54 protein-coding genes, 4 tRNA genes and 1 other RNA gene (1 of these 59 cut by a window edge) are annotated in these 57,671 nt (G+C 45.2%); 13 read left to right on the top strand and 46 right to left on the bottom strand.

Features of this window, described 5'->3' with window-relative positions; translation table 11 throughout:
• From R7O13_RS16885 to pncC, 10 genes are all read right to left on the bottom strand, one after another.
• A tRNA-Arg gene (locus tag R7O13_RS16885) sits at positions 1-74 on the bottom strand.
• Positions 75-159: 85 nt separating this feature from the next.
• Positions 160-251: transfer RNA gene (locus R7O13_RS16890), tRNA-Ser, on the bottom strand.
• Positions 252-280: 29 nt separating this feature from the next.
• Positions 281-357 (bottom strand) — tRNA-Arg (locus tag R7O13_RS16895).
• A gap of 31 nt (positions 358-388) precedes the next feature.
• A tRNA-Ser gene (locus R7O13_RS16900) sits at positions 389-480 on the bottom strand.
• A 335-nt stretch (positions 481-815) separates the two neighbouring features.
• Entirely contained in the window at positions 816-1,013 is a 198-nt protein-coding gene (gene csrA, locus R7O13_RS16905) for a carbon storage regulator CsrA (RefSeq protein WP_004415691.1), read from the bottom strand.
• Positions 1,014-1,105: 92 nt separating this feature from the next.
• On the bottom strand, positions 1,106-2,293 hold the full coding sequence (locus tag R7O13_RS16910; RefSeq protein ID WP_005383803.1) for an aspartate kinase: 1,188 nt from the start codon (positions 2,291-2,293) through the stop codon (positions 1,106-1,108).
• Positions 2,294-2,505: 212 nt separating this feature from the next.
• Complete coding sequence (gene alaS / locus R7O13_RS16915) at positions 2,506-5,088, bottom strand: alanine--tRNA ligase (protein ID WP_005380872.1); 2,583 nt, start codon at positions 5,086-5,088, stop codon at positions 2,506-2,508.
• A gap of 142 nt (positions 5,089-5,230) precedes the next feature.
• Positions 5,231-5,698, bottom strand: coding sequence for a recombination regulator RecX (gene recX, locus R7O13_RS16920; protein WP_005383799.1), 468 nt, complete (start codon positions 5,696-5,698; stop codon positions 5,231-5,233).
• A gap of 127 nt (positions 5,699-5,825) precedes the next feature.
• Positions 5,826-6,869, bottom strand: a complete 1,044-nt coding sequence (gene recA / locus R7O13_RS16925; protein WP_005380874.1) for a recombinase RecA — start codon at positions 6,867-6,869, stop codon at positions 5,826-5,828.
• Positions 6,870-7,069: 200 nt separating this feature from the next.
• Complete coding sequence (pncC, locus tag R7O13_RS16930) at positions 7,070-7,552, bottom strand: nicotinamide-nucleotide amidase (protein ID WP_005383794.1); 483 nt, start codon at positions 7,550-7,552, stop codon at positions 7,070-7,072.
• 84 nt (positions 7,553-7,636) lie between these two features.
• Between pncC and mutS the strand changes: the two genes are divergently transcribed.
• Complete coding sequence (gene mutS / locus R7O13_RS16935) at positions 7,637-10,198, top strand: DNA mismatch repair protein MutS (protein ID WP_005380877.1); 2,562 nt, start codon at positions 7,637-7,639, stop codon at positions 10,196-10,198.
• 82 nt (positions 10,199-10,280) lie between these two features.
• Here the strand turns inward: mutS and rpoS are convergent, their stop codons facing one another.
• From rpoS to rlmD, 13 genes are all read right to left on the bottom strand, one after another.
• Positions 10,281-11,267 carry an RNA polymerase sigma factor RpoS gene (gene rpoS / locus R7O13_RS16940; RefSeq protein WP_005380887.1) on the bottom strand — a complete coding sequence of 329 codons (987 nt, stop codon included), beginning with the start codon at positions 11,265-11,267 and terminating at the stop codon, positions 10,281-10,283.
• Positions 11,268-11,347: 80 nt separating this feature from the next.
• Positions 11,348-12,271 (bottom strand): peptidoglycan DD-metalloendopeptidase family protein, encoded by a 924-nt coding sequence (locus R7O13_RS16945; protein ID WP_213963129.1) that lies wholly within the window; start codon positions 12,269-12,271, stop codon positions 11,348-11,350.
• A gap of 13 nt (positions 12,272-12,284) precedes the next feature.
• Positions 12,285-12,911, bottom strand: a complete 627-nt coding sequence (locus R7O13_RS16950) for a protein-L-isoaspartate(D-aspartate) O-methyltransferase (RefSeq protein WP_033907436.1) — start codon at positions 12,909-12,911, stop codon at positions 12,285-12,287.
• On the bottom strand, positions 12,911-13,687 hold the full coding sequence (gene surE / locus R7O13_RS16955) for a 5'/3'-nucleotidase SurE (protein ID WP_258484144.1): 777 nt from the start codon (positions 13,685-13,687) through the stop codon (positions 12,911-12,913). Before surE ends, R7O13_RS16950 begins: the two co-directional genes overlap by 1 nt.
• Positions 13,687-14,730 carry a tRNA pseudouridine(13) synthase TruD gene (gene truD, locus R7O13_RS16960; RefSeq protein ID WP_318304312.1) on the bottom strand — a complete coding sequence of 348 codons (1,044 nt, stop codon included), beginning with the start codon at positions 14,728-14,730 and terminating at the stop codon, positions 13,687-13,689. Before truD ends, surE begins: the two co-directional genes overlap by 1 nt.
• A gap of 45 nt (positions 14,731-14,775) precedes the next feature.
• Positions 14,776-15,252, bottom strand: coding sequence for a 2-C-methyl-D-erythritol 2,4-cyclodiphosphate synthase (gene ispF / locus R7O13_RS16965; protein ID WP_005380896.1), 477 nt, complete (start codon positions 15,250-15,252; stop codon positions 14,776-14,778).
• 14 nt (positions 15,253-15,266) lie between these two features.
• Complete coding sequence (ispD, locus tag R7O13_RS16970) at positions 15,267-15,974, bottom strand: 2-C-methyl-D-erythritol 4-phosphate cytidylyltransferase (RefSeq protein ID WP_017821625.1); 708 nt, start codon at positions 15,972-15,974, stop codon at positions 15,267-15,269.
• A 1-nt stretch (position 15,975) separates the two neighbouring features.
• Positions 15,976-16,257 carry a cell division protein FtsB gene (gene ftsB, locus R7O13_RS16975; protein WP_005380907.1) on the bottom strand — a complete coding sequence of 94 codons (282 nt, stop codon included), beginning with the start codon at positions 16,255-16,257 and terminating at the stop codon, positions 15,976-15,978.
• Positions 16,258-16,658: 401 nt separating this feature from the next.
• A complete protein-coding gene (gene eno, locus R7O13_RS16980) occupies positions 16,659-17,960 on the bottom strand; it encodes a phosphopyruvate hydratase (RefSeq protein WP_005380909.1) in 1,302 nt (433 codons plus the stop codon).
• Between the two features lie 78 nt (positions 17,961-18,038).
• Entirely contained in the window at positions 18,039-19,679 is a 1,641-nt protein-coding gene (locus R7O13_RS16985; protein ID WP_021034029.1) for a CTP synthase, read from the bottom strand.
• 205 nt (positions 19,680-19,884) lie between these two features.
• Positions 19,885-20,688: a nucleoside triphosphate pyrophosphohydrolase gene (gene mazG, locus R7O13_RS16990; RefSeq protein ID WP_318304313.1), complete on the bottom strand. Its 804-nt coding sequence runs from the start codon at positions 20,686-20,688 to the stop codon at positions 19,885-19,887.
• A 225-nt stretch (positions 20,689-20,913) separates the two neighbouring features.
• The gene (gene relA, locus R7O13_RS16995; RefSeq protein ID WP_005380915.1) at positions 20,914-23,133 is read right to left on the bottom strand and encodes a GTP diphosphokinase; all 2,220 of its coding nucleotides are present in this window, start codon (positions 23,131-23,133) and stop codon (positions 20,914-20,916) included.
• Between the two features lie 123 nt (positions 23,134-23,256).
• Complete coding sequence (rlmD, locus tag R7O13_RS17000; protein ID WP_213964540.1) at positions 23,257-24,576, bottom strand: 23S rRNA (uracil(1939)-C(5))-methyltransferase RlmD; 1,320 nt, start codon at positions 24,574-24,576, stop codon at positions 23,257-23,259.
• Between the two features lie 192 nt (positions 24,577-24,768).
• Here rlmD and barA point away from each other — a divergent pair, with 192 nt between their 5' ends.
• Positions 24,769-27,567: a two-component sensor histidine kinase BarA gene (gene barA, locus R7O13_RS17005; RefSeq protein ID WP_033907441.1), complete on the top strand. Its 2,799-nt coding sequence runs from the start codon at positions 24,769-24,771 to the stop codon at positions 27,565-27,567.
• A gap of 69 nt (positions 27,568-27,636) precedes the next feature.
• Here barA and acpS read toward each other — a convergent pair whose 3' ends face one another.
• From acpS to rpoE, 11 genes are all read right to left on the bottom strand, one after another.
• Positions 27,637-28,017, bottom strand: coding sequence for a holo-ACP synthase (gene acpS, locus R7O13_RS17010; RefSeq protein ID WP_005380927.1), 381 nt, complete (start codon positions 28,015-28,017; stop codon positions 27,637-27,639).
• 10 nt (positions 28,018-28,027) lie between these two features.
• A complete protein-coding gene (gene pdxJ, locus R7O13_RS17015) occupies positions 28,028-28,762 on the bottom strand; it encodes a pyridoxine 5'-phosphate synthase (protein WP_005384579.1) in 735 nt (244 codons plus the stop codon).
• Positions 28,759-29,490, bottom strand: coding sequence for a DNA repair protein RecO (recO, locus tag R7O13_RS17020; RefSeq protein WP_005384578.1), 732 nt, complete (start codon positions 29,488-29,490; stop codon positions 28,759-28,761). The genes pdxJ and recO overlap by 4 nt, the downstream gene beginning before the upstream one ends.
• A gap of 115 nt (positions 29,491-29,605) precedes the next feature.
• Positions 29,606-30,568, bottom strand: coding sequence for a GTPase Era (era, locus tag R7O13_RS17025; protein ID WP_005380931.1), 963 nt, complete (start codon positions 30,566-30,568; stop codon positions 29,606-29,608).
• The gene (gene rnc / locus R7O13_RS17030; protein ID WP_005380932.1) at positions 30,561-31,238 is read right to left on the bottom strand and encodes a ribonuclease III; all 678 of its coding nucleotides are present in this window, start codon (positions 31,236-31,238) and stop codon (positions 30,561-30,563) included. The genes era and rnc overlap by 8 nt, the downstream gene beginning before the upstream one ends.
• Positions 31,239-31,259: 21 nt before the next feature.
• Entirely contained in the window at positions 31,260-32,159 is a 900-nt protein-coding gene (gene lepB, locus R7O13_RS17035; RefSeq protein WP_005380933.1) for a signal peptidase I, read from the bottom strand.
• Between the two features lie 104 nt (positions 32,160-32,263).
• Complete coding sequence (lepA, locus tag R7O13_RS17040) at positions 32,264-34,057, bottom strand: translation elongation factor 4 (RefSeq protein WP_158156859.1); 1,794 nt, start codon at positions 34,055-34,057, stop codon at positions 32,264-32,266.
• 158 nt (positions 34,058-34,215) lie between these two features.
• A complete protein-coding gene (locus R7O13_RS17045) occupies positions 34,216-34,686 on the bottom strand; it encodes a SoxR reducing system RseC family protein (protein WP_005380936.1) in 471 nt (156 codons plus the stop codon).
• Between the two features lie 2 nt (positions 34,687-34,688).
• Positions 34,689-35,648 carry a sigma-E factor regulatory protein RseB gene (gene rseB, locus R7O13_RS17050; RefSeq protein ID WP_005380941.1) on the bottom strand — a complete coding sequence of 320 codons (960 nt, stop codon included), beginning with the start codon at positions 35,646-35,648 and terminating at the stop codon, positions 34,689-34,691.
• Complete coding sequence (locus R7O13_RS17055) at positions 35,645-36,271, bottom strand: sigma-E factor negative regulatory protein (RefSeq protein WP_005380944.1); 627 nt, start codon at positions 36,269-36,271, stop codon at positions 35,645-35,647. The genes rseB and R7O13_RS17055 overlap by 4 nt, the downstream gene beginning before the upstream one ends.
• A gap of 26 nt (positions 36,272-36,297) precedes the next feature.
• On the bottom strand, positions 36,298-36,876 hold the full coding sequence (gene rpoE, locus R7O13_RS17060) for an RNA polymerase sigma factor RpoE (RefSeq protein ID WP_005380946.1): 579 nt from the start codon (positions 36,874-36,876) through the stop codon (positions 36,298-36,300).
• 554 nt (positions 36,877-37,430) lie between these two features.
• Here rpoE and nadB point away from each other — a divergent pair.
• Positions 37,431-39,044 carry an L-aspartate oxidase gene (gene nadB / locus R7O13_RS17065; RefSeq protein WP_005380947.1) on the top strand — a complete coding sequence of 538 codons (1,614 nt, stop codon included), beginning with the start codon at positions 37,431-37,433 and terminating at the stop codon, positions 39,042-39,044.
• A gap of 22 nt (positions 39,045-39,066) precedes the next feature.
• On the opposite strand, the gene R7O13_RS17070 is transcribed toward nadB, so the two are convergent.
• Both R7O13_RS17070 and R7O13_RS17075 read right to left on the bottom strand, forming a co-directional pair.
• Complete coding sequence (locus R7O13_RS17070) at positions 39,067-39,528, bottom strand: protein YgfX (RefSeq protein WP_262665979.1); 462 nt, start codon at positions 39,526-39,528, stop codon at positions 39,067-39,069.
• Positions 39,497-39,757, bottom strand: coding sequence for a succinate dehydrogenase assembly factor 2 (locus R7O13_RS17075; protein ID WP_005380951.1), 261 nt, complete (start codon positions 39,755-39,757; stop codon positions 39,497-39,499). Before R7O13_RS17075 ends, R7O13_RS17070 begins: the two co-directional genes overlap by 32 nt.
• Positions 39,758-39,946: 189 nt before the next feature.
• Here R7O13_RS17075 and ygfZ point away from each other — a divergent pair, with 189 nt between their 5' ends.
• From ygfZ to R7O13_RS17090, 3 genes are all read left to right on the top strand, one after another.
• On the top strand, positions 39,947-40,915 hold the full coding sequence (ygfZ, locus tag R7O13_RS17080; protein ID WP_054577171.1) for a tRNA-modifying protein YgfZ: 969 nt from the start codon (positions 39,947-39,949) through the stop codon (positions 40,913-40,915).
• On the top strand, positions 40,908-41,381 hold the full coding sequence (locus R7O13_RS17085) for an aminoacyl-tRNA deacylase (RefSeq protein ID WP_005384562.1): 474 nt from the start codon (positions 40,908-40,910) through the stop codon (positions 41,379-41,381). Before ygfZ ends, R7O13_RS17085 begins: the two co-directional genes overlap by 8 nt.
• Before the next feature lie 639 nt (positions 41,382-42,020).
• A complete protein-coding gene (locus R7O13_RS17090; RefSeq protein WP_005380970.1) occupies positions 42,021-42,227 on the top strand; it encodes a DUF1107 domain-containing protein in 207 nt (68 codons plus the stop codon).
• 65 nt (positions 42,228-42,292) lie between these two features.
• Here the strand turns inward: R7O13_RS17090 and R7O13_RS17095 are convergent, their stop codons facing one another.
• The 3 genes from R7O13_RS17095 to R7O13_RS17105 are packed head-to-tail and all read right to left on the bottom strand — an operon-like array spanning position 42,293 to position 45,313.
• Positions 42,293-43,501: an FAD-dependent 2-octaprenylphenol hydroxylase gene (locus R7O13_RS17095; RefSeq protein WP_154205028.1), complete on the bottom strand. Its 1,209-nt coding sequence runs from the start codon at positions 43,499-43,501 to the stop codon at positions 42,293-42,295.
• Between the two features lie 31 nt (positions 43,502-43,532).
• A complete protein-coding gene (gene ubiH, locus R7O13_RS17100) occupies positions 43,533-44,711 on the bottom strand; it encodes a 2-octaprenyl-6-methoxyphenyl hydroxylase (protein ID WP_005380974.1) in 1,179 nt (392 codons plus the stop codon).
• Positions 44,712-44,734: 23 nt separating this feature from the next.
• Positions 44,735-45,313 (bottom strand): YecA family protein, encoded by a 579-nt coding sequence (locus tag R7O13_RS17105; protein WP_005380976.1) that lies wholly within the window; start codon positions 45,311-45,313, stop codon positions 44,735-44,737.
• 249 nt (positions 45,314-45,562) lie between these two features.
• On the opposite strand from R7O13_RS17105, the gene R7O13_RS17110 reads away from it, so the two are divergent.
• The 5 genes from R7O13_RS17110 to serA all read left to right on the top strand — a co-directional run bounded on the left by R7O13_RS17110 (position 45,563) and on the right by serA (position 48,886).
• Positions 45,563-45,871 (top strand): cell division protein ZapA, encoded by a 309-nt coding sequence (locus R7O13_RS17110; protein WP_005384553.1) that lies wholly within the window; start codon positions 45,563-45,565, stop codon positions 45,869-45,871.
• Positions 45,872-45,879: 8 nt separating this feature from the next.
• Positions 45,880-46,064, top strand: a non-coding RNA gene (gene ssrS, locus R7O13_RS17115) — 6S RNA.
• Positions 46,065-46,069: 5 nt separating this feature from the next.
• Positions 46,070-46,669 carry a 5-formyltetrahydrofolate cyclo-ligase gene (locus R7O13_RS17120; RefSeq protein ID WP_005384552.1) on the top strand — a complete coding sequence of 200 codons (600 nt, stop codon included), beginning with the start codon at positions 46,070-46,072 and terminating at the stop codon, positions 46,667-46,669.
• Between the two features lie 53 nt (positions 46,670-46,722).
• A complete protein-coding gene (gene rpiA / locus R7O13_RS17125; RefSeq protein WP_005380982.1) occupies positions 46,723-47,379 on the top strand; it encodes a ribose-5-phosphate isomerase RpiA in 657 nt (218 codons plus the stop codon).
• A gap of 274 nt (positions 47,380-47,653) precedes the next feature.
• Entirely contained in the window at positions 47,654-48,886 is a 1,233-nt protein-coding gene (serA, locus tag R7O13_RS17130) for a phosphoglycerate dehydrogenase (RefSeq protein WP_005384551.1), read from the top strand.
• Positions 48,887-48,957: 71 nt separating this feature from the next.
• Here serA and R7O13_RS17135 read toward each other — a convergent pair whose 3' ends face one another.
• Complete coding sequence (locus tag R7O13_RS17135; RefSeq protein WP_005384550.1) at positions 48,958-49,650, bottom strand: oxidative stress defense protein; 693 nt, start codon at positions 49,648-49,650, stop codon at positions 48,958-48,960.
• Between the two features lie 208 nt (positions 49,651-49,858).
• A complete protein-coding gene (locus R7O13_RS17140) occupies positions 49,859-50,755 on the bottom strand; it encodes a LysR family transcriptional regulator ArgP (RefSeq protein WP_005380990.1) in 897 nt (298 codons plus the stop codon).
• 147 nt (positions 50,756-50,902) lie between these two features.
• Between R7O13_RS17140 and R7O13_RS17145 the strand changes: the two genes are divergently transcribed.
• Together R7O13_RS17145 and R7O13_RS17150 are read left to right on the top strand one after the other, a co-directional pair.
• Positions 50,903-51,532, top strand: a complete 630-nt coding sequence (locus R7O13_RS17145) for a LysE/ArgO family amino acid transporter (RefSeq protein WP_262636137.1) — start codon at positions 50,903-50,905, stop codon at positions 51,530-51,532.
• Positions 51,533-51,558: 26 nt separating this feature from the next.
• Positions 51,559-52,041 carry a YbaK/EbsC family protein gene (locus R7O13_RS17150; RefSeq protein ID WP_005380994.1) on the top strand — a complete coding sequence of 161 codons (483 nt, stop codon included), beginning with the start codon at positions 51,559-51,561 and terminating at the stop codon, positions 52,039-52,041.
• 47 nt (positions 52,042-52,088) lie between these two features.
• Here the strand turns inward: R7O13_RS17150 and mscS are convergent, their stop codons facing one another.
• The 5 genes from mscS to R7O13_RS17175 form a co-directional block, all read right to left on the bottom strand.
• Entirely contained in the window at positions 52,089-52,955 is an 867-nt protein-coding gene (gene mscS / locus R7O13_RS17155; RefSeq protein WP_005380995.1) for a small-conductance mechanosensitive channel MscS, read from the bottom strand.
• Between the two features lie 424 nt (positions 52,956-53,379).
• Positions 53,380-54,456: a class II fructose-bisphosphate aldolase gene (gene fbaA, locus R7O13_RS17160; RefSeq protein WP_005380996.1), complete on the bottom strand. Its 1,077-nt coding sequence runs from the start codon at positions 54,454-54,456 to the stop codon at positions 53,380-53,382.
• Positions 54,457-54,610: 154 nt separating this feature from the next.
• Positions 54,611-55,771, bottom strand: a complete 1,161-nt coding sequence (locus R7O13_RS17165; protein ID WP_005384547.1) for a phosphoglycerate kinase — start codon at positions 55,769-55,771, stop codon at positions 54,611-54,613.
• A 151-nt stretch (positions 55,772-55,922) separates the two neighbouring features.
• A complete protein-coding gene (gene epd, locus R7O13_RS17170; protein WP_005384545.1) occupies positions 55,923-56,960 on the bottom strand; it encodes an erythrose-4-phosphate dehydrogenase in 1,038 nt (345 codons plus the stop codon).
• A 135-nt stretch (positions 56,961-57,095) separates the two neighbouring features.
• A protein-coding gene (locus R7O13_RS17175; RefSeq protein ID WP_005380999.1) for a ligand-gated channel protein crosses the window boundary here: on the bottom strand, positions 57,096-57,671 show its final stretch. 1,383 nt of this gene lie beyond the right edge of the window; 576 of the gene's 1,959 nt are visible here — the last part of the coding sequence; the start codon falls outside the window, past its right edge; its stop codon occupies positions 57,096-57,098.

Raw genomic sequence — 57,671 nt, forward strand, 5'->3', positions numbered from 1 at the left:
CGCGTCCTGGAGGATTCGAACCTCCGACCGCCTGGTTCGTAGCCAGGTACTCTATCCAGCTGAGCTAAGGACGCGCAGATCTTCTTGCTAAGAAGTTGTGAAGTAAATCACATTCATTTCTTACGAAACAAAAAAAAGGCCATCGGGCCAGTCAATGAATGGCGGTGAAGGAGGGATTCGAACCCTCGATACGGGATAAACCGTATACTCCCTTAGCAGGGGAGCGCCTTCAGCCTCTCGGCCACCTCACCGTTTTCATTGTTATATCTCAAAAGAGATATGGCGCGTCCTGGAGGATTCGAACCTCCGACCGCCTGGTTCGTAGCCAGGTACTCTATCCAGCTGAGCTAAGGACGCACTTTTTGTTGATAAATCAACGTTGCAAGAATGGCGGTGAAGGAGGGATTCGAACCCTCGATACGGGATAAACCGTATACTCCCTTAGCAGGGGAGCGCCTTCAGCCTCTCGGCCACCTCACCGTCTTGCGGAGGCACATATTACGTTTTACCGAAAATATGTCAAACACTTTCTTTGAAAAAATCTACGAAACTGGCTTAACCGTTGCTGATTTAATCAAAGTGACTATTAAACGAACTTTATCACTCTATTATGATGAAAAAAAGAGAGTCTTCTCTGAAAAAAAGACATTTATTTTCAAATAACTTTCTGAAGTTCGAATCAATATTATTCGATGAATTCACAGCCATACTCAACACAATAGTTTCTGCAAATTTTCAAAAACAGTAAAAACTAAAAAGGCCAACCCTTCGGTTAGCCTTTTTCATTCAAACTAAGCTCTGTAAACAGGAGCGACTTAGTAGTTACCTGAAGCAACGTTGCCATTGCCTTTTTCAGCTTGAATGCGCATGTAGATTTCTTCACGGTGAACTGAAACCTCTTTCGGAGCGTTAACGCCGATACGCACTTGGTTACCTTTAACACCCAGTACAGTTACAGTCACTTCATCACCAATCATCAGTGTTTCGCCTACGCGGCGAGTCAAAATTAGCATTCTTTGCTCCTTGAGTAATCTCTAAATTTTCTTGCTACAAAGCTATTATCCAACAAAAGTTATATTTTCGTAAACTACCTTGTTAGCGAAAATCAGCCTAAAAAGGCATGTTTTTGTTGAATGTTTAATGCTTCACTAGACGTAATGTAAGCATCATGCAGAATGTTTGCTGCTGTATCCACACATTCGGGTGCTAAAACTAGCATCATAGTGAGTGCATTCGTTGCGCTGAAATTGATCTCAATATCTCGCTTTGCCAACAAATCGCATGCGTGCTCTACCATTCCATTGGCCTCAAGCCCCACTGCGGTCAACAGGCTTACCACTTCACTATTACGGATTTTGTCGCTGAACACCAGATCGAACTTGGCACATGCATCTTGTTTTATCATGATACCTGCCCGTTCTGTTTCCTCGATCACATTCCAAATGTCAATACCCAACATCTGACATTGTTTTGTAGCACTAGATAAATGTTCTTTATCGACTTCGATTATGGCAAGGTCACGTTGAATGGCTATACCAGAGACGGCTTGATTGCCTAACTCCCCCTTTACCAGACTGCCTTCATTAACATCAAATGTCGAAAGCACGCGCAGTGGCACATTATTCTTCCATGCAAATTGCACTGAAGGTAAATGTAATACTTTCGCGCCTCGGCTTGCCATCGCTTCCATGGAAGGAAAATCGATAACCGCCAATTTTCGCGCGTTTTTCACTACACGTGGGTCACAAGTATAAATACCATCAACGTCGGTAAAGATTTGACACTCATCAGCGCGCAATGCGCCTGCCAGTGCCACTGCGCTCGTATCTGAGCCACCTCGACCTAATGTGGTGATATCCCCGTTCTCATTCACACCTTGAAAGCCTGCAACAATCACGATTTGGTCTTGCTCAAGCAATCCCAGAATTGTCTTAGTATCAATGTGTTTAATCGTTGCGTCATTGTGTTGATTATCCGTCACAATATTCGCCTGTGCTCCGGTAAGCGAGCGTGCAGCATGACCCAATTTATTGAGTGTCATTGCTAACAGTGCCATTGACACTTGCTCACCAGCAGAGAGCAAAACATCAAGTTCTCGAGCTGTAGGCACGCTATCTATCTGTTTAGCGAGGTCCATCAGTCTGTTTGTTTCGCCTGACATTGCAGACACGACAACAACAACTTGATTGCCATCATTTTTCGCCTTAATGATGTGTTCAGCAACTTGGTGGATTCTTTCAATTGAACCCACTGAGGTTCCGCCAAACTTTTGCACGATAAGGGGCTTTTTCACCAGTCTTCACCTTCCCAAGACCGAAGTCTCTTTAGAACTGCTTACATCTTCAGTATTTCCTTTTAGAAAAATTATATAAGCAGTAGTTACAACAAAAACCAAATAGCCTAAATGACTCGGTTAACTTTTGGTCAATTAAACCACTTGGCTGCTAAAAAAAATTACGCTCAATCAAAGAAACTTGATTGAGCGTAATTTTAGTAGTTAAAAGCTTATAAGCGCTCTTCTAACCAAGGCTGAACTGTTTTAATTGCCTCTGGTAGTGCGGCTACATCAGTACCACCAGCTTGAGCCATGTCAGGACGACCACCGCCCTTACCACCGACTTGCTCAGCAATCATCTTAACTAGATCACCAGCTTTTACTTTACCAGTTAGATCTTTAGTCACACCAGCAATCAGGCCAACCTTGTCACCTGTTACGTTAGCAAGCAGTACGACACCAGACCCCATTTGGTTCTTGATGTCATCAACCATAGTACGTAGGTTCTTGCTGTCAGCGCCTTCAAGAGCTGCGACTAGAACTTTTGTACCATTGACTTCAACCGCTTTGCCCATGATGTTAGCGCTTTCTGCTGCCGCCATCTTATCTTTTAGCTTCTGCACTTCTTTCTCTAGCGCTTTTGCTTTCTGTGCAGATTCTGCCAGTTTCTCTTCATACTTCGCGTTTTGAGCTTCAATCGCGTCTAATGCAGCCTCGCCTGTTACCGCCTCAATACGTCGAATACCTGCAGCAATGCCGCTTTCTGAAGTGATTTTGAATAGGCCAATATCACCTGTGCTTGATGCGTGAATACCACCGCAAAGCTCTGTCGAGAAGTCACCCATAGACAGTACGCGTACTTCGTCATCGTACTTCTCACCAAACAGTGCCATTGCGCCTTTCTTCTTAGCAGACTCAATGTCCATCACGTTGGTTTCAATCGTGTGGTTGCGACGAATTTGCGCGTTAACTAGACGCTCAACTTCTTTCAGTTCTGCTGCAGTTACGGCTTCTAGGTGTGAGAAGTCGAAACGTAGGTTGTCTGCCTTCACCAATGAGCCTTTCTGCGTTACGTGCTCACCTAAAACTTGGCGTAGTGCTGCGTGTAGCAAGTGCGTTGCTGAGTGGTTTAGAGAGATAGCTGCGCGACGCTCTGCGTCAACGATAGTTGCTACTTCATCACCTTTCGCTAGAACGCCTTCTGCCATTACACCGTGGTGCGCGATTGCGTTACCTAGTTTTTGAGTGTCCTCAACGCGGAATACACCAGACTCAGTACGGATTTCACCAGCGTCACCACACTGACCGCCTGACTCTGCGTAGAATGGTGTTTCACCAAGTACGATGATTGCTTTGTCGCCCGCAGATAGCGAATCTACTTCGTTGCCTTCAACGAACATCGCTGCTACAGAACTAGAGCCTTTAGTACCTGTGTAACCACAGAATTCTGTTTGCGTATCAACTTTGATTGCTGCGTTATAGTCAGTACCGAAGTTACCCGCTTCACGCGCACGTTGACGCTGCTCTTCCATCGCTTTCTCGAAACCTTCTTCGTCGATTGCGAACTCACGCTCACGTGCTACGTCGTTAGTTAAGTCAGCTGGGAAGCCGTAAGTATCGTAAAGTTTAAATACGGTTTCGCCGTCTAGTACTTTACCGTCTAGGTTATCTAGTGCTTCGTTTAGAATCGCCATACCGCGCTCAAGTGTACGACCAAAGTTTTCTTCTTCGATACGCAGTACTTTTTCAACCACAGCTTGTTGACGCTTCAGCTCTTCACCAGCCGTACCCATGATGTCAGCTAGAACGCCAACCAACTTGTGGAAGAATGCACCTTGTGCGCCCAGCTTGTTACCGTGACGAACTGCACGACGGATGATACGGCGTAATACGTAACCTCGACCTTCGTTTGAAGGCATAACACCATCCACGATCAGGAATGAACATGAACGGATGTGGTCAGCGATAACGCGTAGTGATTGGTTTGATAGGTCTTCGTAACCGATCACTTCTGCTGCTGCTTTGATAAGAGCTTGGAATACATCGATTTCGTAGTTTGAGTGAACGCCCTGCATGATTGCAGAGATACGCTCGATACCCATACCAGTATCTACCGATGGTTTTGGTAGCGGTTCCATAGTGCCGTCTGCGTGACGGTTGAACTGCATGAATACGTTGTTCCAGATCTCGATGAAACGGTCACCATCTTCTTCAGGCGTGCCAGGACGGCCACCCCAGATGTGCTCACCGTGATCGTAGAAGATTTCAGTACATGGACCACAAGGGCCAGTGTCGCCCATTTGCCAGAAGTTATCAGACTCGTACGGCTTGCCGCCTTCTTTATCACCAATGCGAACAATACGATCAGCGGGTACGCCAACTTTCTTGTTCCAGATGTCAAACGCTTCGTCATCGGTTTCGTAAACAGTTACCAATAAACGATCCGCTGGCAGTTTAAGAACTTCGGTTAGGAATTCCCAAGCAAAGGAGATCGCATCTTCTTTGAAGTAATCGCCAAAGCTGAAGTTGCCTAACATTTCAAAGAATGTGTGGTGACGAGCAGTAAAGCCAACATTTTCTAGGTCGTTATGTTTACCACCAGCACGTACGCAACGCTGAGCCGTAGTCGCTCGAGTGTAGGCTCGTTTTTCTAAGCCTAAGAAACAATCTTTAAATTGGTTCATACCTGCGTTTGTGAACAGCAGGGTTGGGTCGTTATGTGGAACTAACGATGAACTTTCTACGATTTGGTGTCCTTTGCTCTCAAAGAACTTGAGGAACGCGTTACGAACCTCATCAGTGCTCATGTACATGCAGCTCTTCCTGAAAATAGTCGAGTTAGAATTTTGCCGTATTGTAGATCATGCAAACAGCTGAGACTAGTTTTCTTGAGGAAAAGAGGGAGTAGGAGAAAAAATTTGAAGCAAAACAAAAATCAGTGCGGACGACTGACCGTTAATCTTCGTCCTCAAAGTTCAGCGCGTAGCTGATTTGGTCAAAACTGTAGCCGCGATACTGCAGAAAACGAACTTGTTTTGCGTACTCTTTTTGGTCTTTGGCTTTAATACCTTTGAATTTCTTTTCTGCCGCCTGTTTAGCCAGCTCAAACCAATCTTGCGGCTCTTCAGCCATAGCTTGCTCAATCACCGATTCCGCAACACGCTTCTGGTTTAACTCTTGACGAATTCGACGCTCTCCATGTCCTTTGTATACATGCTGTCTAATTTGACTCTTCGCGTAACGTAAATCATCTAAATAGTTATGGTCTAGGCAAAAATTAATTGCGATGTCGATGTCTGATTCTTCATAGCCCTTCATCGATAATTTTTGGTAAAGCTCATACTGACCATGATCGCGACGGCTAAGCAATTGTATAGCAGCCTCTTTGCTCGATAATGTTGGCGCCTGGCGTTTTTGGTACATGATGATCCTAAAAGTATTTTTGCTGTACAGGCTCTCAATGGCCTTTGTGATAATTCGATTTTTGATTTCAATAGATACAACAAAGCCCCGCATTGCAGGGCTTTGTCATTTATTAATCTATGAGAGATTAAAACTCTTCAGCTTGCTCTGGCGCTTCACCAGCTTCAGGCGCTTCCGCAAGTGCTGGCGCTAGCAACATTTCACGCAGTTTTGTATCGATAGTTTTAGCCACTTCAGGGTGCTCACGCAGGTAGTTACATGCATTAGCTTTACCTTGACCAATCTTATCGCCATTGTAGCTATACCAAGCACCGGCTTTTTCAACTAACTTGTGCTTCACACCTAGATCGACAAGTTCACCTTCGCGGTTAAAGCCTTGGCCGTACATGATTTGTGTGTTTGCTTCTTTAAATGGTGCTGCAATCTTATTCTTAACAACTTTGATGCGCGTTTCGTTACCTACGACTTCGTCACCTTCTTTGATTGCGCCAGTACGACGGATATCTAGACGAACAGAAGCGTAGAACTTAAGTGCGTTACCACCTGTTGTTGTTTCTGGGTTACCAAACATCACACCAATCTTCATACGGATTTGGTTGATGAAGATACACATACAGTTAGACTGCTTTAGGTTACCCGTTAGCTTACGCATTGCTTGAGAAAGCATACGTGCTTGCAGACCCATGTGGCTATCGCCCATTTCGCCTTCGATTTCTGCTTTCGGTGTTAGTGCTGCGACAGAGTCGACAACCATAACATCGATAGCACCAGAACGTGCAAGTGCGTCACAGATCTCTAGCGCTTGCTCACCTGTGTCTGGCTGAGAAACTAGCAATGCATCGATATCAACGCCAAGTTTCTTCGCGTATACAGGATCTAGAGCGTGCTCTGCATCGATAAACGCACACGTTTTGCCTTCACGTTGCGCAGCAGCAATAAGCTCAAGCGTTAATGTTGTTTTACCTGAAGATTCTGGGCCGTAGATTTCTACGATACGACCCATTGGTAGACCACCAGCACCCAAAGCGATATCAAGAGAAAGAGAACCCGTTGAGATGGTTTCTACGTCCATTGCGCGGTTATCACCAAGGCGCATGATAGAGCCTTTACCGAATTGCTTTTCAATTTGACCTAGCGCAGCGGCGAGCGCTTTCTGTTTGTTCTCGTCCATTACTTTCTCCGATTTATTCATCTTCTTTGGGCGACGAATAGTAATTCATTTTTCTTAAGCAGAAGAACTGCTCAGCAATGAAAGTTATTATACTGTTGATTCATACAGTGTCCATACCTGTATGAAAAAAATTTGGCTGACCTAAAGTCATGATTTGCTCTAGCCCTTATCAATGCTGGGCTAAAACAAGTTAAGAAATTCTAGAGCAGATGTTGATACAATTGAGTCAACGCGTGCTCGACCGCTTTTTTGCGAACTTCTGCACGGTCACCAGAGAAATGCATGGTTTCTACTTGCTGCCAACTTTGGTTATCAGCAAAAGCAAAGCAGACCATACCGACTGGTTTCTCTTCACTGCCACCACCCGGCCCTGCAATACCACTGATGGATACACCGATGGTGGCATTTGAGTTTTTAATTGCACCCTGTACCATTTCAATCACAACTGGCTCACTCACTGCACCATGCGCTTCTAACGTTGAAGCTTGCACACCAAGCATCTCCATTTTCGCTTCATTACTGTAGGTGACGAACGCACGGTCAAGCCACGCTGAACTACCAGCAATGTCAGTAATGGCGGTTGCAACACCACCACCTGTGCATGATTCTGCGGTTGTTAAAACATGCCCGTGTTTAGCCAATAATGCGCCTAAATCGGCACTCAATTTTGTTGTTTTTTCCATAGCCAAAATGCCCTTTGTCTCTTTTTACTTGATAGGGATTCACGTATCCTAAGCCGCTACGGAAATAAACAAAAGAACTTACCTGTGAAAGCTGAACAAAAACACACTCCGATGATGCAGCAATACCTCAAGCTAAAAGCTGAGAACCCAGAGATTTTGCTGTTCTACCGCATGGGCGATTTCTACGAACTCTTTTACGATGATGCCAAGCGAGCTTCTCAGCTTCTTGATATTTCATTGACCAAACGTGGTGCGTCTGCAGGTGAACCAATCCCAATGGCGGGTGTGCCATTTCACGCCGTAGAGGGCTACCTGGCAAAACTTGTTCAGCTTGGTGAGTCTGTGGCGATCTGTGAACAGATTGGCGATCCGGCCACCAGCAAGGGCCCGGTAGAACGTAAAGTTGTGCGTATCGTGACACCAGGTACTGTGACGGATGAAGCACTGCTTTCTGAGCGTGTCGATAACTTAATCGCAGCAATTTACCATCACAACGGTAAGTTCGGTTATGCGACGCTGGATGTCACCTCTGGTCGCTTCCAACTGACAGAACCAGAAACTGAAGAAGCGATGACAGCCGAGCTTCAACGTACCGCACCACGTGAGCTACTGTTCCCAGAAGATTTTGAACCTGTACATTTAATGGCGAGCCGCAATGGTAACCGTCGTCGCCCAGTCTGGGAGTTTGAGCTTGATACGGCTAAGCAACAACTCAATCAACAATTTGGCACAAAAGATCTGGTTGGTTTTGGTGTAGAACATGCGTCCTTAGGGTTATGTGCTGCTGGTTGTCTGATCCAGTACGTAAAAGATACTCAACGTACGGCTTTACCTCATATTCGCTCTTTAACGTTTGATCATCAGGATCAATCCGTCATCCTTGATGCTGCTACCCGACGTAATCTGGAAATTACTCAAAATCTAGCAGGCGGAACCGATAACACGCTCGCTGCAGTACTCGACCATTGTGCTACTCCGATGGGCAGCCGAATGCTGAAGCGTTGGTTGCATCAGCCTATGCGTTGCATTGAAACGTTAAACAATCGCCTTGATGCGATTGGTGAGATTAAAGAACAAGCTCTGTTTGCCGATCTTCAACCAACGTTAAAGCAAATTGGTGATATTGAACGTATCTTAGCGCGCCTTGCATTACGCTCTGCTCGCCCTCGCGATATGGCTAGACTTCGCAATGCCATGCAACAGCTACCAGAGCTAGAATCTGTCACCGCTTCTTTGACCCATCCGTATCTAACGAAATTGGCGAAGTATGCAGCTCCGATTGACGAAGTATGTGACCTGTTAGAGCGCGCGATTAAAGAAAATCCGCCGGTTGTTATTCGTGATGGTGGCGTCATCGCTGAAGGCTACAATGCGGAGCTCGATGAATGGCGAAAATTAGCAGATGGTGCAACAGAATATCTTGAGCAGCTTGAGCGAGATGAGCGTGAACGACACGGTATCGATACGCTTAAAGTAGGCTATAACAACGTTCATGGCTTCTTTATCCAAGTAAGCCGTGGCCAGAGCCATTTGGTTCCACCGCATTATGTACGTCGCCAAACACTCAAAAACGCTGAACGCTACATCATTCCAGAGCTTAAGGAACACGAAGACAAAGTACTTAACTCGAAATCTAAAGCGTTAGCACTTGAGAAACAGTTGTGGGAAGAACTGTTTGATCTATTGATGCCAAACCTTGAGAAGCTGCAAAACCTAGCTTCTGCTCTGTCTCAACTGGATGTATTACAAAACCTAGCAGAGCGTGCAGATTCGTTAGATTACTGCCGCCCAACGCTTGTGAAAGACGCAGGAATTCACATTCAAGCTGGTCGTCATCCAGTCGTAGAACAAGTAACAACAGAGCCGTTCATCGCGAACCCAATTGAGCTTAACCCAGCCCGTAAGATGTTGATCATCACCGGTCCAAACATGGGTGGTAAATCAACCTACATGCGTCAAACTGCGCTGATTGCATTGATGGCACATATCGGCTCTTATGTACCGGCAGAATCCGCACAGATTGGTTCTTTAGATCGTATATTTACTCGTATTGGTGCGTCAGATGATCTTGCATCTGGCCGCTCGACCTTCATGGTAGAAATGACCGAAACAGCCAATATTCTTCACAACGCAACTAAGAATAGTTTGGTGCTAATGGATGAAATCGGACGTGGTACTAGTACTTACGACGGTCTGTCTTTAGCTTGGGCAAGTGCGGAATGGCTCGCAACACAAATTGGTGCGATGACCCTATTTGCAACCCACTACTTCGAATTAACAGAGTTACCAAGCCAGCTGCCAAACTTAGCGAACGTTCACTTGGATGCCGTAGAACATGGAGACAGCATTGCCTTTATGCACGCAGTTCAAGAAGGTGCGGCAAGTAAGTCTTACGGCCTGGCTGTTGCGGGCTTAGCAGGCGTACCAAAAACGGTCATCAAAAATGCGCGTAACAAGCTATCTCAGCTAGAGCAACTGGGGCAAAACAGTGACACACCACGTCCAAGTGCAGTAGATGTGGCTAACCAGTTGAGCCTGATTCCAGAGCCTAGCGAGGTCGAACAAGCTCTGTCAGGTATTGATCCTGACGACTTAACGCCACGCCAAGCTCTTGAAGAGCTGTATCGCTTGAAGAAGATGCTGTAAGCAGACTCACACCAACGAGAAAAAAAGAAAAAAGGCTATGGGGAACCATAGCCTTTTGTGTATCTAGTGAAATACGGATTATTTAATCGTCTTCTACGTTAAACAAGTTTTCCATATTCAAACCTTGTTTGATTAGGACTTCACGAAGACGACGTAAACCTTCCACTTGTATTTGACGTACTCGCTCACGTGTCAGACCAATCTCTCGACCAACTTCTTCCAGCGTCGAAGGCTCGTAGCCTAGTAGGCCGAAGCGACGTGCAAGCACTTCTTTCTGTTTCGGATTCAACTCTTCTAACCAATGAATCAACGATGATTTGATGTCGTCATCTTGAGTCGAAACTTCTGGATCAGAGTTGTTTGCATCAGGAATAATATCCAGCAGCGCTTTCTCACCGTCACCACCGATTGGCGTGTCGACAGAGCTAATACGCTCATTAAGGCGTAGCATTTTGCTTACGTCTTCGACTGGAATATCTAATTGAGCAGCAATTTCTTCTGCGGTCGGTTCGTGATCGAGCTTTTGAGAAAGTTCACGCGCAGTACGCAGATAAATGTTCAGCTCTTTCACTACATGGATAGGTAGACGGATCGTGCGAGTTTGGTTCATCAACGCTCGCTCTATCGTTTGTCTGATCCACCATGTTGCGTAAGTAGAGAAACGGAAACCACGTTCTGGGTCGAATTTTTCGACCGCTCGGATCAAGCCGAGGTTACCTTCTTCAATCAGATCGAGTAGTGCTAGACCACGGTTACTGTATCGACGAGAAATCTTAACAACCAAACGTAGGTTACTTTCGATCATGCGTTTGCGTGCCGCTTCGTCGCCACGTAGGGCGCGTCTTGCGTAAAGCACTTCTTCTTCGGCAGTAAGTAAAGGTGAGAAGCCAATTTCGCCCAAATACAACTGAGTTGCATCTAAGCTTTTACTGCTCGCGTCAAATTCTTCACGCGCAGTCGCTTTGCTTTCTGTGGATGATGATCTTTCGAGCTCGTTATCAATGGTCTTCACTGACGCATTGTCAAATGCAAACTCTTCAACTTTGGTTACTGTGTTGCTGATACTCATAACGCCTCCCCCTGGCGAGTTAGCAAGACATGACAACTCAATATGTCGCTAAATGATGTCGCAAGTTGTTTTTCAAAGTTTTAAGGCAAATAGCGTTTTGGATTCACTGATTTACCTTGATAGCGAATTTCAAAGTGTAGTTTGACCGACTTTGCACCTGAACTACCCATGGTGGCGATTTTTTGTCCGCTTTTTACGCTTTGTCCTTCTGTGACCAGCAGTTTGTCATTATGTGCGTATGCGCTTAAATAATTGTCGTTATGCTTTACTATAATTAAGTTGCCATAACCTCGTAGCGCATTGCCTGAATAAACGACTGTGCCGGCTGCGGTTGAAACGATAGGTTGACCACGCTGTCCTGCGATGTCGATACCTTTATTTCCCTGTTCTCCCGCCGAAAAGTTCTTGATTACTCTCCCTTTTGTTGGCCACAACCACTTTGAGACTTTATCACTCTTTACTGTGGTAGTTGGCGCTTTTTGCTTCACTTTTTGGTTGTCTTTTGAACCAACATACTCCTTTGTTTTCGATTGTTCAACCTTCTTTGGAGGCTGTTTTTGTACGACTTTAGGCTTAGTCTCTGTAGGTTTTTGACTAGAGTTTTTACTCGAAGGTTTAGGTTTAGAGGCTGTTGATGTTTTCGTCACTGGAGCTGGGGGTGTCGTAACAACAGGAGCCACAACGGGTTCAACTTTTTGACCATATTTAGGGGCGACATATTTCGGAGCCCAAAGTTTTAGCCTCTGTCCTGGGTAGATAGTGTAAGGCTGAGTTAACTCATTGTAACGAACAAGATCATTTACATCTTTATCTGTGACATAAGCTATGAAGTAAAGTGTATCGCCTTTTTTTACCTCATAATAACTCCCTCTGTAACTCCCTCTTTCAAGGCTTGAATAGTCTTTTTTTAGGCTAGAGACAGGTGCAGGGGAATGCGCTGCACAACCAACTAGTCCTGCAGCAAACACAAAGCTAATACCAATATGACGTAGTAACTTATTCACCTATCCCTAACCCTTAAGCTAAATCACCCGCAACCAGAGGTACGAACCGAACCATTTCTACAACGGTAGAGAGATATTCGTCTCCCTTACGCTCTATTTTTAATAACTGTTGTTCCGTATCTCCAACAGGAATGACCATTTTGCCGCCATCTCTTAATTGTGAGAGAAGAGCTTGGGGAATCACTTCAGCGGCAGCGGTAACAATGATAGCATCGAAAGGACCTCTCGCTTCCCAGCCCTGCCACCCATCAGCATGCTTAGTTGAAACATTGTAAATATCCAATTGCTTCAGGCGACGCTTTGCTTCCCATTGCAACGATTTAATTCGCTCAACGGAGTATACATGATCAACAATTTGCGCCAGTACCGCAGTTTGATAACCCGATCCCGTTCCGATTTCCAGAACACGACTCGCCGATTCTAGCTCAAGCAACTCGGTCATACGAGCAACGATATAAGGCTGAGAAATAGTTTGTCCCTGACCAATTGGTAACGCATTGTTATCATAGGCTTGGTGCATCATCGCTTGAGAAACAAAGCTTTCTCGTGGCAAGCGTTGGATAGCATCCAGAACTCTTTGGTCTTTGATGCCACTGGAGATAAGAAACGCTATCAACCTGTCAGCATGTGGGTTACTCATTACTTCTCTTCCTTTAACCAACTATCCATAGCACGCAGCGACTCGTGAGCGGTGAGATCAACTTGCAGAGGCGTCATTGAAACTCGGCCATGCTCAATTGCATAAAAGTCCGTGCCCTCTCCTGCATCTTGCTCCTTTCCTGGTGGCCCTAACCAATAAATGTCATGGCCTCTCGGATCTTTCTGCTTGATCATATTCTCTGCGTGATGACGTGCACCTAAACGCGTAACTTCAATTTCACCTAAATTCTCTGATGGTAAGTCAGGCACGTTTACGTTCAGTAGACGATTCGTTGGAATCGGCGACGCTAAATGCTGTTGTACAATTTGACGTGCAATTTTAGCGGCGGATTCGAAATGTCGCTTACCCACTAGTGAAAAAGCCACCGACTGAACGCCAAGGAAATGACCTTCCATGGCGGCTGCTACTGTTCCAGAATAAAGAACATCATCACCCAAATTAGCGCCATGGTTGATTCCTGACAGAACAAGATCAGGCAAATCATCTTTCATTAGCTCATTCAGCGCGAAATGCACACAATCCGTGGGCGTGCCTTGCACTGAGTAGATATTTGGGGCAATTTCAGTCACGCGTAATGGTTGTTCTAATGTGAGTGAATTCGAAGCACCTGAACGATTTCGATCAGGTGCGACAATGGTCACTTCGGCGATATCTTTCAACTCATCAGCGAGGGCATGAATCCCTTGTGCATGAACACCATCATCATTGCTGATTAAGACTCTTAAGGGCTTCGGGTTTCGTGAATCCTGTTCCATTAGTATTCTCTTTCTACTTCAACCTCATTAACTAACTCACGAACAATAGAGGTCGCAAAAGATCCCGCATCCAGTGAGAAAGTCAGCGTAATGTTGTAACCTTCAACCGTCCAAGCTAAATCTTTTGGCTTCAGCGCAATATCGCGACGATCGTGGCGCATGCGATTACCACGAATCAGCGCCATGAGGTCAGGCTCTTCGTCTAAAAACGGTTGCTCTAATGCCAGAGCCTCGGCTTGAGTAGGCAGTGCATTATCGCCAGCAAGCGCAGCGGTAATTGCCGCTTCACCTTGTGCAAATTGCACTTGCAAATCAGTGATGTTGTTTGCATCAATCAACTGAGTGCCAGAATTCGTCTGTGCAATGTCACCATCAATGAACTTATCAAACACACCATTCTCTAGACGAGCTGAAACGATGCGGTTGAAAATCCACGAACGAGCCGCTGATAAATACATGCTTCGCTTGTTTTGATTGCGGGTACGAACGTTTTCGCGTCCCCATCGACGTGCTTCTTCAAGGTTGTTGCCATCGTTACCAAAACGCTGACTACCAAAGTAGTTTGGCACGCCAACTTGTTTCACTTTTTCAAGACGTTGCTCTACATCCGCTATATCTGTCACTTCAGACAAAGTAACCACGAACTCGTTCCCTACTAGGTCACCAGGACGCAGTTTTTTATTGTGACGATCTGTTGCAAGGATTTCGATACTTGGGTATTGAGCCAAAAACGCTGAAAAATCTGGCGTTTCACCTTTTGGTAAATGGACACTTAACCACTGTTCCGTCACCGCATGACGGTCTTTAAGACCCGCCCAGCTAACGTCTTTCGACTTAACACCACAGGCTTTTGCTAACTCGTTAGCAACGAAGCTGGTGTTCTCGCCCGTTTTACGGATACGAACCATTAAGTGCTCGCCTTCGCCCGTAAAGGCAAAACCTAAATCTTCGCGAACCTGAAAATGCTCTGGCTGCGCTTTAATTTTTGCCGATGCAACTGGCTTACCCGTTAGGTAAGCCAATGAAGATAAAATGTCTGACATGATGTGTTTCCGCTGATATCACAGCTTAGAGGAGCAAATTGCTAGTTATTGCTTAAACAGAAGTACAACGGCTTCCGTTGCAATGCCTTCTTTGCGTCCAGTAAAACCGAGACGTTCTGTCGTCGTCGCTTTTACGTTAATGTTACTAATGTCGGTTTCTAGGTCTTCGGCTATCGCCGCACACATTGCGTCAATGTGTGGTGCCATTTTAGGCGCTTGTGCCATGATGGTTACATCAGCATTGCCAAGACGGTAGCCTTGCTCTTTAACTCGACGGTAAACGTCTTTCAGTAATTCACGACTGTTTGCGCCTTTCCATTTATCATCCGTATCTGGGAAATGACGACCAATATCGCCGGCAGCAATCGCGCCCAGCAGAGCATCCGTTAACGCATGCAACGCTACATCGCCATCTGAGTGAGCAATCAAACCTTGCTCATAAGGGATTGCTACACCACCAATAATGACTGGGCCTTCACCACCGAATTTATGTACATCGAAACCATGACCAATTCGAATCATTTTCTATCCTTTCTTTATTCGCCGCGCTCACGGCTTAGATAAAACTCGGCTAACGCAAGATCTTCTGGCTGAGTGATTTTTATATTGTTCGCATTCCCTTGAACTAAGGCTGGCTTCTCGCCTAACCATTCCAAAGCCGAGGCTTCATCGGTAATGGTTACACCCTGTTCTAATGCGTCAGCCAGTGCTTGAGTAAGCTGCTGAGTTTTAAACATTTGTGGAGTAAGTGCATGCCACAATGCTTCTCTATCTACCGTATGATCGATATCTTGTACTGCGTTTGCTCGCTTCATTGTATCTCTCACAGGAGATGCGAGAATGCCACCCGTTGAGTGGGCGCAGCAAACATCAATCAAACGGTCAATGTCGGATGTTAATACACATGGCCTCGCAGCGTCGTGGACTAATACCCACTCGCTTTCCAGATGCTCATTGACATAGTTTAGCCCTGATAACACAGAGTCTGCTCTTTCTTTACCACCAGCTACACGAATCACATCTGGGTGCTTAGCAATGGACAATTCTGGGTAATATGGGTCGCCGTCAGTAATGGCAACGACAACCTTAGAAATATTTGGGTGGGAAAGCAGTTTCTCTACGGTATGTTCCAGTACCGCTTTACCTTCGATCAATAAATATTGCTTAGGGCGATCTGCCTTCATTCTGCTACCCACACCCGCAGCTGGCACAATTGCGATATGCGATGAGTTCATATCCAACATTTTAATGGTTTTCCTCACCTATAATGCGGTAAAAAGTCTCGCCATCTTTAACTAAACCGAGCTCATGACGCGCACGTTCTTCAATCGCATCAAGACCTTGCCTTAAGTCATCAATCTCAGCGAACATTTCATTGTTGCGAGCTTGTAGCTTGCTGTTCACTTGTTGCTGAACTTCAATTTCATCTTTTACTGTGTAGTAGTCAGACACTCCGTTTTTACCAAACCATAGAGTGTATTGAAGCAAGCCAAACAGTAGCGTAAGGGCTATAACAAAGATTCGCATATCGCTGCTAACATTCTGTACCGGAAGGAATTAGATAAGGTGACATATATAGCATAAATGCGAGGTTGCCTCTAGGGGAGAAAGGGAGACTCACACGCTCCTTACAAGAAATAAGCAGCAAAATGAAACAAGCTCATAGGAAGCGCTCCTTACCCATGACCAAAGTAAGAGCCAAAAATACAAACCTATAAATACAAAAAACCGCCGTAGCGATGGTTTCAAAAAGCTATTTAGCGAAACTTTACTCAATAAGAATTAAGCCTGACCTTTAACTTCTTTGAGACCGCTTCCTTGAAACATGGAGGAGCGCGCTCACTTAGAGCTTCCGTCATATAAAAAACGCCCCGCAAGTGCGAGGCGTTTTCAAAAGCTTTAAGTTAAGCGGTTAATTCAATTAAGAATTAAGCTTGACCTTTAACTTCTTTAAGACCGTTGAAAGGAGCGCGATCACCTAGTGCTTCCTCGATACGGATTAGCTGGTTGTACTTAGCAACACGGTCAGAACGGCTCATAGAACCAGTTTTGATTTGACCTGCTGCTGTACCTACCGCTAGGTCAGCGATAGTTGCATCTTCAGTTTCGCCAGAACGGTGAGAGATTACTGCTGTGTAACCTGCGTCTTTAGCCATCTTGATTGCAGCTAGAGTCTCAGTTAGAGAACCGATTTGGTTGAACTTGATAAGGATAGAGTTAGCTACGCCTTTCTCGATACCTTCAGCAAGGATCTTAGTGTTAGTAACGAATAGATCGTCACCTACTAGTTGAAGCTTGTCACCTAGTAGTTCTGTTTGGTGCTTGAAGCCATCCCAGTCAGACTCGTCTAGACCGTCTTCGATAGAAACGATTGGGAATTGGTTAGCTAGCTCAGCTAGGTAGTGGTTGAACTCTTCAGAAGTGAAAGTTTTACCTTCGCCTTTCATGTTGTAGATGCCAGCTTCTTTGTCGAAGAACTCAGATGCAGCACAGTCCATAGCTAGAGTAACGTCTTTACCTAGTTCGTAACCAGCAGCTGCAACAGCTTCTGCGATAACTTCTAGAGCTTCAGCGTTAGATTTAAGGTTAGGAGCGAAACCACCTTCATCACCAACTGCAGTGCTGTAGCCTTTAGACTTAAGAACTTTAGCTAGGTTGTGGAATACTTCTGCACCGATACGTAGACCTTCTTTAAGAGTCTTAGCGCCAACTGGTTGGATCATGAACTCTTGGATGTCAACGTTGTTGTCTGCGTGCTCACCACCGTTGATGATGTTCATCATTGGTAGAGGCATAGAGAACTGACCTGCAGTGCCGTTTAGCTCAGCGATGTGCTCGTATAGAGGCATGCCTTTCGCAGCAGCAGCAGCTTTAGCGTTTGCTAGAGAAACAGCTAGGATAGCGTTAGCACCGAATTTAGATTTGTTTTCAGTGCCGTCTAGTTCGATCATTACTGCGTCGATTGCAGCTTGGTCTTTAGCGTCTTTGCCAACTAGAGCTTCAGCGATTGGGCCGTTTACAGCTTCAACTGCTTTAAGAACACCTTTACCTAGGAAACGTGCTTTGTCACCGTCACGTAGCTCAAGAGCTTCGCGAGAACCAGTAGATGCGCCAGATGGAGCTGCCGCCATACCTACGAAACCGCCTTCTAGGTGTACTTCAGCTTCTACAGTTGGGTTACCACGTGAGTCGATGATTTCACGACCTAGAACTTTAACGATCTTAGACATTAATGTTTCCTCTCGTTTCAAATATAAATGTCAATCTTAAAGGGCAGCAGCACAACCTTCGCCGCCGCCCGTATCCTTTTACTTCTCGAATTCGCCGCGTGCGTTTTGGCCCGCAGCCTTAACAAAACCTGCAAACAATGGATGTCCATCGCGAGGAGTCGAGGTGAATTCTGGGTGGAACTGAGCCGCTACAAACCATGGGTGAGCTGGGTTCTCAATCATTTCCACTAACTTCTTGTCCGCAGATAGACCTGATACTTTTAGGCCTGCTTTTTCGATTTGCGGACGAAGCACGTTATTCACTTCGTAACGGTGACGGTGACGTTCATGGATCGTCGCGCTACCGTACAGTTCACGAGCTTTAGTCCCTTTCTCTAGGTGACACAGCTGTGAACCAAGACGCATCGTACCGCCTAGGTCAGACTTTTCAGTACGCTCTTCTACGCTACCTGATTCGTCTACCCACTCTGTGATCAAACCTACCACAGGGTACTTCGTCTCTTTGTTAAATTCTGTTGAATGTGCACCTTCCATACCCGCAACGTTACGCGCGTATTCGATTAGTGCAACTTGCATACCCAAACAAATACCCAGGTAAGGCACGTTATTTTCACGTGCATATTGAGCCGCACGGATCTTACCTTCAATACCACGATCGCCGAAGCCACCTGGTACTAGGATCGCGTCCAAACCTTCTAGAAGTTCAACGCCTTTTGTTTCGATATCTTGTGAGTCTACATACTTAATTGTGACGCTTAGACGGTTTTTCAAGCCAGCGTGTTTAAGCGCTTCGTTCACAGATTTGTATGCATCTGGTAATTCAATGTATTTACCAACCATACCGATGGTTACTTCACCAGTAGGATTTGCTTCTTCGTAGATAACCTGTTCCCATTCAGAAAGGTCTGCTTCCGGAGCAGTAATACCAAAGCGAGCACACACAAGGTCATCTAGACCTTGAGATTTAATCAACTGAGGGATCTTGTAGATAGAGTCTACATCCTTCATTGAAATTACTGCTTTTTCTGGAACATTACAGAACAGTGCGATTTTTTTACGCTCATTCGCAGGAATAACGCGATCGCTACGGCAAACTAGGATATCTGGCTGAATACCGATAGATAGAAGTTCTTTTACAGAGTGTTGCGTCGGCTTAGTTTTCACTTCGCCCGCTGCCGCTAGGTAAGGAACAAGTGTTAGGTGCATGAACATTGCGCGCTCACGGCCTAGCTCAACAGCTAGCTGACGAATCGCTTCCATAAATGGTAGCGATTCGATATCACCAACAGTACCGCCAACTTCAACGATAGCCACATCATGGCCTTCAGAACCTGCAATAACGCGATCTTTGATTGCGTTAGTGATATGAGGGATAACTTGAATAGTTGCGCCTAGGTAGTCACCACGACGTTCTTTACGAAGTACGTCGGCATAAACACGACCTGCAGTGAAGTTGTTACGCTTGGTCATCTTGGTACGGATGAAACGCTCGTAGTGACCAAGGTCAAGGTCAGTCTCTGCGCCATCTTCTGTAACGAACACTTCACCGTGCTGAGTAGGGCTCATTGTGCCCGGGTCAACGTTGATGTAAGGGTCAAGCTTCATCATAGTCACTTTAAGACCACGAGCTTCTAGAATAGCCGCAAGAGATGCTGCTGCAATACCTTTACCTAGAGAGGATACAACCCCGCCAGTAACAAAAATGTAATTTGTCGTCATGTTTAACCTGAAATTGGTTGAATGAGGGAAATGGAGTGCTTCTGGACGGGAGATAAATATACCAGAAGCTCCTTACCGCCACAACGTGAAATCTATCACACCGTAATTTTTTATTTTTTGCTTCAAATCAAAGTGAGCAAAGACAAACCAAAGTCCGTTTTCGTGTAACCAAACAAGCTGACCTTATATTATGTATTCTGCCAGTTTACCTCTGCCTCGATTCTTCTTGTTTTACTTCATCCCAAAAATGGTCGAGTTCTGATAAAGAACAATCTGTGAGTACTTTGCCTAACTGCTGGACCTTGCCTTCAACTTGTTTAAAACGTCGCGCAAACTTTACGTTTGCTTTTCCTAGCGCGACTTCTGGGTTTTTATCAAGGTGGCGAGCCAAATTGACAGTCGCAAATAGCAAATCACCGAGTTCCAACTCAACTTTCTCTTCATCGGGCTGAACTTGCAGTGCCTCTTCCATGACTTCGTCAATTTCTTCTCGTACTTTATCGACAACCGGGCCAAGTGAATCCCAATCAAACCCAAATTTTGCACATTTTTTCTGAATTTTTATAGCACGAGAAAGTGCCGGTAAAGAGTTTGGTATTGAGTCTAGGATACTTTCTTCCGCTTTGCCTACTAGGGCTTTTTCTTTTGCTTTTTCCGCTTCCCAGTTCGCGTTAATTTCCTCGTCAGATTCAAACTCAACATCTGAAAAAACATGCGGGTGGCGACGAGTCAGTTTTTCGTTCACGGTTTCGACGACATCCGAAAAGTCGAACAGCTCTTGCTCTTTCGCTAGCTGACTGTAAAAAATCACCTGAAACAACAAATCCCCTAGCTCTTCTTTTAGATTGGGCCAATCTCGATTTTGAATCGCGTCCACCACCTCGTAGGTTTCTTCTATTGTATGCGGAACGATGGTGTCAAAGGTTTGTTTTAAGTCCCAAGGGCAACCGTTTTCTGGGTCACGCAACTTCGCCATGATTTGTTCTAACTGTTCAATTGGATGACTCATTTTTTGTTCCTTTAAACCTTTCTACTAAAGAAAAAGGTGAGCGGCCAAAACCACTCACCTTCTACATTATATTTTCTCAGCAGCTTTCACTAAGTAATTGTTACTTTGACAAGGCAACAAGTTTTCGCGACTCCTGAGCATAGCTCGCCTATGTGATGAGCCTGGGCCGGCACTCCGGAGTGAGCGCAGGCAACAACGCTATCAGCTTCAAGTATGACGAGAATTTTAGCCGAGGCGTTTCACCGTCATCACATCCTTAATCTGCTCAACACGCTTCGAAACACGAGAAAGCACCTCAATATTGGTGACTTCTAGGTCAAAGTCCATGATGGCAAGTTGACGTCTGTAATCGACTCGGTTCTTCATACTGGTCACTTTGATCTTTTCGTTGGCGAACAGTGTCGTAATGTCTTTGAGTAGACCACCTCGCTCCATCGCTTCAACACGCACGGTGAGGATGTATGACCCCACAAAGCCGCTGCCCCAGACTGTATCGATGATGCGCTCTGGCGCATGATGGCGCAGTTCTTCTAGCTGTTCACAGTCACTACGGTGTACTGAAATCCCACGACCTTGCGTTATGTAACCAGAGATATCGTCACCTGGAATTGGCTGACAGCAACGTGCTAGATGTGTCATTAGGTTATCGACGCCTTCTACTACAACTGCGTCTTTTTTCGGTCGGCTTTGCGCGGGTGATTTATGCTCAGCTTCTTGCAGTTTTTCCAGTGCTTGCTGGTCTTCTTCCTCTGCCGTTGGCTTGTTAACTAACGCGTTAATATGGTTAATGATTTGGTTGATGCGCAAATCACCGCTACCTACACCAACATACAATTCATCTGGTGTTTTGACGTTAAACCGCTTGAGGGCGTAATGCTCTGCATCTTTTAACGTTGCGCCAATTTTGGCTAACTCATGCTCAAGGATTTCACGACCTGCTTCAAGGTTCTTCTCACGGCTTTGTTTTCGGAACCAGGCGTTAATTTTGGCACGCGCACGACCAGAATGAACGAAGCCTAATGATGGGTTTAACCAGTCACGTGATGGGTTAGGTTCTTTCTGAGTGATAATCTCGACTTGGTCACCCATATGTAATTTATGCGTGAACGGCACAATACGACCTCCGACTTTGGCACCGATACAACGGTGTCCCACTTCGGAGTGAATGTGATAGGCAAAATCTAGCGGCGTTGCCCCCATTGGCAAATCGACAACATCACCACGTGGTGTAAAGGCATAAACACGGTCATCAAAGACTTGGCTACGCAGCTCATCGAGCATTTCGCCAGAGTCAGACATTTCTTCTTGCCAATCCAGTAGCTTACGCAGCCACGTGATCTTCTCATCATAACCGCTTCGGCTGCTTGCCCCTTCTTTATATTTCCAGTGCGCGGCAACACCCAGCTCCGACTCTTCATGCATTTGCTTGGTACGAATCTGGATCTCGATGGTTTTGCCTTCTGGCCCTAGAATTACGGTGTGGATCGATTGATAACCGTTTGGTTTAGGGTTAGCAACGTAGTCATCAAACTCGCTCGGTAGGTGCTTGTATTTGGTGTGAACTACGCCTAAAGCCGCGTAACAATCTTGCAGTTTGTCCGCGATGATACGCACTGCTCGCACATCAAACAGCTCATCAAAGGCCAAACTCTTTTTCTGCATTTTTCGCCAAATGCTGTAGATGTGCTTAGGTCGACCACTCACTTCGGCATTGATGCCCGACACTTCCATTTCGTGCGTGAGGTCTTCAACAAAGTCTTTGATGTACTGTTCACGAACGATGCGTCGCTCAGAAAGCTGTTTGGCAATTTGTTTGTAAGTTTCCGGTTGTTGGTAGCGGAAAGCGTAATCTTCAATTTCCCATTTCAGCTGACCGATGCCTAATCGGTTTGCTAGCGGCGCATAGATGTTGGCACACTCTTTTGCCGCCGCACGTCGAACTTCATCTGGCGCTTTTTTAACTTCAATAAGGTTACAAATTCGTTCCGCGAGCTTGATAACTACGCAGCGGAAGTCATCCACCATGGCAAGCAGCATACGGCGTACGTTATCTACCTGAGATGACGCTGCACTGCCTTCCATGTTGACGTTGAGTTGGCCAATAGCAGCCATTTCTTCAACGCCGTCGATTAATTTTATGATTTCTTTGCTGTATTTCTCTTCCAGAATTTCTCTGTTAAAAGCACCACTTGAAACCAAAGGAAACAGTTGAGCAGCCACTAAAGTGGCTTGATCCATAGACAAGGTGATTAAAATTTCGATCATTTCTCGTCCACGCCACAACAACAGCTCCGCTTGCTCGTTATCAGCTAATACCGTCTGGCAATCTCGATATACTTCGATTAAGCGTGAGGCTGTGTTTTTCTCTTGTCCTAGGCTAGCCACCCAGTTTTCGAGTTCAAACTGTTCATCTTGGTTTAAATGCGCGCTTCTTACCGCAACCATCTCATCATCCTAATTATTATATTCGTGTGGTTTGACTAACACCGTCCAGGTTAGTTCTTTTTACCGCGCGTACACGCTGGCTTTATGACCACCCACCACAAATAAGGGGTCAAAGTCCTAAAGTTAGGACTTTTCAAACAATGCCATCGATTCTAGATGACTGGTATGAGGGAACATATCCAGCATACCTAATTTAGTTAATTTATAGCCTTGCTCTATCAAGCTTTGACTATCCCTAGCAAGGGTAGCAGGATTACAAGAAACATAAACTACACGCTGTGCGCCAAGCTCAGAAACTTGATCGATGATCCCACTCGCTCCCGCGCGTGCCGGGTCTAATAATACTTTATCAAACCGCTCTGCGGCCCAGGCTTGGCCTTCAAAATCTTGCTCAAGGTTAGCGTGATAAAATTGCGCGTTATTGATTTGGTTCAAAGATGCATTGTTTGTGGCTTTTTCTACCATCTCTGCAACACCCTCTACTCCAACCACGTACTTAGCTAATTTCGCAACTGGTAAACTAAAGTTGCCTAAACCACAGAACAAATCTAACACTCGGTCACTCTTTTGTGGGTCTAACCACTCAACCGCTTGTTTGACCATTTGTTGGTTTACACCTTGATTTACTTGAATAAAGTTATTTGGTGCAAAAGGGATTTTCACTCCAACTTCTTGATAAAAAGGCATATCGCCTTCGATAAGGTCTAATTGTTCTGTCGATGGCATTAAGTACAACGATGCGCCATGACGTTTTGCCAACTCCGTTAGAGATTGAGTTTCACTCGTTGTCAGAGCGCTCAAGTGGCGCAGCGTAATACACGGCCCATTATCACCAAGTACCAGCTCTACATGACCCAATTGTTCAGGCTTTTTGAACGCTTTTAGGGCTGAGTAAATCTCTGGCAGCAAAACATTCAGTTCCGGTGCCAGCACTGGGCAATCGGTCACTTGCGCAATTTGCTTACTCTGCTTTTTACGGAAACCAAAATGTAGCTGACGGTTTTTTTTATCAACAAACAAGCTCACTCTCGCACGGCGACGGTAGGCCTGCGAATATCCCAATAACGGGGCATCTAGTTCAATGTCACTGCCTGAAAATTTTCGCATTAGCTGACGCAACGTTTGCTGTTTGTACGTCAATTGTTGGTCATAATCTAGATGCTGCAAATCACAGCCACCGCACTCATGATAATGTGGGCAAAATGGCTCCACACGAGCTTCACTCGGCTTAAGGATTTTAATCAACTTACCGCGAGCGTATTTGCTCTTTTCTTCCACCAATTGAGTGACCACCTCCTCACCCGGCAGTGCTCCATCAATAAACAATGGCTTCTTTTTGAGGTAAGCAATGCCTGCGCCGTGGTGATCTAAACGCTCTACTTGCACTGCTTGGTGCCGAGTATTGAGTTGGGTTTTCTTTTTCGGTTGAAAGATGCGTGCCATGCTCTATGCCTGATTTATGTGTAATTGCTCTTCGGCTTCACTATTCTTGGTTGCAGCCGTTGTGTGATTCGAGTGACTTGATTATGCTTACCGTTTATTCGGTGACGTCACTTCTTTGCTCAAGGCTTTATCGTGCGCTTGAGAAATAATGCGTTATTTTCCCATATCCAGACTCCGATGTAATTAGATAACATGACCAGATATGGCTTACGAGCACGTGTAATTACACTAACTCTCGCTCCCACTCTCATTATTGGTTTATTACTGAGCGGCTTTTTCTCATTTAACCGCTACCAAGACCTTGAGAAACAAGTTATCACCACTGGTAACAGCATTATTGAGCCGCTGGCGATTGCCAGTGAAACTCATCTACTATCAGAAAGCCGTGAGGCGGTACGTCGCTTGATAAGCTACGCGCACCGCAAAAACTCCAAACTTGTTCGTAGTATCGCGGTATTTGATGAACATCATGAGCTCTTTGTGACCTCTAACTTTCATCCTAATTTTGAAGCCTTAATGTTCCCCAAAGATAAACCGATCCCGCAACTGGGTAATTCGGAAATCTACGAAAACTCACTGATATTGCGTGTCCCCATTTTGTCAGAAGGTCACTACTTAGCGGAGTTGTCGAACGAAAGCCAAGGCACAAAAGCGATTGGTTACATCGCCGTCGAGTTAGATCTCTCCTCCTTGAGGCTGCAACAGTATCAAGAAGTCTTCTCTGCGTTTTTAGTTCTGGTTCTCGGTCTTGGCTTAGCAAGTGTGTTTGCTTCACGTCTAATGCACGATGTGACCCAACCTATCACCCACATGAAGAATGTCGTTGACCGCATTCGCCGTGGTCATCTGGATGTGCGTATCGAAGGCAAAATGCACGGTGAGTTAGACCAGCTAAAAAATGGCATCAACGCCATGGCGGTATCGTTATCAGAATATCACGTAGAGATGCAGCACAGTATAGACCAAGCCACGTCCGACTTACGTGAAACGCTTGAGCAGCTAGAAATTCAGAACGTTGAGCTGGATATCGCGAAGAAACGCGCGCAAGAAGCGGCCAGGGTTAAGTCAGAGTTTTTGGCGAACATGTCGCACGAGCTGCGTACTCCGCTCAATGGGGTGATTGGCTTTACTCGTCAAATGCTTAAAACGCAGCTTTCTAACAGCCAAACGGATTACCTACAGACGATTGAGAAATCGGCGAACAACCTGCTGAATATCATCAATGACATTCTCGACTTCTCGAAACTTGAAGCGGGTAAGCTGGCACTCGAAAACATTCCTTTTGATTTCCGAGAAAGTTTAGAAGAGGTAATTAACCTACAAGCCACAAGTGCACATGAGAAAGGGTTAGAAATCACCCTAAAAGTGGACCCTAAAATTCCACCAGGTTTAGTTGGGGATCCACTACGTATCCAGCAAATTTTGACGAACTTAGTCGGTAACTCAATCAAGTTTACCGAGCGAGGCAACATTGATGTTAGCGTAGAAATGCGCTCTCAATCAGGAGACTCCGTCGAACTGCAATTCATGGTGCGTGATACCGGTATTGGTATCTCTGAGCGTCAGCAAGCGCAGTTGTTCCAAGCCTTTAGCCAAGCAGATGCAAGTATTTCACGTCGTTACGGCGGTACTGGTCTTGGTCTGGTTATCACTCAGAAACTGGTGAGCCAGATGGGCGGCGAAATCAGTTTAACCAGCCGTCTACACCAAGGTTCAACCTTCTGGTTTACGGTGCGCTTGCACTCAACCGAGATGCCAATGAGCGAACTGATTGAAGTGGAACTTCTGACTGGGAAGCAGTTACTGCTGATTGAACCAAACATGCAAGCCGCATCCGTAACCCAACAGATTCTAAGTCAGGAGGGTATTTTAGTAACCTACCGCTCTTCGCTACCAAACAACGAAGAACAATATGATTATGTACTGTTGAATTTAGCGGCCAACCAGACTCACGATGCGGAAGTTATTACACCTTGGATAGAACAAGCGAAACGCATGGCTCCGAGTGTTCTCCTAGGGACACCGAGTACCGAATTGGCGCTTGCGGACCAAATAATGACAGAGCATCACGTCCAGTGCCTGACGAAACCATTGTCTCGCCGTAAGTTGCTACAAAGCCTGATTAGCGAACATGTAGAATCGCCACCGGTATTAAGCGCTCCAATTACGCCAAGCGAAGGGGACCGTTTACCTCTCACTGTACTAGCAGTGGATGACAACCCTGCAAACTTGAAGCTGATCTCTGCACTGCTCCGCGAACGAGTAGAAACCGTCACCGCCTGTAGCAATGGCCAGCAAGCGGTGAACCTGGCGACAGAGAAAAAGTACGATTTAATCTTCATGGATATTCAAATGCCACAAATGGATGGGGTGACCGCTTGTAAGCACATTAAAGAGTTGGAGCTAAATAAAGACACGCCAGTGATTGCGGTAACGGCACATGCCATGGCAGGGGAACGAGACCGCTTGCTCTCGGCAGGAATGGATGACTACTTGACCAAACCTATTGAAGAGCATGTGCTACAACAGGTTTTGGTTCACTGGAACCCAAATGCTTGTACAGAGAGCATTGGCAAAGTCGCCCCTTCATACGTTGATGAACCTGAAGGAAGCGCACCACAATCCGTTTCTTCGCCTCAGCAGGATGTGATTATTGATTGGCAAGCAGCCTTGAAACAGAGCGCGAATAAAGAGGATCTCGCTAAAGACATGCTACGCATGTTGATTGAGTTCATCCCTGAAGTAGAAGCAGTCGTTGACCAAGCTCTGGAGCAAGAAGATATCTCTCGTGATGACCTAATTCATGTCATCCATAAGCTGCACGGCAGTAGTTCATATTGTGGCGTTCCAAGACTGAAGTCACTCTGTGCGACGCTTGAGCAAGCACTGCGCTCAGGGATCAGTCTTGAGGAGGTTGAGCCTGAAATGTTCGAGCTGCAAGATGAAATGATTAAAGTAACAACAACCGCAAAGTTATACCTTGAACAGTGATCTATTGAAGAGAAACAAAAGCCAGAGCAAATGCTCTGGCTTTTTAGTATTTTGTTTAAGACTTACAAGCTAGGATTCAAAAATGACCGTCGCCACAGCGTAATGACGCTCATCGGAAATGGACAGGTGAATGTGGTTAACGCCCATCGCATCCGCTATTTGCTTGGCTGTGCCCGTCAATGCGAGCACTGGTTTTCCAAGCTCATCGTTCGAGATGGAAAAGTCGTGAAACGTGACCCCTTTTGCGATCCCTGTTCCCAATGCTTTTGAGGCCGCTTCTTTAACTGCAAAGCGCTTAGCAAGATAACGACCTTGCAGCTTAAGCTGTGAGAATTTGGCCATTTCTTCTTCTGAAAGAATCCGCTGAGCAAAAGGTTCACCACTACGAGCTAACGCTTTTTCAATACGCTCAATTTCTGCAATGTCGGTCCCTAACCCTATAATCGCCATCTAGATAGCCCTATGACTGGCGAGCCTCAATCATCAGTGCTTTCATGTCAGCAACCGCTTTATTTAAACCATCAAATACCGCGCGACCAATGATTGAGTGACCAATGTTGAGTTCGTAAATTTCTGGTAATGCAGCAATTGGTGCGACATTGTGATAAGTCAGGCCATGCCCGGCATTAACAATAATACCTAGGTCATGTGCATAACTCGCACCAGCAGCAATCTTCTTCAGTTCAGCTTGCTGTTCGTCTTCTGTCGTCGCATCTGCATAGTGGCCAGTATGTAGCTCAATAAACGGAGCGCCACACTTTTTCGCAGCTTCAATCTGTTGACGGTCAGCATCAATAAAGAGCGAAACTTTAATGCCGGCATCTGTCAGCTTTTTCGTCGCAGCTTTAATTTTTTCAAGCTGCCCTACTACATCTAAGCCACCTTCCGTCGTCAGTTCTTCACGCTTTTCAGGCACTAGACACACAAACTCTGGTTTAGTTTGCAGCGCAATCTCAACCATTTCGTCCGTCACTGCCATCTCTAGATTCATACGCGTTTGAATGGTTTCACGCAGAATACGTACATCACGATCCAAAATATGGCGACGGTCTTCACGTAAGTGGATAGTGATACCGTCCGCACCTGCACGCTCTGCAATTTCAGCAGCGTGAACAGGATCCGGGTATTTTGTACCACGTGCATTACGTAGAGTGGCAATATGGTCGATATTGACGCCTAAATAAATTGAGCTCATTTTCCGTTACTCCGTGCTCTGGGGGTCTGAATGAAAAATTCACGACTTTTTAAAGGTTTGCCGCCAAGATACGGCTTTAAGGCTATACGTGTAAAGCGTTTTGCCGCTTTTAGCTGCTCTTTAGTGACGAACCGCCGCTCACTGATAGCAATCAGTTCATTCCCTAAAAACGTTAGGTTATCGCGCCTAACCGAAGCAATAAACCCTTTCTGTTCCCGGTAACGATAGGTCATTTCTGGGTCGACGGGCTCGCCGGTACCTGCACAATGCAAAAAATCCACGCCATACCCCATCGCAGACAACAAGGCTAACTCAAAACGACGCAGTGCAGGCTCAGGGTTCTCGTTGTGCGCCAACTCGGTTAACGCATGCAAATAATCATGAAATAGTGCTGGCATCGGCACTTCAGCCATCAAAATACGGCCAATCAGTTCATTGACGTACATGGCTGAGTAGAGATTAATGCCCGTTAACGGCAAACCTAGGCTTATCGGCTCGGCTTGACGCAAAGTTTTCATTGAGCCTTTCCCCGACCATTTAAGTAATAGCGGGGTAAAAGGTTGCAATGCGCCTTTTAAGTTCGAACGCTTACTGCGCGCGCCTTTGGCCATTAAAGTCATTCGGCCATATTCCTCACTAAATACATCAAGGATTAAGCTCGATTCACTGTAAGGGCGTCGGTGCAATACAAAACAGCGCTGTAAACCTTCGGAAGACAGATTACTCATCTAAGTCATTGTGCCTAAAAAGTGTGAAATAAAAAATAAGGAGCCGAGCGGCTCCTTATTTTAATCGATACTGATTTTTCATCGATGTTGGAGCGAAGCACCTTCGCAGCCAAGATTATAAATCGTCTATATAACCCAACGATCGCAACGCTCGTTCGTCGTCTGCCCAGCCAGATTTCACTTTTACCCAAGTTTCTAGGTAAACCTTACGACCGAACAATTCTTCCATATCTAAACGCGCTTCGCGACCAATGGTTTTAATCTTCTCGCCGCCTTTGCCAATCACCATTTTCTTCTGGCCATTACGCTCAACAAGAATCAAGGCATTGATGTGGAAACCGTCGGTTTCTGGGTTGTAATCAAAACGCTCAATCTCAACCGTTACTGAGTATGGCAGCTCTTCACCAGTAAAGCGCATCAGCTTTTCACGCACAATCTCAGACGCCATAAAACGCTGAGAACGGTCAGTCACGTATTCTTCTGGGAAGTGATGCGTTGCTTTAGGTAAGTGATTACGCACGTGCTTACGCAGTACATCAATGTTCTTACCTTGCTTGGCAGAGATTGGCACAACATCCACGAAGTCCATCTTCTTCGACATCTCCGCCATGTGTAGCATCACGTCGTTACGATCTTGTACGTTGTCGACTTTGTTTACACAAAGCACAACTGGGAAGTTCGATTTTTGAAGTTTGGTCAGCACCATCTCATCGTCTTTAGTCCAATGCGTACCATCGACTAAGAAGAACACAAGGTTTACATCACTCAATGACGAGTTAGCAGCACGGTTCATCAAACGGTTGATCGCACGCTTTTCTTCAATGTGAAGTCCAGGCGTGTCGACGTAAATCGCTTGGTAATCGCCGTCCGTATCCACACCCATAATACGGTGGCGTGTCGTTTGCGGCTTACGAGAGGTGATCGAAATCTTCTGACCCAAAATCTTGTTCAAAAGTGTCGACTTACCTACGTTTGGACGACCAACAATCGCAATAAAGCCACAGTGTTGGTTTTCTGGCGAGCTTGGCTCACCCTGTGATGCGAAAAACGCATCGATATCGAATTCGTTATCAGCCATTTGTTAATTGCTCAAGTGCTGTTTCAGCAGCCGCTTGTTCTGCCTTGCGGCGGCTGGTGCCTTTACCGATTACAGGCTTATCCACACCTGCTACTTCGCACTCAACCGTGAACTCTTGGTTGTGCGCTTCACCTTTAATATTAGTCACTGTGTAGACAGGCAGCGGTTTTCTTCTGCCTTGTAGGAACTCTTGTAGGCGAGTTTTCGGATCTTTCTGTGAAACGCCTGGTTTAATGGCTTCAAGGCGTGACTGATACCAACTCAGTACAATGCCTCGCACAACTTCAAGATCACTGTCTAGGTAAATTGCGCCAATAATGGCTTCAACCGCATCGGCTAAAATAGAGTCTCGGCGAAAACCGCCACTCTTCAATTCACCTGGACCTAATTTTAAATAATCTCCTAGATCGAATTCACGACCCAGTTCCGCCAATGTATGTCCGCGAACCAAAGTAGCACGCATGCGGCTCATGTCACCTTCGTTCACTTTTGGGAAACGATGGTACAGATCATCAGCGATGACAAAACTTAAAATTGAATCGCCCAGAAACTCAAGACGTTCATTGTGCTTACTGTTGGCGCTGCGGTGCGTCAGCGCCAAATTGATAAGCCCGGCATCTTGAAACTGATAGCCGAGCTTTCTCTCTAGTTTATCAATTGGAGAATTCATACTCTCTCGATATTTGAATGGTTAGTGAATGCCACCGATGCGGTTAAAACGCACACCAGTTGGAATCCATGAAGGTAGAACACTATCTGCGCCACGATCAAACTCGAAGCTGATCCAGATCGCGACAGCTTTACCGACTAAGTTTGCTTCTGGAACAAAGCCCCAGTAACGGCTGTCAGCACTGTTGTCACGGTTATCACCCATCACAAAATACTGACCTTGTGGTACAACCCACTCTGTCGTGCCGCTACGTGGGAAATATTGCTCCACGCGGTTACGCACAAGAGGGTTAACCAAAATATTGTGCTCAACGTTACCCAATTTTTCATCCAGTTGGATCATTGGAATACCGTTCGAGCTAAACTGACTTTCTTCAACATTGCTCAGTTTAACTGGCTTACATGCCGATTCGCCTTGGCTTTGCACGCAAAGCTGCTTATCACTTGAATAACGCACGATATCACCAGGTAAACCAACTACACGCTTAATGTAGTCCACACTTGGTTGTGGTGGGTATTTGAATACCACGATATCACCACGCTCAGGCTTACCAGTTTCCACTAGCTGAGTACGCCATACTGGGTCTTTTAGACCGTACGCGTACTTCTCAACTAAAATGAAATCGCCAACCAGCAAGGTAGGCATCATTGAGCCTGATGGGATTTGAAATGGTTCGTAGATAAAAGAACGTAATACTAAAACGAACGCGATCACAGGGAAAATAGAGACGCTATTTTCAACCCACCAAGGCTGACGCTCAACTTTTTGCAAGGTCACTGCATCCAAACCATTAGACGTCTGAGCTTGAATCTCAGCCAGTTTTTCCTGACGCTTTTTCGCGAAAACCAGCTTTTCCAATAGCCAAACCACGCCAGTTACCAAAGTCGCAATAACCAACATCAGTGAGAATGTATTAGCCATTAAATTCCCTTATCTAAAAATACGAAAGTGAAAGAGCCGAAACCCTTTCACTTATTTTAATATCTAACGTCTTAAGACCGACAAGTGTGAGACAAAGTTCAACTTTAGTCTTTACCTACGTGAAGGATGGCTAGGAACGCTTCTTGAGGCAGCTCAACGTTACCGATCTGCTTCATGCGTTTCTTACCTTCTTTCTGTTTCTTCAGAAGTTTCTTCTTACGACTTACGTCACCGCCGTAACATTTCGCAATAACGTTCTTACGCAACTGTTTTACCGTTGAACGAGCGATAATGTGGTTACCAATTGCCGCTTGGATTGCGATATCAAACATTTGGCGAGGGATGAATTCTTTCATCTTCTCTACCAACTGACGACCGCGAGTCTGAGACTGATCTTTGTGTGTGATCATCGCCAATGCATCAACAGTGTCACCGTTAAGAAGAACGTCTACACGTACCATGTTCGAAGCTTCAAAACGCTGGAAGTTGTAATCCAAAGATGCGTAACCGCGTGATGTTGATTTCAGACGATCGAAGAAATCCAGTACCACTTCAGCCATTGGAATATCGTAAGTCACAGCGACTTGGTTACCGTGGTAAACCATATCAACTTGACTGCCTCGCTTTTCAACACACAGGGTGATTACATTACCTAGGTACTCTGAAGGCACAAGGATATTACAACGCGCAATCGGTTCACGAATTTCTTCAATATCATTGATCGCTGGTAGTTTTGCTGGGCTATCAACATACAGCAGATCGCCATCCGTCTTCTCAACTTCGTAAACTACCGTTGGTGCTGTGGTGATAAGATCCAAGTCGTATTCACGCTCTAGACGCTCTTGGATGATTTCCATGTGCAACATGCCAAGGAAACCACAACGGAAACCAAAGCCAAGTGCCGCAGAGTTTTCTGGCTCGTAGAATAGCGATGCGTCGTTAAGGCTTAGTTTGCCTAGTGCGTCACGGAAGTTCTCGTAATCGTCAGAAGATACTGGGAACAGACCTGCGTAAACCTGAGGTTTAACTTTCTTAAAGCCTGGTAGCGGTTTATCACAACCATTCTTCGCTAGAGTCAGCGTATCACCAACAGGGGCACCAAGAATGTCTTTGATACCACAAACAACCCAACCTACTTCACCAGTACGAAGGGTATCGGTATCTACTTGTTTTGGCGTAAAGATACCAAGGCGGTCTACACCCCAAACTTGGCCTGTGCTCATTACTTTGATCTTGTCGTTCTTCTTCAGTGAACCGTTTTTGATTCGTACCAAAGATACTACGCCAAGATAGTTATCAAACCATGAGTCAATGATCAGCGCTTGTAGCGGCGCATCAGGATCACCTTCTGGCGCTGGAATTGCTGATACGATGTTTTCTAGAACGTCCTCAACACCCAGACCTGTCTTCGCAGAACAGCGTGTTGCGTCCATCGCATCAATACCAACGATTTCTTCAATTTCTTCCGCTACACGCTCAGGATCGGCTGCTGGTAGGTCAATCTTGTTCAAGATTGGCACAACCTCTAGATCCATTTCGATCGCGGTGTAACAGTTAGCCAGTGTTTGAGCTTCAACACCTTGACCCGCATCCACAACCAATAGCGCACCCTCACAAGCCGCTAGAGAACGTGATACTTCATATGCAAAGTCAACGTGCCCCGGAGTATCGATGAAGTTCAGCTGATACGTCTCACCGTCTTTAGCGGTGTAGTTTAGCGTCACACTCTGAGATTTGATGGTGATGCCACGCTCACGTTCAAGATCCATAGAATCCAGAACCTGTGCGGCCATTTCACGATCGGTTAACCCGCCACAAACTTGGATTAGACGGTCTGATAGGGTCGACTTACCATGGTCGATGTGGGCGATAATCGAAAAGTTACGAATGTGCTTCATAGATTTAGGGTGACTAACTCTTTACAAATAGGGACAGTAAGAAACGCCATCTACTGACGGCATTTCAATCAAGTTGGCAGATTCTACCGAATTTCGTTAACGGGCGCACGTAATTTAAAGTACATACCCAAATAACCTTTAGTGGAGGGGGGCAGCACTTACTGGATTGGCTCTCCAAGTACCCGAACGAGGGTAACTTGGCGCTTGGATTCATCTTCTAACGGACGAGAAACACGTTTTGCGATCCACATTCCACCAGCGGCAAACAATACCGATGCCAATATGATGATGCCTTCCCCGCCGGCTGTCAGCGGCGCTAACAGGAAGTGACCAAACATCGCACCGATAATCAAACCAAACAATGGCAGTAAATAAACCGCCATTGCTGATTTTATTAGGCTTGACTCAGGAAAACCAATCTCGACGACTTGACCTATTTTCACCGATTTATCCGTGCGCAGGTGCCAAGATAAACTCTTGTTACCAATGGCTTTAGTAACAACGCCCGTTCCACAGCTTTTCTGTGAAGAGCAACTACTGCAACTGGTCTGCTGTTCGCAACTTAAATCAATTTCGAATTGCTTGCCGCGACGATGCACGTCTGTCACGGTAGCCAACGCGGTCATCATTGTTATTTACTCTTTGTTACATTAAATGTGACAGATTGGGCGATACGCTGTGCTGTGGTCGGTGGAATGTCTCCTACAACAGAGATTTCATGTTGACCGCTCACAAAACTGTGTAGCGTTCTTCTGCCTTGGCGAACCAACTGCCCTTTTAACGAATGCTCATCTTTGTTTGCTACGTAAACAGAGAAGCTAAACAGACCATCAGAATACAGCTGACTCTCCACCATTTGGTTAGTAACGGCCATACGATAGCGGTTGAGCTCGTTCGGCTCGAAACCCTCAGGGATCCAACCAACCTGCCAATTACTGGTCCCAATATCGCCTTTTGGCATGGTTAGAACAGCAGGTAATTGAACATCTTGCAAGCCACTCATTAACTCTGCGATTTTTGGGTTTACCGTGTAAGAAATAGTGCGATATTGTTCAAGCATTTCACCATCGCGGTCCACAAGGTCGGCACGTAACGGCAATTTACTCTTTTCATCGATCCATAGTACGTATGAATAGCGCAGACCGTCTTTAGGAACAATACGCAGCACTTGTGTTGCCACACCAGCTTCACGAGCTCTGCCCACTTTTACATAGTCGTAATACAAGTTTAGCTCATCGATATTGGTGTTGAGCATAGGCATCGTCGGAGCGACCATTTTACCTGACTCGATGGTGAACGGTTCTAAACCCGTTTCGATATAACTTACTTCAGTTCCGCGACGAATCACTTCACGCACAGGGCCACTTAAGTAGACAAGATGAGCATATTGATCGTCACCATGCGTGGCATGACGATACAGCAACGGCTCAATGCTGTTCTTTTTGATAAGGATATAAGAGAGTTCGTAACTTAAATTCTTACTCGCCTCGCTCATTTGATGCAATAAAGCCTCCGCTGGCTTATCACCAGCAAAGGCTTGAGAAGACATCATACTGAACAGAGCGCAAGCGCTGATCAGAAATTTTTTCATTCAATATCCGGATTCAGATTTGCATCTTGTTGAGATGCATCACTGTTAATTCGTAACTGCAATTCGTAGTCTCGCAGCATAGCATGAACACGCTTGCGCTGCTCTTGCATATTTGCCTCGCCTACAGAACGTTCTACAGACTCACGAGTCAAACTCACTGGTTCTGCGCTGCCAGCAAACGGAACCGTCTGCAATACAGGTAATTGATCTGTTTGCGGCGACATTGAATCGCTACCACCGTACTGCTGTACACCTAAAATAACAACAAGCGATACACATGCAGCAACAGCAACTTGACCAAACTGCGTCAACCAACCTGGCAACTGACGTTTTGCTTTTTGCGGTTCTGGTTGCGACTCTTTTGGCGTATCCGCAATTGAGATAACATTTGCACTGTGCGAATCAAACGCACGGTGTGCAGGTTCATCTTCTAACGCTAACGCCACGCTTTCAGCAATATTCCACTCAGGTTTTGCTGGCGCTTCGCCTCGCATCACATCACCAATCAGGTGATAGTTCTGCCAAGCATCACGGCTCTCTTGGTCTTGCTCTAACTCTTGAATTAAAGCCTTATCGACCAATTCTCCATCCATGAGAGCTGAAAGTTTTTCTTTGTCAGCCATTATTTTCACCATAGTTATTACTTGTACTAGCGTTGCAAAAGAGGTCTGATTTTCTTTTCCACCGCCTCACGAGCACGGAAGATACGCGATCGTACCGTTCCTACCGGGCAATCCATCACTTCTGCAATTTCTTCATAACTCAAGCCGTCGAGCTCTCGTAATGTCATTGCGGTTTTTAAATCTTCAGGTAAAGCTTCGATTGCACTGAACACCACCCGTTGCAATTCTTTGGACAACGTTAAGTTCTCAGGGTTCGATATTTCTTTAAGTGCACTACCTGTTTCGTAAAATTCAGCATCTTCAGCATCGACATCTGTCGCTGGAGGTCTACGCCCTTGAGCAACAATGTGATTTTTCGCAGTATTCACTGCAATGCGATACAGCCACGTATAAAACGCACTTTCCCCACGAAAGCTAGGGATAGCTCGGTAAGCTTTAATAAACGCTTCTTGTGCTACATCTGGTACATCGCCAGGATTACTAACGTATCTGGAAATAAGATTACATACCTTATTCTGGTACTTTGTTACCAACAGGTTGAATGCTTGCTTATCGCCATTCTGAACTCGCTCAATCAATACTTGATCGGTCAGCTGCTCGTTCATTCGAGCGGATACTCCTATTTGTTATGCCCCTACTCTTCTCAGATATGGGTACTAATTATGCAAAACGTAGTATTGACACCACTGCTTACTTGAGCACTATTGTGACCCTAACGTGAATGAGAAAGTTCCATGGTTTCTCAAGTTTTTTGTCATTGTTTTTTCACAGTGTGATGTCTGTACCCAAATGACCACCGCTGCCTGACTTTAGTCTAAGTTTGACAAGCGAGCATCTTGGAGGGAAATGGGTATAATGAATGATCTCTGTCCCAGATTGTGCTGGGTCGGGCATGGAAAAGCAATGGCATTGACAAACTATTACTTTTCATTTGCATGGCTAATGGCTATCTGAACACCGCGTTACAAATTATAACTTAGGAAGCATGCTCATGCTCTGCATGAAAAAGAAGAGTGGCTCAGTCACCGCCGTAACACGGGCGTCGATAGGTCTCCCAACTTAGCCCTTAGCGACAGATGTCGCGATAATGGAATGCACATGGTGTGCAAATAATACACAAGGTAACTTTGTTACCTTAGCTTGGGATTATAAAAGTTATATGAACACAAATCGTGAACATGAGTGTGATGTATTAGTGGTAGGGAGTGGCGCGGCAGGTTTGTCGTTGGCTTTGCGCGTTGCTAACCACTGTAAGGTGATGGTGCTGAGTAAAGGACCACGCAGCGAAGGGGCGACCTACTATGCTCAAGGCGGTATCGCTGCCGTATTTGATGAGTCAGACACCATTGATTCACACGTTGAAGACACGCAAATCGCCGGGGATGGTATTTGCGATGAGGAGACCGTAAGGTTCATTGCTGAGCATTCAAAAGAGTGTGTACAGTGGTTGATTGACGGTGGTGTCCCATTTGATCGTGAAGAAGATGACTCTGACGATGAACCTCGCTACCACTTAACTCGTGAAGGTGGTCATAGCCGTCGTCGTATTCTTCACGCGGCAGATGCGACAGGTATGGCGATGCAAACCTCCCTGCAAGATAACGCTCATAACCATCCAAACATTCATGTTCTCGAACGTCACAATGCTCTGGACTTAATCACCGAAGACAAAATTGGCGGTGATAAAAACAAAGTTATCGGTGCTTATATTTGGAACCGCAACGAAGAGCATGTCGAAACCGTGCGAGCCAAATTTGTGGTTCTCGCTACAGGTGGTGCTTCAAAGGTTTATCAATACACCTCTAACCCAGATGTGTCGTCTGGTGATGGTATTGCGATTGCTTGGCGTGCAGGGTGTCGTGTGGCGAATATGGAATTTAACCAGTTCCATCCGACGTGTTTATATCACCCAGAAGCACGTAACTTCTTGCTGACTGAAGCGTTGCGTGGCGAAGGTGCTTACCTGCGTCGTCCAGATGGCTCTCGCTTTATGCCAGATTTCGATGAACGTAAAGAGCTTGCTCCGCGTGACGTGGTGGCTCGTGCTATCGACTTCGAAATGAAGCGTTTAGGCGCAGACTGTATGTATCTCGACATCAGTCATAAGCCTGCTGACTTTATTACGAAACACTTCCCAACCATTTATTCACGTTTGATGGATTTGGGCATCGACATGACTAAAGAGCCAATCCCAATCGTACCTGCTGCACACTACACTTGTGGCGGTGTCATGGTGGATAGAAATGGCTGCACCGATCTGAAAAATTTGTATGCGATTGGTGAAGTTAGCTACACCGGGCTGCATGGTGCTAACCGCATGGCATCAAACTCACTTCTCGAATGTGTGGTTTATGCTTGGTCTGCGGCAAAAGATATTCTAAAACATCACACTAACGTTGAGCTACCCTCACAGGTGCCATGTTGGGATGAAAGCAAAGTAACCAATAGTGATGAAGAAGTGATCATTCAGCACAACTGGCACGAGCTTCGTCTGTTTATGTGGGACTACATGGGCATTGTGCGAACTGACAAACGTTTAGAGCGCGCCTTACGCCGTATCCAACTGTTGCAACAAGAAACACACGAGTACTACAGCAATTTCCGAGTGTCGAACAACTTATTAGAACTGCGTAACCTTTTACAAGTAGCAGAGTTGATGGTTCGTTGTGCGATGCAGCGTAAAGAGAGTCGAGGTTTGCACTACACGCTTGATTATCCGAACCAACTGGAAAACAGCGGACCAACGATTTTGGTTCCAGCTAAACAGCTTTAACTTTACCAATTAAACTATTACATCAACAGGGAGCATTAGCTCCCTGTTTCATTTCCCATTGGCGTAATACCAAAGATAGTTGACGATACTGCTCATCGTCACAGCTATCACGCCAAATCGTAACACTACGGCCAGATTGCAATTGGAATGTTATCTTGAATGGTGATGCCGATGTATCGACTCGCTGTAAATGACCCTTTTCGGACTCAATATCTTCCGAGTATTCGCCACATTCAAGGGCATCAAACCTAACCGAGCCATCGCAGTGCACATACCAATGCCCATGACTTGTAGGTTGAACAAGGCCTTGGCTTGAGAGAGCCTTAACAATCAGTAATAACAAATAAGTCGATAATACGAGTGGAACACTAGAGAAGATAACAGCCCAAGTCATCAATAAGAAAAGTACAACATTGAGGACTCGGGCAGTCAGAGAGGGAGAAGCAGTAAAATTAACGAACTTTGCTGAGGTTATGGGCGACAATTTTATCAACCATTGCTGCATGACCTAAATTTTCGCTACGGCCATGCCCCATTACCCAAGTAAACAGATCAGGATCATCGCATTCAAGTAAAGAAACAAAGTCACGCTGCTCTTGTTCACTCAGAGTATCAAAGCACTCTTCAAAAAACGGCATAATTACTACGTCAAGCTCAAGCATGCCTCGACGACAAGCCCATTTAATACGCGCTTTTTCTTCCGGAGTGTACATTCACTATTCCTTCATAGATGTCTTGTTGTTAGTGCGGAGTGTAACAAGGGATGTGCTACGTCACTAGTGTGCGGGTCACAATACGATAGTGAAAGCAGACAAATGTTGATTCGTAAATCGCTCCCCTAGTATCTCAAGGTTATTTGGGTATAACATAGCGGAAAAATATCTTCAAAAGGCATTGTAATTATGGAATGGCAAACTCGTTTTTCAGCATTACCTCTCTCAACTCAAGACGCACTTCCAGAGTTATCTATCTCACTGCTGGATAACTTCGGCATGATCACCATGATCGGTGACGATAAAAAATCATACTTACAAGGTCAGGTTACCTGCGATGTTGTTTCTTTAGAACAAGACCAATCAACACTGGGCGCACATTGTGATGCAAAAGGAAAAGTGTGGAGCGTGTTCCGCCTTTTCCATCATCATGATGGCTACGGCATGATCCAACCAAAATCGGCGATTGACGTAGAACTTAATGAAATAAAGAAATACGCCATTTTCTCTAAAGTAACGATTGAAGCTTCTGATGACGTTATCTTAGGTGTTGCTGGCGTCAAAGCCGACGAATTCATTTCAACAATGAGCAAGACAACTGGCAGCGTTCGCCCAGTAGACGGCGGTACAGCAGTGCAAGTTGCACAAGATCGCTGGTTACTGATATTAAGTGCGCCAGAAGCACAGCAAATCGTTGAAACTACCGACGCTGTCTTTACGACAAATGAGCTTTGGAATCGTTTCGATATTGAGGCAGGTTTACCATTTGTCTCTGCATCCGCGCAGAATGCTCACATTCCACAAGCACTCAACGTGCAAGCTTTAGGAGGCATTAGCTTCACAAAGGGCTGCTACACGGGACAAGAAACGGTAGCACGAGCGAAGTATCGCGGTACCAATAAACGTGCGATGTATATCGTAAAAGGTGCAACTTCTGCTCCATTCAGTGACGAACCAATTGAGCTCGAACGCAGCGTAGGTGAAAACTGGCGTTCAGTAGGTGCTTTATTAAATCACTACCAGTTCAGTGACAATCATGCGATTGGCCTGATCGTGCTGCCTAATAATCTCGATGAGGACACTCGTCTTCGTTTGGTTGCGCAACCAGAGTGTGAATGGACAATCGAATCACTGCCTTACAGTCTTGATGATGAGTAATACAATCAATACTCCTTTGATGCAATTTCTCACAGACCAACACATTCCGTTTCGTCTGTTACCGCATCAAAGACCAGCAACCACCATTGAGGATGCCGCGCACCAACGCGGCATTCGCCCTTCTCAAATGGTGAAAGCAATCTTGCTACGAGACATGGGTAATCAATATGCACTCGCCTGTGCGCCAGGTGATCGTAGCGTTGATCCCAAAAAAGTGCGCTCGTTACTGAAATGTCGCCGGATGACTTGTGTTGATCAAGCCGACGTTGAGTCCATCACTGGTTACAAAATTGGTACTGTCACTCCTCTGCTACTAAAACGTCATATGCCAATCGTGTTCGACCCCAGCTTACTAGAAGAACAGGAAGTCACGATCAGCAGTGGCGATCGCATGGCTGGACTGGCGCTTTCTATCCAAGATCTTATCCAATTGTGTCAGCCGACCGTAGCTGAGATCTGTCGTTAATCGTCTAAAAACAATGTAATGACACGTAGTGTTTCTATCACTGCGTGATCTCGCTCATATCTACAAAAATAGACATCAGAATTTTTAATCACATATAAAACATAAATAGTCACAAAGATAAAACTCGTATATGCTGAATTTGTTGGTTAAGTTTCAAACAAGCACTTAACCGATATAAAGTGAGTCAGCTAGCTGAGTGACAGCATTCATGCAGTTAGTTATCCACTTTTGTGTAATGCATCTGTGACTATTCGCCCGCTGAAGCGGGCTTTTTTTTACGTGGAACTTTTTCTCTTTCATTTCCTCTAATCGTTAGAACGTAAAGTGTGTTGCGCGAGGCACGACCTTAATAGGAACAACTAGCAAACAACCGTTTTCGTTCTATTCTTAATTCTGTAACAAAACTATTGCTTAATGCGTCACGTAAAAAGGAGTGTATTGGCGTAAAGGTTCCTTTAGAGAGGTTATTTTTGGGGTAATCCTCACGCTATTTAAGAGATGACACTGTCAAATTGTCTAAGACAACACAATTCTCTGACGCAACACCCTACATCTGTATTTAATACTATTGCTGTCACAATAATTTTCGCGTCCAGAACGTAGAATACCTAGGCTAGGTTAGATAAAAGGAAAGTAAATATGAGACTGTTTAAGCGCTATACACCAAGTATGATTGCTAAACATATAAGTCGTCTTTTTAAAGGAAGAATTTATATTTACGGGGTCGGTAGATTCGAGTTTGATAACGGTAAGTTAATACTGCCGGAGAAAGCAGAGCAACGCCATTTCCGAGCGGTCAAAGAGATCAATCAAGAAATAATGAAACTCCGATGCGCATATGCTTAGCAAAATGTTGATAAAACAAAGGCTGGATTAACCAGCCTTTTGTGTATTTGAAGTTCGCTTTGCACTTACTGACGCGCCAGATCCGGCAAGTGTCCCTTTAAACCAAGCGCGCGCTTCATGATCTCATCTTTCGCTCCCGGCAGTTGCCCCGCTAAACTTAAGCCAATGCCACGAACGAGCTTCTTAGCTGGGTTCTCGCCAGAGAACAAATCTCGAAACCCTTGCATAGTAGCGATCATCTTTGCCGCTTCCGCTTTTCGCCAACGCTCGTAGCTTCTTAGGTTGCGTTTACTACCGATATCTTGTCCCTGCTTCCAAAGTGCTAACACCTCTTGAGCAAGACTGGCCGCATCTAATAAACCTAAATTCACACCCTGCCCCGCTAATGGATGAATGGTATGAGCTGCATCACCAACCAGCGCGACTCGCTCGACGACAAAATCTCGCGCATAGCGCATTTTCAAAGGAAACGCAGCACGCTCTCCCACTACTTCACATAGACCAAGTCGAGCATCAAACTCACTCGTCAACGCTTTATTGAAATCATGTTCACTCATTGCCACTAACTGCTCTGCTCGATTTGGCTCCGTGGACCAAACAATAGAGCACATATCTGGTTGCGACATTGGCAAAAATGCCAACGGTCCGTGAGGAGTAAATATCTGGCGCGCAATGCTGTTGTGTGGCATGGCAGTTTTGACATTCGCGACCAAAGCATGATGACCATAGTCCCAATGCGTTAATGGAATATCCATTTGATGGCGAAGCCACGAATTCGCCCCATCGGCTCCGACCACTAATTTAGCGGTCATGGCTTGGCCATTATCGAGCGTCAGCCAGCTTTCTTGCTCACCAACCGCGAGAGTCGCGCAACGTGCGGGCATAAACATCGTGACGTTATCGAGCTTTTGGACTTGTTCAAGCAGCGCAAGTTGAATCACACGATTCTCAACAATATGCCCTAAATCAGGTTGTGCCATACTTTGTGCATTAAATTCAATGTTGGCAAAGCTATCTTGTTCCCATACTTCCATGCCATGGTAAGGTGAAGCTCGGCGCTGTTCTATGCCCTGCCAAGCACCAAGTTTACGCAAAATCGTCTCACTAGAGCGGCTCAGCGCAGACACACGAACATCGGGTAATTCTTTCAACGAATCATCTGGCACTTTACCTTCAATAACGGCGACACGCAGATCACTGTCTTTGAACGCGGCAGCAAGTGCCAACCCAACCATCCCTCCGCCGATGATGGCGATATCTACACTTTGCATCATTGCTTTTTATTACCTAATTCAGTGCGGCCGTTCATCGTTTTACCAAGCCAAGTGTATGGCGTAGTAGCGGCTGCTTAAAAATAGAAAGGTTATCCATCGCTGCTAAGGCAGTATTTCGGCCAATTCGCATCGCGGGTAAATCATTTGAAAAAACATGTACTAAGGCACTGGTTAGCCAAATAGTTTCGCTTCGATCTGCTTCTCTACGTTGACTAAAGCGCATCAGGCCTTGATAAAGACCCACATCCTCACTTTGCTGCACAATTTCTTCTGCTAGTGAGACTACATCGCGAATACCGAGATTAAAGCCTTGTCCAGCTATCGGGTGCAGCGTTTGCGCCGCATTTCCAACAATCGCAAAGCGATGTGAAATATTTTGCTTTCGATGGCGAAGAAGCAATGGGTAACTTGCACGGCGCCCCACTTTTTTCATCGCGCCTAAACGCCAACCAAAATCGTTCTGTAAACGCTGGAGAAATGCTTGATCAGATAACTCAAGAACGGCTTGGGCTTCTTCAGGGTGCAAACACCAAACTAAGGACATTCGATTGTCACTCATTGGCAATAAAGCAACAGGGCCATTCTCAGTAAAACGTTCAAAGGCTCTACCTTGATGAGGTTCTTGAGTCACAATATTGGCAATGACAGCCACTTGTTCAAAATCTTGCTCAGAAAGTTCTAGACCAATTTTCTGACAACAGGTCGAAACAGCACCATCTGCAGCCACCAGCAGTTTTGCTTCAAGTTGCTCACCACTTTTCAACGTCACATGGGTACAGTTTTGCTCGCGCTCGATATCGGTAACGGAGTCAGGACAAAACAGCGTAATTGACTCGCTACTGTCTAATAATTCTTGATATACACGCCCAACATCGGCTAATTCTACAACATACCCTAGAGCTTCAACCCCAACCTCTTGCTTGGTAATCTCCGTCATCCCAGCATGAGAACGGTCAGAAACGTGGATATGTTCAATGGGTGTGACAAACGGTTCTACTGACGTCCAGAGCTGTAGTTGACGCAACAGATTGACAGTACCGTAAGACAATGCGATTGAGCGAGAGTCAAAACCAGGGTGCATATCTGATTGTGCTTTAAAAGGCTCAACGACGGCAATGCGGAGCTTTCCCTGAGACAAATGGTCAATCGCCAATGCTAACGTTGCACCAGCCATGGCACCACCAGCAATGACTACATCATATTGCTTCATACTAACCTCTGGACGGTCTACGATTAGTGAATAGTAGGTTTTTTGTCGCTGCTTTCAGGACGAACACCAAATTCAGCATGAATCGTTAGTACGCAAGCTTTGATGTGCTCAATCACTTGCTCTAGCAATTGCGCTTGTTCACCAAGATCGTCATCTTCATCAATGCCTAATTTGGCAATCTCTTCTAGATCAGCCAGTGCTTCTTTAGCGTCATCAGATGCTTTGTTAAGCGCAACGCCTGCTAGACCTAGCCCAGAAATAAAGTGGTTTACAAAGTCGGACACACTGTCGGCTAATGCAAATAAGCCTTCTTCGCCCGGCTCATCTGGCAATAGTAAAGACAGCTCCATTGATGTGCCAGTAAGCTCATTAACAGTAACGTTGAATATGCTCTGAGCAAAAGTGAGTGCTGTCGAGGGCCACCCCATCCCATCATTGGTGTAGTCAAAAAGAATCGGCTGCCAAGTTTGATCATTGATCGCCAATCCACCACTTAACATGCCAACAAATAAGCCATGTAACTCCGCCGGTGTCACAGCCAGGCTTGCCGATTGCAGTTCAGCAGCAATAGATTGGTATTCAGGAAGGGTGATTTCACTCATAACTTGGCTCATTCTTGCGTAATAATGTATTGGTATATCCTACCATCAAGGTTAGTGGTCTGAAACGGCTATCAAATTCAATTTTGGACAGCATTTGTTCAATTTGCCCAATTCCTGTGTGATCTCGTCATCATTTCTCTTTCTGTGATGGGAAATGCTTGAATCTTAATAGCGGTTTTCCTATAGTTTGCTCCTCGGTAGTTGTATGAAGCAACACCTTAGATAGCGCGAATATAGAGTTTATTCATCATGAGCAATCAAGCGATCGACGTTGAAATATTAGGCAAACTTACACGTGTGAATTGTCCGACAGGACAAGAAGAGTCTCTTGTTGCAGCGGCAAAAGATCTTGATCGCCGATTGAAAGAAATGAGCGAACGTACTAAGGTAACCAATGAAATCCAACTGCTGACCTTTGCTGCATTGAATATTTGCTATGAGTTGCACACCAAGTCATACGAATCCAATGGTCAACAGCAAGAAATTACTGAGCGAATGGAAAAGCTCACCGCGTCTTTAGAGAACGCACTAAGCAAAGTTACGCAAGGACAGCAGTAAATACAAAATTTACCCTGGGGTGTGCGTCAGCAGGATTTAAGTCCCTGAGCCGATAAGCAATACCTAAGGGTTAGTATTTGGTAACTATTGAGCAAGCTCGGCATGCACCGAGAAGCCTACGGTTGTCATTGCTGATCCGCCTTGAACCAGCTGGTTCAAGGGCCACAATCCTCAACGGCACCCTGGGGTATTCTCTCTATGTCAGACCTCTCTCGACAAGACTTCCGCAAACTGATTCGTGAAAAGCGCAACGCTCTGTGCAGTGATACGCAATACCAAGCGGGAATCGACCTTATTACTCAATTTTCCCAACTTCCTGAAATCGATCAGGCGCAACATATTGCCATCTACCTTTCTGCAGACGGTGAGCTTGATACTAAACCGCTCATTGAATGGTTATGGCAACAGGGAAAATCGGTTTATCTGCCCGTCATCCATCCCTTTTCTAAAGGTCAGTTACTGTTTCTTCAGTATATAAGTGATGAACAGCTCGTCTACAACAAGTACGGCATCTTAGAGCCCAAGCTCGATATCAGACACCTCAAACCCGTTCGCCAGCTTGATTTAATCTGCACGCCTTTAGTTGGGTTCGACAGTATCGGACACCGCTTAGGCATGGGCGGAGGGTACTACGATCGTACTCTGTCACGTTGGTTTATAACTGGAGAGGGAGCTAAACCTGTTGGTATCGCTCATGACTGCCAACATGTAGAACGCTTACCAATTGAAAGCTGGGACATTCCATTACCTAAGATCGTGACCCCAAGCCAAATATGGCAATGGGAAAGTGACAAGTAAGCCGCTATAATCACGCCCGCAAACGTTAACGAACATCTATTCAGGAGATTGGCATGACTCAAGATGAAATGAAAAAAGCGGCTGGTTGGGCAGCACTAAAATATGTTGAGAAAGGCAGCATTGTCGGTGTTGGTACTGGCTCTACCGTGAATCACTTCATCGATGCACTAGGCACTATCAAAGATGATATTAAAGGTGCAGTGTCTAGCTCTGTCGCTTCAACTGAGCGCCTTAAAGAGCTTGGTATTGAAGTATACGAGTGTAACGATGTAATGAAGCTGGATGTGTATGTTGATGGCGCAGATGAGATCAACCCAGCACGTGAAATGATCAAAGGCGGCGGCGCGGCTCTGACTCGTGAGAAAATTGTCGCAGCAATCTCTGATAAGTTCGTATGTATCGTTGACGGCACTAAAGCAGTTGACGTACTTGGCCAGTTCCCATTGCCTGTTGAAGTAATCCCAATGGCACGCTCTTACGTGGCTCGTGAATTGGTAAAACTAGGTGGTGATCCAGCTTACCGTGAAGGCGTTGTGACTGACAACGGCAACGTGATTCTGGATGTGCACAATATGCAAATTACCAACCCGAAAGAAATGGAAGACAAAATAAACGGCATCGCTGGTGTGGTGACTGTGGGTCTTTTCGCTCATCGTGGTGCAGACGTAGTGATCACTGGCACACCAGAAGGTGCAAAAATTGAAGAATAAATAACAGCCCAAAATGAACCTATCTGGTTCACTTTTCTGTTATTTCATTACATACGGTGCTGCAAGGCACCGTTTTTTATTCCTTTCTATAAGAAAATTATCTCTTATTCCGTAATTTTCTTACCCAAAGCAATTTTTTTTTGTTACTTTATTGAACAGAAGACGCACAGGGAAACGTTTGTCTTCCTACAAAACTGTTAATTATCCCCTTTTTAATAGTTTTGTCCAATGTGCGCCACATTAGCCCACCTTTCCATTTTAAGGACGAGAAAAAATGGCCAAAGTTTCACTGGAAAAAGAAAAGATTAAGATCCTCTTGTTAGAGGGACTCCACCCTTCTTCAGTTGAAGTTCTTCAAGCAGCTGGTTATACCAACATTGAATACCATAAAGGTTCCCTTCCGGAAGAAGAACTAATTGAAGCGGTAAAAGACGTACACTTCATTGGTATCCGCTCCCGTACGAACCTATCCGAAGAGGTAATCAATGCGGCGAACAAGCTGGTTGCAATTGGCTGTTTTTGTATTGGTACTAACCAAGTAAACCTAGACGCAGCAGCAAAACGCGGTATTCCTGTCTTTAATGCACCATTCTCTAACACTCGAAGCGTGGCAGAGCTTGTACTTGGGCAAATCCTTTTACTAGTGCGTGGTATTCCTGAAAAGAATGCACTTGCACATCGCGGTATTTGGAAGAAAAGTGCAGACAACTCTTACGAAGCTCGTGGTAAGTGCCTTGGCATTATCGGATACGGTCACATTGGTACTCAGCTTGGTATTATTGCCGAAAACTTAGGTATGCGCGTTTACTACTACGATATTGAGAACAAACTGTCCCTTGGTAATGCGACGCAAGTACATACCATGAGTGAACTATTGAACAAATGTGATGTGATTTCTTTGCACGTTCCCGAAACACCGGAAACGAAAAACATGATGGGTGAAGCTGAATTTGCTCGAATGAAACCAGGTTCCATCTTTATCAACGCGGCACGTGGCACCGTTGTGGATATTCCTGCACTTTGCCATAGCTTAGAAGCTGGTCACCTTGCTGGCGCTGCAATTGATGTATTCCCAACTGAACCAAAAACGAATGCTGACCCGTTCGAGTCTCCTTTACAAAAATTCGATAACGTCATCCTCACTCCACACGTTGGTGGTTCAACACAAGAAGCACAAGAAAATATCGGCTTAGAAGTGGCGGGTAAACTGGCTAAGTACTCTGATAACGGATCGACACTTTCAAGCGTAAACTTCCCTGAAGTGTCATTACCAGAACACAGTGGTGAGTGCTCTCGTCTGCTTCATATCCACAAGAACCGTCCTGGTATCCTAACTCAGATCAACACCATCTTTGCTGAAGAAGGCATTAACATTGCCGCGCAGTACCTACAAACAGCCGCTGAAATAGGCTACGTAGTGATCGACGTTGAAACTGAACGCTCAGAAGAAGCTCTAACAAAGCTCAAAAACATTGAAGGCACAATCCGTGCTCGTATCCTTCACTAAACAGTGAAACAGAAACGACAAAGGCAGGGGTTATGACTCCCTGCCTTTTGCTTTTTACTGTTTGCTAAGCCTTACTTTAGCTTATAAATGACATCGACTTGATCGCGAATGATCATAGTTGAATCTTGGTAGCTATTCGCTCCTTCTTTACTATCCATCGCCATTGAACGCATTAACACAGGCTGAACGTGCATCTGTCTGTAATTGATCTGCCATACATCGCCCAACTTTTTCTCAAAACCCGTCGCTAATGACCCTGCTTTTTCTCTTGCGTCCTTAATCGCAGCCATTCGTGCCTTTTGCTGATACTCGGCTTGGTTGCTTACCTTAAGTTGAATATTATCAACCTGATTAATTCCCGCCTCTAACGCCATATCTAGGTATTGGTTAAGGTTTTTCAGATCCGTCACCGTGACATCAATACTGCGAGATGCTCGATACCCAACAAGTTCTGCTTTCCCTGATTTAGGGTAATGGTACTGAGGAGCAAGGTATAAATTCGAGCTAGTAATATTGTCTTTTGACAAGCCGGCATCCGATAAGCTTTTTAGAAACTCTTCAACGGTTTTATCTACGGACAATTTCGCTTGTTCGGCCGTCATTGTCGTATCGACTACTTTTACAGAAAACGTAGCCATATCAGGTGTGGCCGTCACTTCGCCATACCCCGTTGTCGTAACATGAGCAAACTCTGGCGTATTCGCCAAAACTGAAGCACTGGTAAGGCTGAGTGCTGAAGCCAGCAAAAATGAATACAATTTCATTCAATAAATCCATCCATACAAAATTAAGTACTTAATCTCAGATTCCAACATCACTATCATGGCTGAGAAAGCGTGTGGTTTCATAATAGAAACTTCCGCCGATTATCCAAGCACCCATAGTGACTTCTAACACAACTTTGACTATGTAACATTGGCGTAATTTTTAAACAAAACACACTTAAGTTAACGATATGCAGCTCTGACAAACTTATTGAGGTAGATGCTGCTGCGCATACCCCACTATCGCGTGTGAGATTTCTTGTAATACCCCAGTCTCTAACTGCCAGTGGTGCCAATAAATCCGATGGGACATTAAAAAACCTGGAGTCACATCAACCAACACACCTCTGTCTAATTCGTCGGTAATTTGCAAGCGGGGGATCAAGCAATAAGCAACACCAGCTAACGCCACTTTTAGAAACGCTTCAGAACTACTGATGTTGTGATGAATAACGCTGTCAGGATTGACGTTAAAATGCTCGGTAAGAAATGTTTTATGTAGATCATCATATTGGTCATATGAAACGGCCGGTGCTTTTGCCAATGTCTGATTATTTACGCCTTTAGAAAAATAACGCTGATAGAACTCTGGGCTCGCGACACAAACATAATCGATGCGACCTAAATAGTCTGCTCTGCATCCGGGGATTGGCTGGGACTCCAAGCTGATCGCTCCTGTCACTTCGCCACTTTTGAGTTTTTCAATAGAGCGGTATTCACCATAGATAGTCAGTTTTAGTTCAACTTGACGCTGCTTCATAACATTTTGCAGCGCTGGCAGTAGCCATGTTGCAAGGCTATCTGCATTAGTCGCTAAAGAGAGTTGCACAGGTCGCGTACTGGTATCATTCTTTAGTTCGGGGAGAATTTCATGCTCTAGCAAGCGTACTCGCCGATAAAGACCCAACAATTTTTTACCAATTGGCGTTGGCTTAGGTGGCTGGCTTCGAATTAAAACAGGCTGCGCGAGAAACTTCTCTAACTGCTTGATACGTTGAGAAATGGCGGATTGAGAAACAAATAAATGCTCGGCAGCACGCTCAAAGCTACCCTGATAAACTATAGCGTCTAATGCCTCAATCCATTTGTAATCTAACCCTCGCATACCTTTCCTCTCACTCCTGATCAAACGCCTCCCGTTAAATTAGTCTATCTAATGTAAGATTAAAATCATTAATTATACTTATTTAGATAAACGCTTTATCTTTCCCTTTTCTGTAAATGTATTTGTTATTTTGAAGTGAGGTGAAGTGTGAGCTTGTGGGTTCTATTGCAAGGTTTTGGTTTAGGAGCATCAATGATCATTCCGATCGGCGCGCAAAATGCGTATGTTTTGAATCAAGGCATAAAGCGTAACCACCACCTAACAACCGCCACTATTTGTAGCGTGCTAGATATGATTTTCATCTCTCTAGGTATCTTTGGTGGTGGTGCAATTCTGTCTCAAAATGAAATCTTACTGACGTCGGTGACACTTGGTGGTATTGCTTTCTTAAGCTTCTATGGACTGCTCTCGCTAAAAAGTGCTTTTAAGCCAGAGAGTGAATCGGAATCAAAAGGGGAGATCGTAGATCGAGGTCGTCGAACGGTTATTCTAGGTGCGTTAGCTGTCACTGTGCTTAATCCGCACTTATATTTAGATACAGTCGTTATTCTAGGTTCGATCGGTGGACAGTTTGAAGGCCATGATCGCATTGCTTTTGCACTAGGTACGATTATGGCTTCCTTTGTTTGGTTCTACACTTTATCGATAGGAGCCGCCAAACTAGGTCCAACACTCTCTCAACCAAAAGTGAAAAAAACCATCGACATTGCAATCGCAATGATGATGTTCACAATAGCGTATATCTTAGCGAGTGAGCTTATTGATAAGTATTGGTAATCACCAGGTAGTAAGGCAGCAAAGACATGGAGTCACTAAAACGTATTTATAACAACAATAGAGAGCGATTCAACGCGCTCTCTATTCCTTTTCGGGAATGGCAGCACGAAGCCATCTTAGACTTTGAGACAGATATACGCATTGCGAGAGAGCTTGGTTGGACGGGTACGCATACCAAAAGCCTCTTTTTAACACTCAAAGGACAAGGTTACGCGGTTTATCTGACAGATAAGGACTCGCGCCTCGATGCCAAGCAGATTAAAGCGATTACAGGTAAACGTCCCTCTATTTGTAATGACGATGAAATGGTCGAAGTGTTAGGTTGCGTACCCGGCGCGGTTTGCCCAATAGGCTTACCGGAATACATCACTATCATTGTTGATACCAATCTCTATCAACATCAAGAGTTGCTCTATACGCCTGGCTTACCTGAGTTCACATTTGGATTTGCAGGTAAACATCTAAAACGCCTCTTACTTGCTGGTCATCACACCCTTTACGAAATATAAAAAAGCGAGGCCTATTGGCCTCGCTTTTGAATATCGACTGCTTTTAATTAAGCGTCGACTTTGTTCAGGTGAACATCCATTTGTGGGAATGGAATCTCGATACCATTTTCATCCAATGCTTCTTTAATACCTTGCATTGCATCAAAGTATACGCCCCAGTAATCTGCAGTTTTCACCCATGGACGAACCACAAAGTTAACTGAAGAGTCTGCTAACGTAAGTACACCAATTGTGATATCCGGGTCTTTCAAGATACGTGGATCTTTCTCTAGCGTCTCACGAATCACTTTCTTCGTTAGTTTAAGGTCTGCTTTGTATGAAACACCAATCACTAGGTCGACACGTCGTGTCGCATGGCGAGAGTAGTTAGTAATGGCACCGCCGATAACTGAAGAGTTAGGCACAACAACCATTTTGTTGTCTGGTGTTTTTAGAACGGTTTGGAAGATTTGAATTGCTTCAACACTACCCGCTACACCACCGATTTCTACGTAGTCGCCTGATTTGAATGGACGGAACGCAACAATAAGTACGCCTGCTGCAAAGTTTGATAGTGAACCTTGTAGTGCAAGACCAACAGCAAGACCTGCCGCACCAATCACAGCAACAACAGAAGCGGTTTGAACTCCTAATCGACCAAGAGCCGCGATTAGCACGATTACAAATAGCAAGTAACGAACAAGACCGTGAATAAATTCAACGACGGCCTTATCCATGTTTTTCTTTTCTAGTACTTTAGAAACACTACCAGCGACTGCCTTAACGATAAGATTACCGATAAACAGAATAAGCAGCGCAGAGATAATGTTCACACCGTACTGAACCAGTAGATCTGAATTGTTTGTCAGCCAAGTTTCAGCCTGAGTTAGACCATCCGTTAAAGTGGTATCGATACCCACCGATTCACCTGCCATAATTCTTATCCTCAAAAATAAAGAGATATAAATCCAATTGCCGTTAATTTATGAACCTTGTTTTTTAAAGGCTCTTTTCTAAAACAACATCCCTATTGCTCCACTGAACAGTGTCAGATTTTTGGCACAATATCCCAACTCTGACTTTTTTCAAAGTCAGAGTTTCGCAAAGATATGCAAAACAAGACTTTATCAGAGCTTTCTGACACTGACTTGTTACAGGTTACGCAATGCACTCTGATTTCGCCACTCTTAAGACTGATATTCCCATGTTTTCTTTAAAAAAACGTTAAAGGTGAGATATCTCACTAGCAAATACAATCTAACGCATAAAAATATCGGGAGAAAGCAGCCGGGAAGAAAATGATAGACATAAAAAAACCCGCTCAAAGAGCGGGTTTTTAGGTAACTTAATCAGTAACGATTATAGTACGTCAACTGCGTTAAGGTCAGCAAATGCTTGCTCTAGACGAGTAACCATTGAAGCTTGGCCTGCACGTAGCCATACGCGTGGATCGTAGTACTTCTTGTTTGGTGCATCTTCACCAGTTGGGTTACCGATCTGACCTTGTAGGTAATCGTGGTTTTCAGCTTCGAACTTACGGATACCATCCCAAGTAGCCCACTGTGTATCAGTATCGATGTTCATTTTGATTACACCGTAGCCGATAGATTCACGGATTTCTTCTAGAGAAGAACCTGAACCGCCGTGGAATACGAAGTTTAGAGAGTTCGCTGGAAGACCGAATTTCTCAGAAACGTGCGCTTGAGAATCACGTAGGATAGTTGGAGTTAGTACAACGTTACCTGGCTTGTATACGCCGTGTACGTTACCGAAAGATGCTGCGATAGTGAAACGGTGGCTGATTGCGCTTAGTTTCTCGTATGCGTATGCAACGTCTTCTGGAGAAGTGTATAGCTCAGACGCATCCATATCAGAGTTGTCAACGCCGTCTTCTTCACCACCAGTACAACCTAGTTCGATTTCTAGAGTCATGTTCATTTTAGCCATGCGCTCTAGGTACTTAGCAGAAATTTCGATGTTCTCTTCTAGAGACTCTTCAGAAAGGTCGATCATGTGAGAAGAGAATAGTGGCTTACCAGTTTGCGCGAAGTACTCTTCACCAGCGTCTAGTAGACCGTCGATCCAAGGAAGTAGTTTCTTAGCTGCGTGGTCAGTGTGTAGGATTACTGGAACACCGTAAGCTTCAGCTACAGCGTGAACGTATTTCGCACCAGCAACAGCACCTAGGATTTGAGCTTCTTGACCTTCAAGTTTTAGACCTTTACCAGCAAAGAAAGCAGCGCCACCGTTAGAGAACTGAACGATAACTGGAGCTTTAACTTTTGCAGCTGCTTCAAGTACTGCGTTTACAGAGTCAGTACCCACACAGTTTACTGCTGGAAGTGCAAAGCTGTTTTCTTTTGCAACTTCAAATACTTTCTGAACGTCATCGCCAGAGATAACACCTGGTTTTACGAAGTCGAAGATCTTAGACATGGATGTAATCCTATTTATCTGTCGTTTTTAAACAAAACTTGTTAAGTTGAAAATCTTGCAAACGTTTGCTCACAACTGAGGCTATTCTAGCAGAGTTCCTCACACGTTGCAGCAAACAAGAAAGCGGGAGAATCACTCCCCCGCTTTGCTTTAATTACTTAGCGCGTGCTTCTAGCATTTCTACTGCTGGAAGAACTTTACCTTCTACGAACTCAAGGAAAGCGCCGCCGCCAGTAGAGATGTAAGATACATCCGCTTTGATACCGAACTTGTCGATAGCCGCTAGCGTGTCACCACCACCAGCAACAGAGAAGCCTTCAGAAGCTGCGATAGCTTCAGAGATACCTTTAGTACCTGCTTCGAAGTTCTTGAATTCGAATACGCCTACTGGACCATTCCATAGGATAGTCTTAGCGTTTTTAAGGATTTCAGCTAGTTCAGCAGTTGAATCTGGACCAAGGTCGAAGATCATGTCGTCGTCTTGTACTTCAGAAACGTGCTTAATTTCAGCTTCTGCGTTCTCGTCGAATGCTTTCGCACATGCAACGTCTGTTGCTACTGGAATTGCACACTCGTCCATTAGCTTCTTAGCTGTTTCAACTAGGTCTGCTTCGTATAGAGACTTACCAACGTTGTGGCCAGCAGCTGCGATGAATGTGTTAGCAATACCACCACCAACAACGAGTTGGTCAGCGATTTTAGATAGAGACTCAAGAACAGTTAGCTTAGTAGAAACTTTTGAACCACCTACGATAGCAACCATTGGACGAGCTGGCTTGTCCATTGCTTTGCCTAGCGCTTCTAGTTCGTTCGCTAGTAGAGGACCAGCACATGCTACGTCTGCGTGCATACCAACGCCGTGAGTAGATGCTTGAGCACGGTGAGCCGTACCGAATGCGTCCATTACGAATACGTCACATAGTGCTGCGTATTTCTTAGATAGCTCTTCGTCGTTTTTCTTTTCGCCTTTGTTGAAGCGAACGTTTTCAAGAACAACAAGTTCACCCGCATTTAGCTCTAGGCCATCTAGGTAGTCTTTTGCTAGCTTCACTTCGCAATCTAGTGCGTCGTTTAGGTAATTAACAACTGGTTGTAGAGAGAACTCTTCAGCGTATTCACCTTCAGTTGGGCGACCTAGGTGAGACGTAACCATTACTTTAGCGCCTGCTTCTAGGCAGTGCTTAATAGTTGGAAGAGATGCGATGATACGTGCATCCGAAGTTACTTTACCGTCTTTTACTGGCACGTTTAGGTCAGCACGGATAAATACACGTTTACCTGCAAGATCCAGGTCAGTCATCTTGATTACAGACATGATGTGTCCTCTCAAATATTTAATAATTAAAGTTTTTGAAAACTCGGCAACCCTGCCAAGCCTGTTAATTCTTCAAACTGGTTATAGATATGGAGATATTATGGATTTATTTCAAGGCTTGAAATAAAAATTCTCCATCACTTCTTCGTCATTACTGTTCCACTTGCGAAGAAGCTTGCATTGCTAAGGCAGTATCCAGCATCCGGTTAGCAAAGCCCCATTCGTTGTCGCACCAAACGAGCATTTTTACGAGTTGCCCGTTACTCACTCTAGTCTGGCTTCCATCCACAATCGCACTATGGGGGTCGTGGTTAAAGTCGATGGAAACGAGTGGCGATTCAGTATAGTCAACAATGTTACGTAATGTACACTGAGATGCGTTAACAATGGTTTGATTTACGTCATTAACTTTCACATTTGTACTAATTGTGACACTTAAATCCATTGCAGTGACGTTAACCGTTGGAACACGAACAGAAATTGCTTCGAATTTGTTGGAAAATTTCGGGAAGATTCTTTCAATCCCCTTATGCAACTTAGTGTCCACCGGAATAATAGATTGGCTTGCAGCGCGGGTACGGCGTAAGTCGTTATGATACGCATCAATTACTTGTTGATCGTTCATGGACGAATGAATTGTGGTAATGGTGCCAGACTCTATGCCGAAGGCTTCGTCTAATACTTTAATGATGGGAACGATACAGTTGGTGGTGCAAGAGCCATTGGAGACAACACGGTGCTCGTCTTTCAGAGTTTCGTGGTTCACGCCATAGATAATCGTATTATCTAGGTCGTTTGCGCCCGGGTGCGAAAACAGTACTTTCTTAGCGCCAGCTTCTATATGCGCTTGCCCATCCGCTTGCGAACCAAATACACCAGTGCAATCCAAGACGATATCAACTTCTAAATCACGCCAAGGAAGTAATTCGATTTCGGAGAGGTGGAGAATGCGAATTGAATCATATTCACCGCTGTCATGATGAACATGCAAATGTTCTTGGTCATGGGAAATTTTTTTACCAAAGCGACCATGACTGGTGTCATATTGCAGTAGGTGTGCCATCGCCTCTGGCTGTGCTAGTTCGTTAACCGCCACAACCTTGATCTGCTGGTGTTTTCCACTTTCATACACCGCTCGCAGAACATTACGACCTATACGTCCAAATCCATTGATCGCAACCTTTAGCATTTATCCTTCGCCCTACCAAAAATTTCGTGTCACAGATACTACCTGATCAGGCTGACAAACGCACCTGTTGAATCACAGTAAAGCAGGATTAAAAAAGGTCGAGACTATGCTCGACCTTATTACAACGATAGATAATTAAAATGCGACGTCTAAACCTAACCAGTAGCGACGACCATCTTCAATATATCCGTATTCTTCGTAACTGATTTCCTCGTCTAGCAAGTTATAGATAGCGCCTTTAATACGAGTATTGTCGGTTAACTGGTATGTCACACCGGCGTCCACAAAGGTATAAGCTGGTTCTACAATACTGTTTCTTGATGGGCCAGTAACCGGATCCATTTCTTTACCTCGGTACGTGACTTTCGCCCAGCTCTCTAGATCTGTTGTCGTTTGCCAAGTCACATCCACATTAAACAGATGCTTTGGTAACTGCTGCAGCGGCATGCCTTTGTATTCACCTGTTTTTTGCTCTGAGTCGGTAAATGTGTAGCTCGAGCTAAGGTAAATGGTTTCCGTTAACGGCGATGCTAAGGTCGCTTCAATACCTTGTGTGACGGCTTCATCCACGTTAATACGGTACGTTGGATCTGCGCCCCATTGGTTTGGACCATCAGTACAGATAGTGTCTGGACAAACAACACGTGTGATCTTGTCTTTGAATTCGTTATGGAACGCTGTCAAAGAGACATCTAAGCCAGAATCACCTTG

The sequence above is a fragment of the Vibrio sp. Y176 genome, assembly GCF_033438945.1.

Excerpts from the sequence above, each read along its gene's own strand:
- csrA (WP_004415691.1), bottom strand. The coding sequence starts at position 1,013 with ATGCTAATTTTGACTCGCCGCGTAGGCGAAACACTGATGATTGGTGAT.
- alaS (WP_005380872.1), bottom strand. The coding sequence starts at position 5,088 with ATGTACATGAGCACTGATGAGGTTCGTAACGCGTTCCTCAAGTTCTTT.
- recX (WP_005383799.1), bottom strand. The coding sequence starts at position 5,698 with ATGTACCAAAAACGCCAGGCGCCAACATTATCGAGCAAAGAGGCTGCT.
- recA (WP_005380874.1), bottom strand. The coding sequence starts at position 6,869 with ATGGACGAGAACAAACAGAAAGCGCTCGCCGCTGCGCTAGGTCAAATT.
- pncC (WP_005383794.1), bottom strand. The coding sequence starts at position 7,552 with ATGGAAAAAACAACAAAATTGAGTGCCGATTTAGGCGCATTATTGGCT.
- rpoS (WP_005380887.1), bottom strand. The coding sequence starts at position 11,267 with ATGAGTATCAGCAACACAGTAACCAAAGTTGAAGAGTTTGCATTTGAC.
- R7O13_RS16950 (WP_033907436.1), bottom strand. The coding sequence starts at position 12,911 with ATGAGTAACCCACATGCTGACAGGTTGATAGCGTTTCTTATCTCCAGT.
- surE (WP_258484144.1), bottom strand. The coding sequence starts at position 13,687 with ATGGAACAGGATTCACGAAACCCGAAGCCCTTAAGAGTCTTAATCAGC.
- truD (WP_318304312.1), bottom strand. The coding sequence starts at position 14,730 with ATGTCAGACATTTTATCTTCATTGGCTTACCTAACGGGTAAGCCAGTT.
- ispF (WP_005380896.1), bottom strand. The coding sequence starts at position 15,252 with ATGATTCGAATTGGTCATGGTTTCGATGTACATAAATTCGGTGGTGAA.
- ispD (WP_017821625.1), bottom strand. The coding sequence starts at position 15,974 with ATGTTGGATATGAACTCATCGCATATCGCAATTGTGCCAGCTGCGGGT.
- ftsB (WP_005380907.1), bottom strand. The coding sequence starts at position 16,257 with ATGCGAATCTTTGTTATAGCCCTTACGCTACTGTTTGGCTTGCTTCAA.
- eno (WP_005380909.1), bottom strand. The coding sequence starts at position 17,960 with ATGTCTAAGATCGTTAAAGTTCTAGGTCGTGAAATCATCGACTCACGT.
- R7O13_RS16985 (WP_021034029.1), bottom strand. The coding sequence starts at position 19,679 with ATGACGACAAATTACATTTTTGTTACTGGCGGGGTTGTATCCTCTCTA.
- mazG (WP_318304313.1), bottom strand. The coding sequence starts at position 20,688 with ATGAGTCATCCAATTGAACAGTTAGAACAAATCATGGCGAAGTTGCGT.
- relA (WP_005380915.1), bottom strand. The coding sequence starts at position 23,133 with ATGGTTGCGGTAAGAAGCGCGCATTTAAACCAAGATGAACAGTTTGAA.
- rlmD (WP_213964540.1), bottom strand. The coding sequence starts at position 24,576 with ATGGCACGCATCTTTCAACCGAAAAAGAAAACCCAACTCAATACTCGG.
- barA (WP_033907441.1), top strand. The coding sequence starts at position 24,769 with ATGACCAGATATGGCTTACGAGCACGTGTAATTACACTAACTCTCGCT.
- acpS (WP_005380927.1), bottom strand. The coding sequence starts at position 28,017 with ATGGCGATTATAGGGTTAGGGACCGACATTGCAGAAATTGAGCGTATT.
- pdxJ (WP_005384579.1), bottom strand. The coding sequence starts at position 28,762 with ATGAGCTCAATTTATTTAGGCGTCAATATCGACCATATTGCCACTCTA.
- recO (WP_005384578.1), bottom strand. The coding sequence starts at position 29,490 with ATGAGTAATCTGTCTTCCGAAGGTTTACAGCGCTGTTTTGTATTGCAC.
- era (WP_005380931.1), bottom strand. The coding sequence starts at position 30,568 with ATGGCTGATAACGAATTCGATATCGATGCGTTTTTCGCATCACAGGGT.
- rnc (WP_005380932.1), bottom strand. The coding sequence starts at position 31,238 with ATGAATTCTCCAATTGATAAACTAGAGAGAAAGCTCGGCTATCAGTTT.
- lepB (WP_005380933.1), bottom strand. The coding sequence starts at position 32,159 with ATGGCTAATACATTCTCACTGATGTTGGTTATTGCGACTTTGGTAACT.
- lepA (WP_158156859.1), bottom strand. The coding sequence starts at position 34,057 with ATGAAGCACATTCGTAACTTTTCGATTATCGCCCACATCGACCATGGT.
- R7O13_RS17045 (WP_005380936.1), bottom strand. The coding sequence starts at position 34,686 with ATGATGACCGCGTTGGCTACCGTGACAGACGTGCATCGTCGCGGCAAG.
- rseB (WP_005380941.1), bottom strand. The coding sequence starts at position 35,648 with ATGAAAAAATTTCTGATCAGCGCTTGCGCTCTGTTCAGTATGATGTCT.
- R7O13_RS17055 (WP_005380944.1), bottom strand. The coding sequence starts at position 36,271 with ATGGCTGACAAAGAAAAACTTTCAGCTCTCATGGATGGAGAATTGGTC.
- rpoE (WP_005380946.1), bottom strand. The coding sequence starts at position 36,876 with ATGAACGAGCAGCTGACCGATCAAGTATTGATTGAGCGAGTTCAGAAT.
- nadB (WP_005380947.1), top strand. The coding sequence starts at position 37,431 with ATGAACACAAATCGTGAACATGAGTGTGATGTATTAGTGGTAGGGAGT.
- R7O13_RS17075 (WP_005380951.1), bottom strand. The coding sequence starts at position 39,757 with ATGTACACTCCGGAAGAAAAAGCGCGTATTAAATGGGCTTGTCGTCGA.
- ygfZ (WP_054577171.1), top strand. The coding sequence starts at position 39,947 with ATGGAATGGCAAACTCGTTTTTCAGCATTACCTCTCTCAACTCAAGAC.
- R7O13_RS17085 (WP_005384562.1), top strand. The coding sequence starts at position 40,908 with ATGAGTAATACAATCAATACTCCTTTGATGCAATTTCTCACAGACCAA.
- R7O13_RS17090 (WP_005380970.1), top strand. The coding sequence starts at position 42,021 with ATGAGACTGTTTAAGCGCTATACACCAAGTATGATTGCTAAACATATA.
- R7O13_RS17095 (WP_154205028.1), bottom strand. The coding sequence starts at position 43,501 with ATGATGCAAAGTGTAGATATCGCCATCATCGGCGGAGGGATGGTTGGG.
- ubiH (WP_005380974.1), bottom strand. The coding sequence starts at position 44,711 with ATGAAGCAATATGATGTAGTCATTGCTGGTGGTGCCATGGCTGGTGCA.
- R7O13_RS17105 (WP_005380976.1), bottom strand. The coding sequence starts at position 45,313 with ATGAGTGAAATCACCCTTCCTGAATACCAATCTATTGCTGCTGAACTG.
- R7O13_RS17110 (WP_005384553.1), top strand. The coding sequence starts at position 45,563 with ATGAGCAATCAAGCGATCGACGTTGAAATATTAGGCAAACTTACACGT.
- R7O13_RS17120 (WP_005384552.1), top strand. The coding sequence starts at position 46,070 with ATGTCAGACCTCTCTCGACAAGACTTCCGCAAACTGATTCGTGAAAAG.
- rpiA (WP_005380982.1), top strand. The coding sequence starts at position 46,723 with ATGACTCAAGATGAAATGAAAAAAGCGGCTGGTTGGGCAGCACTAAAA.
- serA (WP_005384551.1), top strand. The coding sequence starts at position 47,654 with ATGGCCAAAGTTTCACTGGAAAAAGAAAAGATTAAGATCCTCTTGTTA.
- R7O13_RS17135 (WP_005384550.1), bottom strand. The coding sequence starts at position 49,650 with ATGAAATTGTATTCATTTTTGCTGGCTTCAGCACTCAGCCTTACCAGT.
- R7O13_RS17140 (WP_005380990.1), bottom strand. The coding sequence starts at position 50,755 with ATGCGAGGGTTAGATTACAAATGGATTGAGGCATTAGACGCTATAGTT.
- R7O13_RS17150 (WP_005380994.1), top strand. The coding sequence starts at position 51,559 with ATGGAGTCACTAAAACGTATTTATAACAACAATAGAGAGCGATTCAAC.
- mscS (WP_005380995.1), bottom strand. The coding sequence starts at position 52,955 with ATGGCAGGTGAATCGGTGGGTATCGATACCACTTTAACGGATGGTCTA.
- fbaA (WP_005380996.1), bottom strand. The coding sequence starts at position 54,456 with ATGTCTAAGATCTTCGACTTCGTAAAACCAGGTGTTATCTCTGGCGAT.
- R7O13_RS17165 (WP_005384547.1), bottom strand. The coding sequence starts at position 55,771 with ATGTCTGTAATCAAGATGACTGACCTGGATCTTGCAGGTAAACGTGTA.
- epd (WP_005384545.1), bottom strand. The coding sequence starts at position 56,960 with ATGCTAAAGGTTGCGATCAATGGATTTGGACGTATAGGTCGTAATGTT.